The following is a 56,072-nucleotide window of genomic DNA, read 5'->3' on the forward strand; positions in this document are numbered from 1 at the left end:
GTAGAAAGTTGTACTTCTACGGCCTGTAGAAATGTTTCCCGCCGACGCCTTAGCCTGTGCCGGCTCGTCCCGAAGGGGTATTTATCGTGGAAGCCCTGGAAATCGCCCGCTGGCAATTCGGCATCACCACCGTCTACCACTTCCTGATGGTGCCGTTGACTATCGGCCTCGGCCTGGTTGTCGCGGTCATGCAGACGGCCTGGTACGGGACCGGCAAGAACCAGTACCTGCGGATGACCAAGTTCTGGGGCAAACTTTTCCTGATCAACTTTATTATGGGTGTGGCTACCGGCCTGGTGCAGGAATTCCAGTTCGGCATGGCGTGGAGCGAGTACAGCCGCTTCGTCGGAGACGTCTTCGGTGCGCCGCTGGCGCTGGAATCGCTGCTGGCCTTCTTCGTCGAGTCGATCTTCCTGGGCCTGTGGATCTTCGGCTGGGGCCGGCTGCCTAAAGCCATCCACCTGCTGAGCATCTGGGCTGCATCGCTTGCCACCATGGGCTCGGCCTACTTCATCCTCGCTGCCAACTCCTGGATGCAGCACCCAGTCGGCGTCGAAATGATCGACGGACGTCCGGTGATGGTCGATATTTGGGCCGTCCTTACCAACAACACGCTGCTGGTGGCCTACCCGCACACCCTTTTCGGAGCGTTCTCCGTGGCGGGCGGCTTCCTGCTCGGCATCAGCTGGTACCACCTGTGGAAGCGCCGCCGTGACGGGATCGATACCGTGAGCGCCGACGGCAAGGTCATCGTCGGTTCAAGGCCTGCCATCGGCCGCGACGCCGCGGACCATAAAGTCTGGTTGCGCTCCCTGCGGATCGGCGCCGTCGTCGCTATGGTTTCGTTCGGCGGGGTTGCCCTGACCGGCGACCTGCAGTCCAAGCTCATGTTCGAGCAGCAGCCAATGAAGATGGCTGCGGCCGAGGCGGCGTGCCACGACGGGACGGGTTTCTCGATCCTTTCCGTGGGCGACCTGGGCTCCAACAGCTGCGATGACCTGGTCGCAGTGGTCGAACTGCCGGGACTGCTGTCCTTCCTGGCCAACGGTGATTTCACCACCGAAATCCGCGGGATCAATTCGCTGCTGCCCGAGTACAAGGAGAAATTCGGCACACATTTGCCGGACAATCCGATCTACGGCGAGCGCGCCGGAGCCGAAATCGACTATGTCCCGGTCATGGAGGTCACCTACTGGGGATTCCGGATGATGATTACCTTCGGCATGCTGGCCGCTGGCGCCGCCCTGGTTGCGCTGTGGATTGTCCGCCGTGGCACCGTGCCGGAATCCAAGTGGCTGATGCGGCTGGCTGTGTTCGGGATCCTGGCCCCGTTCGGCGCCAACTCGGCTGGCTGGATCTTCACGGAAATGGGTCGCCAGCCGTTCGTCGTCGCGCCCAACCCTGATCCGGACGGCATCGACAACGTGTTCATGTTCACGGCCGCCGCGGTCTCGCCGGGCGTCTCGCTGGCCGAGCTCGTTTTCTCGCTGTCGGCTTTCGCCCTGGTGTACGGCGTGCTGCTGGTGGTGGAAGTGAAGCTGCTCTTCGCCTACTGCCGCGGCGGGGTGCCGTCCGCCATGCCCGAGCTGCTGCACGAGGACAAAGATGACGACGGCGGCGAAGGCAGCGGCAAGCGGAAGGACGCCGACGATGTGCTCGCCTTTGCTTACTGAGGACAACCGCCCGGCCGTATCCGATCCGGAAAGTCTGGAGATCTGAATGGAAACCCTGCCTACTCTTTGGTTCATCATCATCGCCTTCTTCTGGACCGGTTACCTGTTCCTGGAGGGCTTCGATCTGGGCGTCGGCATGCTCATGCGCGGCTTCGCCCGTAACAACACCGAGCGCCGGGTGCTGCTGAACACCGTGGGACCGGTCTGGGACGGCAACGAGGTCTGGCTGGTCACCGCCGGTGCCGCCACCTTCGCGGCCTTCCCGCACTGGTACGCCTCACTGTTCTCGGCCCTGTACCTGCCGCTGGTTTTCGTGCTGCTCGCCTTGATCTTCCGCGCGGTTGCCTTCGAGTACCGCGGCAAGATGGACTCCGACCGCTGGCGCAGCGTCTGGGACTGGGCCATAGTCCTGGGCTCCCTCGTGGCCGCTTTCGGCGTCGGAGCCATGGTGGCACTGACCACCACAGGGCTGCCGCTGAACGAGAACGGGGACCGGGTGGGTGGACCCTTTGCCTGGTTCAACGGCTATGCGGTCCTCGGCGGTCTGGCGGTCGTCTTTTTCTGCATCGTGCACGCGGCGGCGTTCCTAGCGCTCAAGACCGACGGCGACATCCGGGCCCGCGCCCGCAAACTGTTGCTTCGCTGGCTGCCCGTCGCCCTGCTGCCGCTGGCGTTGTGGGCCGTCGCCGTGGTGGCGGCCGGCGGCAAATCCGTGACCTATGTGACCTTGCTGCTGGCCGTCCTCGGTGCCGTGTTCGCGTGGATGATGGCCCGGCGGGAACGGGACGGCTGGAGTTTCGGGGGCCTGGGCATCTTCCTGCTGGCGGGTACCGCAACCATTTTCACTGCGGTGTTCCCGAACGTGCTGCCGTCCACCATCGACTCCGCCTACAACCTGACTGTCACCTCTGCGTCCTCGTCGGATTACACGTTGGGCGTGATGAGCGTTATTGCGGCCTTCGGGATTCCCGCAGTACTGGTGTACCAGGGCTACACCTACTGGGTCTTCCGGAAACGTGTCAGTGCCTCCTCGATCCCGGCCGCCCACGCCGTCGTCCCGCAGTGAAGCCGCTGCTTCCGGTCAGCGCCACGAGCAGGCGGGCGCTCTATCTCCTGGGCCTGCTGGCCGCATGCAAGGCGCTGGGTCTCATTTTGCTGGCCGAGGCCGTTGCCACCGGAATTGCCGGACTGGCGGCCGGTAGCCACGACTGGGAGCACGTTATGGTGCTGGGAGCGGCCGGCGCACTGCTGCGCGCGCTGGCTGTCTGGGCTCAGGAAACTGTGGCCCAACGCGCCGCTGCCGGCGTCAAGCAGGAGTTGCGCGCGGACCTGACCCGGCGGATTATCGACGACGGCGGGGCCAGCGCCGTCGCCGGGAGCGGCGCCCTGACCGTCCTGGTGACGCGCGGCCTGGATTCGCTGGATAACTACTACAGCAAGTACCTTCCCGCCCTGGTGACCTGCGCCGTCGTGCCTCTGCTGGTTGGCCTGCGCATTCTTGGTGCGGACTGGGTCAGCGCGCTGGTAGTGGTGCTGACTATCCCGCTGGTGCCGGTATTCATGATTCTGATCGGCCAGCACACCGAGGACAAGGCCCAGGAAGCCGCCGCGGCGCTGGACCGGCTCTCGGACCACCTGCTGGAACTGGCCCGCGGGCTGCCGGTACTCGTGGGGCTCGGCCGTGCCGCTGCCCAGACGCGCGCGCTGAGCGACGTTGCCGCCGAATACCGCAGCCGCACCCTGGCCACCCTGCGCGTCGCCTTCCTGTCTTCGCTGGCCCTGGAACTGATTGCCACGATCTCGGTGGCCGTGGTCGCCGTGTTCATCGGCGTGCGGCTGGTGCACGGCGAGATGCCGCTCGAAGCCGGCCTGCTCGCCCTGATTCTGGCTCCCGAATGCTACCAGCCGCTTCGCGATCTGGGCAGCGCGCACCATTCCAGCGAGGACGGACTCGAAGCGCTCAAACGCAGCAACGCGGTGCTCGATTCGCCTGCGGGCCGGCCGCTGGTGTCCGCCGATGCGCAAGAGGGGGCCATTGCGGTGTCGAACTTGAGCATCCGGTACCCGGGGCGTGCTGAGGCGGTGGTCGACGGGCTGGACTTCACCGTGCCTGCCGGCGGAATTGCGGCGTTGGCCGGCCCCAGCGGCTGCGGCAAAACCTCTGTCCTGGAAGTCCTCGCCGGTGTGCGGCGGGACGGGGCGGGCGCCGCGGTCGCCGGCTCCGTGGCCGGAGTCGGCCGGGACCAGATTGCCTGGATTCCGCAGCATCCGGTGCCGGCGGAGCTGACGGTGGCGGACGAGATCGCACTGTATGCCGGCCTGCCGGCGTCTTCGGCGGGGCGACGGGCTGCCGAGCGTGCGCTGTCAGAGGTCAACGGGACCGCTCTGATCGACGCGGCCACCGGCGACCTCAGCCCGGGCGAACTGCGGCGGGTCGCCGTGGCCCGCGCCCTGGCCCGGGTAGAAAACGTACCTGGGGTTCGGATGCTGCTGGCAGACGAACCGACCGCCCATGTCGACGCGGCCAGTGCCCGTGCCATCGAAGACGCCCTGAAGCGGCTGCGCGGACGCATCACCGTAGTCCTGGTGGCACACGATCCTGCGACCGCAAGACTTGCGGACCAGTTGATCCAGATCGGTGCCGGCACGAGTCCGGTGAGCGGAGTAAAGCATCCGGCCCCGGCATCCGGACCGGAAACCAAAGCGGCTGTCGCTGTCTGTGACGCCGTCAATGAGGGCCAGCATGCCCAGCGGCCGTCCCTGTGGCGGAACCTCGTCATGCTCCGGCCCTGGAGCAGCCAGTTTGTGGCCGCCCTGTTCTTCGGACTCGGCGCTACGCTGTTCGCGGTCTCGCTCAGCGGTCTGTCCGGCTGGCTCATCGTCTACGCCAGTGAGCAGCCGCCGATCCTGTACCTGATGACCTCCATTGTCGGGGTGCGGTTCTTCGGCCTGGGCCGTTCCGTGCTGCGCTATCACGAGCGCCTGCGCCTGCATGATGCCGTCTTCGAAAGCACGGACCGGCTGCGGACGCGCTTGTGGAACGGGCTGCTGCAGCGTCCGGCGGGCTGGCGGAAACTTGCCCGGGGCGGGGGAGCCCTGGAACGGCTGATCGGCGACGTCGATGAACTGCGCGACATCGCCCCGCGCGCAGTGTTCGCGCCGTTGGTGGGAGTCTTGACTGCCCTGGCGTCGTGCGTGGCTACCGCACTGCTGATGCCGTCAGGCCTGGTGTGGCAGATTCTGCTCGCCGTCGTCGGGATCCTGATGGCGCCCGCCCTGACCCGCCTGGCCGACCGTTCGGCGCAAGCCGCGACGGTGGGCTTGAAAGGACAGTCGCTGAACGCTTTTGCACGGCTGCTGGGCGCCGCCGCGGATCTGCGGGCCAATGCCGCGGATGCCTCGCTGTTGAAACGGACCCAGGACCTGGACTCCAGCACGACGGCGGCGCTGCAGCACAGTGCGTGGGCGCAGGGACTCGGCCAGTGCGTGACCGTCCTGGCTTGTTCGGTCAGCGCCGTGGTGATGATCGCCCAGTCTGCTGGAACAGTGCCCGGAGCTGCTGCCGTCGTGATTTTGATGCAGTTGGCGCTGGTCGAGCCCTATGCCGCAGTCAATACCGCCGTCCAGCAATGGGGTGCCTGGCGTGGGCTGGGGGAGCGCGTGCTGCCGGAATTGGGAACCGAGGACATCCCCTCCAGCAGCACCGAGGATTCGCAGGCGCGCGGGGAGTTCACCTCGCTACGCCTTGAGCAGGTCACTTACGCCTATCCTGGGCAGTCCCGTCCCGTGTTCAGCGGACTGGACCTGGAGCTGCGGCCGGGGCAGTGGCTGGCGGTGACTGGCCCGTCCGGCAGCGGGAAGTCCACCCTGCTGGGCGTGCTGCTCGGATTCCTTGAGCCGCAGCAAGGCCGGTATCTGGTGAACGGCCAGACGGTGGACTCCGCTACACCGGGCGCCGGCAGAGGCATTGCTTGGACGCCGCAGGAGTCGCACCTGTTCAACTCGACTTTGCGCGCAAACCTGATGCTGGCGCGGAGTAAAGCCGATCCTCCATCGGAGGCCGAGCAGCTCAAGGCGATTGACGACGTCGGCCTTGGCAGTTTCGTGGCAGGTCTGCCTGATGGACTTGATACCCGTATTGGGCCGAACGGACATTTCCTCTCCGGTGGCCAGCGCCAGCGTGTCGCGGTGGCCCGTGCGCTGCTGACCCACGCGGAGGTGCTCCTGCTGGACGAGCCGACGGCGCATCTGGACCGCGAAGCTGCGGAGGCGCTGCTTGCCGACCTCCGCCGGGCGCTTGCAGGCAAGGCGGTAGTCATGGTCACGCACCGGCCCTCCGAGGCGGAGTCCTGCGAGCTGCGGCTGGAACTGGGTTCCCCGGCGCCGCTGCCTGCTTTAGCCTAAAGGCATGAGCAGCCCGGCGCTTCCTGACTACCTTGACGTCCGCCTGGACTGGCGGCCAATGACACCCGCCGACATCGACAACTGGCATGCCCTGATCCGGCGCATGGCCGACGTAGATAAACCTGTATGGGTCGAAACGCGCGCGGACCTTGAAGAGGCTTTTGAATCCGCCGCGAATGACCCGGCCGCGACCACCCTGATGGGGGCCGACGCCGACGGGACAGCCCGCGCCGTCGGGAAGGTCAGGGCCAACGCCGGCTCGGCCACGGCATACACATGGGGCGGCGTGGATCCGCAGTGGCGCCGACGCGGAATCGGGCGGGCGGTCTACCGCTGGCAGGAAGAATGCCAGCGCCGTCGGTTCTTGGACGCCGGTATAAGCGGCGGAGTTCTGCGCACCTACACGGAGGAGCGGGATTTGGCGCACAACGCGTTGATGGGGTCCGTTGGCGCGAAGGTTGTCCGCTATTTCACGGAGATGACACGCTCGCTTGCCGATCCCATACCGGATCTGCCGCTGCCGGACGGCTATGTCTTCGCCACTCTCGAACCGGACCAGAGCGAAGCGGTACGATCCGCCCACAACGAGGCCTTTGCCGACCACTGGGGCAGCGAGCCAAAGGACGAGCAGAGATGGAAGTTTGTGGTGAGCCACCCGCAGCTCAAGCCTGAATGGAGCATGTCCATCATCGAGACTGCTACCGGGGAAACAGTCGCATACCAGTTGGCCAGTTTTGATCCGGACTACCGCCTGCAGGCCGGGCATGACGAAGGATTCACCGACCTGCTCGGCGTACGGCGGGCCTGGCGCGGCCGGAAATTGGCCCCGGCCCTGCTGGCTGAGGCCATGCGCCGTTTCAAAGCCGGCGGCATGGCGAATGCCGGGCTGGGCGTAGACACCGACAATCCGAGCGGCGCCCTGGGTCTTTACAGCCGGATGGGTTACGTGCCGACCAAGAGGGACCTAGCCTACGACAAACAGCTCACCTGACCCGATCTGGGCTGGCTAGGTGTGAATTGCCTTGGTATGAATTGCCGGATGGAAGCGTCGGCCCGGAGTCAGCCGTTGACGTCATGCAGGTGATGGAGCACATCGTGCAGAAAATACGCGCCCAGACTGGTAACGGTGAAGATCGAGCCGTTACTGCGCACGCCCTGGCGTTCCCACTGATCGACTACGACGGCGTCGAAGGCAGCCGAAACGGACAGCGCGGCGTCTTCAAGCTCTTGTGACACCTCGCTCGGATCCTGCATGCCGTAGCCGTCCTCAACGGCCGCGGCATCCTGGTCCCAGTCAGCGAAGCTTGGATTGTTGCGCGACAGCATCAAGGCCAAGCGATTTTCGAAGACCCTGCAGACATCGCGGACATGGGCGCCGTACTCCAAGCCGGACCATACCGACTCGTTTCCCCGCTCAGCGACTTGTGGACGGGCGAGGACGGATTGCCAACGAGGGATGGTTTCCCGGACAGCAGGACCTACCTGATCCGGTGTAACGCCCGTGGGGTCAAAACCACAGTCCCGGCATGCCCGCTCGGTAACCCACGTCCAGTCTTTTGTGTCAGGAATGATCGCCATGCGGCTAGTCTATCCAGCAGGCACTATCGTGGCGGAGGCCCGTGGGGACGAGCCGACGACGACGGGCATGACTCCTGCTTCGCGCTGGAATCGGGCGAGCTTTTCCTCTTATCCAGCACCACCTTTCTGGTTATCCACCGCCGGACTAAACGCTTGTGCCCTCCACCACACCACGATAGAATCGAACGTATGTTCGAGTCAATCGTTCCAGCAGAGATGGACCCGGTGAAGCCGGTCCCCGGCGATCCGGGTGCTGCGCTGGTCCGTGCTGCGATCCTGGCATTGGCGGACATGGATCAGGACGTCTCCGAGGGGGTGCGGATTGACCGGATCACCGCCATGGAGGAACTCAAGGGCGCCCTCGCTGCCGCGCAGGCGCGGGAGACCGAGGCGTTTGTGGCTTCCCGCCGGGAGGCCAGGGCCGCGGCAGGGGTTCCGGCGGAGAGGCGGGGCCGGGGCCTGGCCAAGGAGATCGGCCTCGCCAGGAAGGACTCCCCGAATCGGGGCGGGAAGCACCTGGGCTTGGCCACCACGCTGATCACGGAAATGCCGCACACCTATACGGCGCTGGCAGAGGGCCGGCTGAACGAGTGGCGGGCGACCATCCTGGTCCGCGAAACCGCCTGCCTGACCGTGGAAGACCGCGCCCGCATCGATAAGGAACTGTGTTCTGATCCGAAGACGCTGCACGGCTGCGGGGACAAACAGATCGGGGCGATGGCGAAGCAGGCCGCGCTGCGGCTGGATCCCCTGTCGGTGGTCCGCCGGGCCGCGAAAGCCGAAACCGAACGCCACGTCTCCTGCCGTCCGGCGCCGGACACCATGGCCCAGGTGTCCTGCCTTGTGCCGGCGGGGCAGGGCGTGGCCGTCCTCGCCGCCCTGACGAAGGAAGCCGACCGGTTGAAGGCGCAGGGCGATGAACGCTCCCGGGGACAGCTCATGGCCGACATCTTCGTGGAACGCGTCACCGGCCAGCCCGCCGAGGCCCCCGCGAAAATCGAAGTCCAGCTGGTCATGACCGACCGCACCCTGTTCCAGGGCGACGCCGAACCGGCCCACCTGACCGGGTACGGCATCGTCCCCGCCCAATGGGCCCGCAACCTGCTCCGTACCGGCGACACCGACACCGAGGTTGAGGGAACGGCCGGCAACGCAGACGAGACCGGCATCGACGGCGGCCCCACTAACGGCACCGCAAAGAAGCGCAAAGCGACCGACGAACCAGTACCGGCCAAAGGCTCCGATGCTGGCACCGGAGACACTGGAAAGGCAGGAGACAGCGACGCCGGCAAGACAGGAGACGCCGGCACGGCGGCCGGGCCCCCTGGCTTCAAGCGAAACGCCTCCGGCGATTCGGAAGAGGTGGAAGTGTGGGTCCGCCGGCTCTACACCGCGCCGGGCACCGGGCAGCTGCTCGGAATGGATTCGCGTGCGCGGTTGATGCCCGCCGGGATGCAACGGGTTATCCAGGCACGGGACCAGCTCTGCCGTACCCCGTGGTGCGACGCGCCGATCCGCCACCACGACCACGTCGTGCCCTGGCGTGACGCCGGAGGGACCAGCGAGATCAATGGGCAAGGCCTGTGTGAAGCGTGTAACCTCGCGAAAGAAGCCGACGGCTGGCACGCCCGAACCATCCCCGGACCGCGGCACACTGTGGAAACCACCACGCCGACCGGGCACACCTACCAATCCACCGCACCGGCACTGCCCGGGACACCACCGGCAACAGAACAACCGGACGAGCTTCCGGAGCCGGCCCTCAATCCACACTTGAGGGCGCTGTCGCCCGAAGAAGAATCCGTGCCTGTGCCCCAAGAAGCGCCGCCCCTCGAGGCGGTGGAAGAGCCGGCCGCAGAGGGGCTGCTCCAAGCCCCGGTACATCGAGCTATTACAGGTCCCGTTGATTTCATTTACTACCGCGCGGCGTGACCGACAAAGGGCCGCCTGTCCCGTTAGGACAGGCTCGGGCCGACAGCTTCGACTGTCTGTGACAACGGAATGCCGGAGCCGTCCCGGCGTCCATGTTCCGTGGGGAGGGAACGAGTCACACCGCTGGCCGCGGAGGCCTTAGCCGGACCGTGGCCTGCCCAGCCCAAGCTGAGCTGGTCTTCGCCCTTGAGGAAGCGATGCGCCCTCACTCCGGCCGTGGCCCTGCCCTTGGCCGGGAACTCCTCGAGTGCGGTGACCTTCACAGATCCCGGAGATGTCCCGGGCAAGGCTTGCGCCGTCGTAGCAATAGTGACGACGACGGCGGCGTCATCGTTAGGATCCACGGCACCGAAGAACACTACCTCGTCGTCTTCAGTGAGTTTGATGCCAGCCATGCCGCCAGCCGTGCGACCCTGAGGTCGGACTGTGGCTGCCGGGAAGCGCAAGAACCGTGCCTGCCTGGTCATGAAGACCAAGTCATCGCCTTCGGTAGCTGCTGTTACGCCCACGATATAGTCCTTGGGCTTGAGCGAAATGATGTCCCAATCCTCGCGGTTGAGTGGGTAGTCCGGGCTGATCCGTTTGACTATGCCCCGAGCCGTGCCAATGGCGAGAACAGCATTCAGCGGCGCTAAGGCCACCAAGGTTTCCCCCTTGGCCAGCGTGATGAATTCGCGAGCAGGGACACCGCCGGTCAAATTCGGAATTCCCGCGGATGGAGCGAGGGCCGGCATATCCACTACCTGCAGCCGGAGCATACGTCCCAAGGACGTGACGGCGGCAATCTCGGCCCGCGCCGAGGTTTTGACCACTGACGTGAACACATCGTGCTTGACACGTTGGCCGCCGTCGAGCAATTCATCCTGGTTAGCAGTCCGTGCTAATTGTCCCGAGGCTGAGAGGATCGCCCAGCAGGGATCGTCGGCGATTTCCAGCTGGACGGGTACTTTGGTTCCTTTTTTGCCTGCAGGTGCCGCGGTGGCACTGGTAAGAGCGCCCGTGGCTTCCGATTCAAGCAGGATTGTTCGGCGGGGAGTGGCGTATTTCGCCGCGACTTCGCCGAGTTCATCCGAAACCAGCTGGCGCAGTTTGGACTCGGAGTTCAGTATTTCTTCCAGCGCCTCAATCTCCTGGCGCAGCTGCTCCTGCTCCTTCTCCAGCTCGATCCGGGAGAACTTGGTCAGCTGCCGCAGCCTCAGTTCGAGGATGTGGTTGGCCTGGATTTCCGTGAGGTCGAAGACCGCGATGAGGCGCTGCCGTGCTTCGGCAGTTTCTTCCGAGGCACGGATGATCTGGATGACTTCGTCGATATCGACGATTGCAATGAGGAGGCCCTCAACTAGATGCAGGCGGTCCTTCTTCTTGCCTAGCCGGAAGGCGGTGCGCCTGCGGACCACATCGATGCGGTGATCCACGTACACCTGCAGCAACTCGAGGAGCCCCAGTGTCCGGGGCTGGCCCTCTACCAGCGTGACGTTGTTGATGCCGAAGGAATCTTCCATCGGCGAATAGCGGTACAGCTGCTGCAGGACGGCGTTCGGGTTGAAGCCGTTCTTGAGTTCAATGACCAAGCGCAGGCCATGGTTGCGGTCGGTGAGGTCAACGATGTCGCTGATGCCTTGAAGTTTCTTGGACGTCACCGCGTCTTTGATCTTTTCGATGACCTTTTCCGGACCAACCATATAGGGCAGTTCGGTCACGACGAGGCCGGTCCGTCGGGCGGTGAGTTGTTCGACCTGGACGGTGGCCCGGGTCTTGAAGGAGCCCCTGCCCGTGGCGTAGGCGTCACGGATACCGTCGAGGCCGACGATCTTGCCGCCTGTGGGGAGATCGGGCCCCGGCACGAAGCGCATGATGTCGTCTAGCTGCGCGTCCGGATTCTGGATCAGGTGCTGGGCTGCGCCAATAACCTCGCCGAGGTTGTGCGGGGCCATGTTTGTGGCCATACCGACGGCGATGCCGGAGGAGCCGTTGACCAACAGATTGGGAAATGCCGCCGGGAGGACTTCCGGCTGCATGATCTGGTTGTCATAGTTGGGCACGAAGTCGACGACATCTTCATCAAGATGGTCCGTCAGCGACAGCGCCGAGGCGGCGAGCCTGGCCTCGGTATACCGGGGTGCCGCAGGTCCGTCGTCGAGCGATCCGAAGTTGCCGTGGCCGTCGATCAGCGGCATACGTAGCGCAAACGACTGGGCCATGCGCACCATTGCGTCGTAGATGGCTGTGTCGCCGTGAGGGTGCAGCTTACCCATGACTTCACCGACCACACGTGCCGACTTAACGTGCCCGCGGTCCGGGCGAAGGCCCATCTCACTCATCATGTACAGAATGCGCCGCTGCACGGGTTTCAGGCCGTCGCGGGCGTCAGGCAACGCCCGTGAATAAATCACCGAATAGGCGTACTCCAGGAACGAGCCTTCCATCTCGGCCGTGACATCTATGTCAACGATGTTCTCGGTGTAGTCCGGTTCGTCCTGAACGGTCTTCTGTCGACGGGCCATGTGAAAAGCTCGGGTCCTTACTGCTTATTAACGGTTACAGTGAGTCTATGGTGGAAGAGGCGCAAACCCCGGACTATCCAGAATACTGGGAAGCTGATGTCGTCCTTCGAGACGGCGGTACAGCGCATTTACGCCCCATCGTCCCGGAGGATGCAGAGGCTCTTCAGGCCTTCCACGTGGGTCAGTCGGAGAGCTCGATTTACCTGCGTTTCTTCACTTACAAATCCAAGCTCAGTTCACGTGAGCTGGCGCGATTCACCAACGTGGACTATAGCAACCGCGTGGCCTTTGTCATCACCATTGCCAGCGAAATAATCGGAATCGGCCGCTACGACCGGCTGGATGATCCGGCGGAAGCCGAGGTTGCTTTCAACATAGCTGATACCCATCAGAGTCGTGGTCTCGGATCTATCCTGCTGGAGCACCTGGCCGCCGCCGCCCGGGAAAACGGAATCCGCAAGTTCTCGGCCGAAGTGCTGCCCGAGAACCGCAAGATGATCACCGTTTTTAACGACGCCGGATACGAGGTCCGGCGTCGTTTTGACGACGGGGTGGTGATGCTTGAGTTCGACATCGACCCCACAGAGCGCTCCAGAGCTGTGATGGAATCGCGCGAACACCGTGCAGAGGCGCGAAGTGTCGCCGCGCTGCTGGCACCGTCGTCAATCGCAGTTATCGGGGCCAGCCGCGAGTGGGGCAGTGTGGGTTATTCGCTGCTGGAACACATCGTGGAGGGCGGTTTCCAAGGGACCGTTTATGCCATTAACCCCCAGGCCTTCGAGCTCGGAGGCCTAGTTTCATACGCCACAATCGCCGAGGTGCCCCACGAGGTGCAGTTGGCCATCATCGCCGTTCCCTATGAGCAGGTTCTCAAAGTAGTGCAGCAATGCGCTGATGCCGGCGTGAAGGGTCTTATCGTTGCCACCGGCGGATTTGCCGATGACCGCGTTGAGGGACTGTCCCGCCAGCGGGAGTTGGTCCGCAACGCCCGCGCCAACGGCATGCGCGTGATCGGACCGGCATCGTTGGGCGTCATCAACACGGATCCTAAAGTGTCGCTCAATGCGTCGATGGCGCCGAAACTGCCGAAGCTCGGGCCGTTGGGACTTTTCAGCCAGTCCGCCGCGATCGGCGTGATGCTTTATGCCGCAGCTGCAAGGCGGGGGCTGGGACTATCTTCCACGCTTTCGGCCGGAAACCGGGCAGACGTTTCCGGCAACGACGTCATGCAGTACTGGGAAGATGATCCGGCTACCAGCGCCGTCGGCTTGTACCTGGAGTCCTTCGGCAACCCCAGAAAGTTCTCGCGCATCGCCCGGAGGCTCTCCCGGAGCAAACCGGTCATTGTGGCAAAATCAGACCTCATGGGCCTGCAACTGCCGCCCGGACACCATGTGCGAACCACGCAGGCTCCACAGGGCGCCCTGGACGCGATGCTGCGCCAGTCCGGAGTCATCCGGGTCGGCACCAATGAAGAGCTGATGGACATTGCCCAGATCCTCGTGAGCCAGGCGCAGCCACAAGGGCCCGGGCTGGCGGTTTTCAGCAATTCGCTGGCACTGGGCAAGGTTGTGGCGGACGCGGCCGCTACCCACGTACTGAAGGTCGCCCGCCTGGAAACGGGCCTGGACCTGAACACCGGCCAGTCTGTTGCCCTGGACCTGCTGCGCAGGAAGCTGATGGAGGCACTGCGCTCACCTGATGTGCATTCCGCCGTCGTCACTCTCCTGCCCGCGGTCGGACTGGGTACCGATGATGTAGCAAGAGTCCTGCAGGAGTGCTCGGCGGACGCAGGCAAACCGGTGGTAGCGGCCTTTACCGGGATTCTTGACCCGGCGGTGCGGGTTGAAGGCCTGCTCGCCGCCGATTCTGCGGGGCAAGCCGGTGCGCGTCAGCCTGCCGTCCCCAGCTACTCAAGTCCCGGTGCCGCAATCGCTGCGCTGTCGGCGGTAGTCCGTTACACCGAATGGCTGGCCAGGGACCAAGGCGAAGTTGTCGAGCCGACCGGGCTGCGCCGTGACGAGGCTGCCACGCTGATTGACGGCCTCATCGAAGGTGTCTCGGGGGCGCGGCTAGTCACAACGACGGCGGAGCAAGCCGGCGAGCTGCTCGCGTGCTACGGGATATCGGTGCTGCCGTCGGCGGGTTTCACCACTACGGACGAAGCGGTAGCGGCTGCCGACTCTTTGGGCTGGCCGGTGGCGCTGAAAGCCACTGATGAGCGGCTGCGCCAGCGGCTGGATCTGGGTGGCGTGCGGCTCAATATCGTGAATGCTGAGTCGCTCCGGCACAACATCGAACACATGCGCCAGACCCTCAAGCCGTTTGGTGACATCGGACTGGAGATCCAGGCAATGGCGCCGTCCGGCCAGTCCTGCACGGTGCGGGCGATTGAAGATCCGCTGCTGGGGCCGGTCGTGTCCTTCGGGCTGGCGGGCGACGCAGTGAACCTGCTGGGGGACTGGTCCCACCGGATCCCGCCCTTGACCTCGGTGGACGTGGCCGACCTGGTACGCGGTCCACGGGCGGCAACAAAGCTGTTTGGATACCAAGGCCTGCCGGCGGTGGACGTCGCCTCGCTCGAAGACCTCATCAACCGTGTGGCCCTGATGAAGGACGACCATCCGGAAATCGCTTTGCTCGAATTCAACCCCGTTCTAGTGTCGCCGCAGGGTCTGACGGTGCTCAGCGCGGACTTGCGGTTGGCCAACCACGCCCAGCGCACGGACAGTGCGCGCCGCGCGATGCGGGACTGAGACGGCGCGCAGTTCGCTTTAGCTGACCGGCTGCGCAAAAATGGACTCATGAGCCATTCTTCAACCACCGAACGACGCAGCCTCGACGAGGACCTGAACAGGGCAGGTTTCTACCCCGTTATGGTGGCCGATGTGGTTCATGACGCTCTCGACGAGCGCGAGCCGCTGTCCCACGTGGTGCACTTGGAAACCCATTTTGACCGCAACGAAGTGCACCGCCATATCACCGTCCTGGTCCTGACCGAGGACATGCTGGTGATCACCCATGTCGACGACCAACAGCTCGACGATGCCGGGCAGCAGATGGTTGCGCAGATCTCCACGGAATCGGTTCCGGTCAGCCAGATCCGTTCCGTTGTACTCAGCTACATCTACGCCCAGCCCCAGGACTACAAGCCATCGGATCAGGCCCGGGAGCTCACGCTGGCTATCGCCTGGTCCGGCGGGCAGCGCCTGGATATGGGCCCGGCAGGATGTGCCGATCCCCAGTGCGACGCGGACCATGGCTACACCGGCAACATCGTGCAGGAAGACATCGTCCTACGGGTCAGCGCCGAAGCGGATGGGGCGCAGGCCGTCCAGAATGCCAAGAGCTTTGCCCGCGCACTGCGGAAGGTCAATACCTCCACCCCGGTCCCGGTCCGGACCGCGGAAACGGTGCAGCCGCGCCAACGCCTGGGGAGCAGGCTGGCCCGCGGACACCACCAGCGCTAGGATGCCGTTGCATCACGAACCGCTGCCCCCGGCACCAGACTTCGGCCGGGACACCATAGCCGACGTCTTCAGCAGCGCGGCGGCAGCCCTTGACGTACCGGGTTTTGAAAATGTCCTGGGTCTTCCCGGCGCCAGGCGCATCTGTGTAGTCATGGTGGACGGGCTGGGCAAAGCCCTGCTCAAACAGCGCGGCGGGCATGCCCCGTTCCTGCGCAAATGCCTCGAAAACTCGCGCACGCTGCGCAGCGCCTTCCCCTCAACGACAGCGTCGTCGCTCGCCAGCTTAGGGACGGGGCTTGAGCCCGGCCTGCACGGCATGGTCGGCTACGACGTGCTGGATCCGGCGCAGGACAAAGTGGTCAACCAGCTGGGCGGCTGGGACGCGGAAGTGGATCCGCGCAAGTGGCAGCCGCATGCCACCGTGTTTGAACGCGCTGCTGAATACGTCTCCGTTGCGACCGTCAGTTTGCCCAAGTTTGCCGACTCCGGCATGACCCAGGCGGCGCTGCGCGGCGGGTCCTTCATCCCGGCGACGACGGGCCATGCACGGACCCAGGCCACGGTCGAGGCCCTGGCCGGGCAGGACCGGGCGCTGGTCTATCTGTACTTCAACGAGCTGGACAAGGCAGGGCACCGCTATGGCAGTTCGTCGGTGGAATGGGGCAATGCCCTGGAGGAGCTGGATTCGGACATGCGCCGGCTGGCCGGCCAGTTGCCTGCGGACACGCTGCTCCTGCTGACTGCGGACCACGGCATGCTGGATGTCTCCCGTGAACACCGGTACGACTATTCCCTGCAGCCGGAACTGGTCGAGGGGGTCCGCCACACGGGCGGTGAACCGCGGCTGGTGCATTTGTATCTAGAGCCCGACGCCGGTGCGCGGCAACGTGACAAGCTCGCCACAGCATGGCGTGAGTCGTTCGGCAAGCATGCCTGGATTCTTGATCGGGACGAAGCGGTCGCCCACGGACTTTTCGGCCGCGTGGATGCTTCTGTTCTGCCTCGGATCGGGGATCTGATGATCGCGGCTCGGGAACCGATCGCCCTGTACGATACGCGCAGGGTGGCGGAGCGTGCCATGGACGTGGTAGGCCAGCACGGGTCATTGACCCGCGCCGAACGCGAAGTGCCGTTGCTTACGCTGGGTTCAACGGTCCGTTCACCCGGCAAGAAGAACACCGCCAAGGGAAAGTAACAGCAGACGGTCCTGATCGGCTCAGGCCGCCTGCTGTTCCGGGGACTGCCGGAGGCGGCCGCCCGGCTTACTCGTGCTTGGTGCCGAAAACGATCTCGTCCCAGCTCGGGACGCTGGAGCGTTTAGGTTTCATAGACCGCTTGCGCTGCTGTTCTTCGGCCGCGGCCGCATCTGCCGACGCCGCTTCTGCAGGTTCTGCCGGTTCTGCCGGCTCCGCGCTTTGGTTCTGATCGGCCGAGGCCGGTTCGGAGTCAGCGTTCGGTGCAGCATCCGCACTTTCCTCCGGCAAGGGAGCACCGGAGACCGTTATTTCCCTGGTCTCCATGCTGACACCCGGATGAAGATCGAGCGAAGAATCGGCTCCGTGGCCAGATGAGGCGAGGCTCAGCGTGAACGGACTGCTCGGCCGCCCGCCGTTGCCGTCTGCATCCGTATCATCCCCGGTCAGGATCCCCTCACGCGGATGAGCGGCGGGGATACCGCCCTGGGTCAGCAGGAGCGCGAGTGCGTCGTCGGCTTCTTCGTCAACACCGAGGCGCTGGCCACGGCGGGACCGAAGCACTTCCAACAGATTGTCCGAGTCCGTGGTGTCTTCGTCCCCGGTGGCCGAGTCAGTTTCGGGACCAGCTTCGGTGTCTGCCTCGAAGTCGAAGACCCGGTCAGCCACGGCCGTGAGTCGGCGCGCCGGGACGGGGCCGTCCAAGGGCTCAAGTTCGCTGAGCTGCTGCGCCCAGCGGTTACTGTTCTGCACAGTTTTGCTGGTGGGGCTGTATAACCACTTGGCGGGAGGCTCCTCACCGATTGAACCGCTGGCAACGGCGGGCGGCTCGAAACGGGCGACGATCACCCATGCGCCGTCCTGGCGCCGCCAGGAGTCCCATTCCAGTGAGGCCGCGTCGATGCCGAACGCATTCACCCGGTGGGCGACCATCTCGCCAAGGGTGGCGGGAGCGTCTCCGAATGCAGAGCGGTAGCTGTCGTGCGACGGCAGTGCGGAAGCGACCTCGACGCGCTGTGCCTGCTGGACCATGTAGTCCCGTTCGGCACGGACCGGTCCTTCATAGCGCAGGATGCGTGCCATGTCGAGGCCCGATTCAGCGGCGACCTGTTCCGCAGAGGCTCCGGCCCGGATCCGGGCTTGAATCTCGCGGGGAGACATCGCGGCGCCTCCGCTGTCCGAATCAGCAGCGGGAACCCGCACTGACGGGCGCGCTGCTGCGGAACGGAGTGCTTCATCAATCGCCAGGCGGTAACTTTCCCCGCCGTCGCCGCTCAACAGCAGATGTTCGCCATCCTCATGGACACCCACCAGCCGTAGATCCTGCATGAAAACCCTCCACCAGACGACAATTCCTCCCTGAAACTCTGCCACCGATGGCGACTAATACCTACTGTTTGGGCGGGTGTGGCGTGCAGTTCGTGGCCGAAGTTTCGCCGTGGGGGTGCTTATCCGGCGCCCGGTGAAGGAATGGTTTGATATTCGGGCTTCGAATAGGCCACAATCTTCGCGTTATGGGCACAAAATCCCCGTTGCGGACGTTGTGATCTGACACATCATCGGGCGTGATGGGCTTGCCGGCCCGGAAGACCGGCTTACAACTGCAACACCGGAGCGTGAAGACACAATTATGGCGACTGATTATGATGCCCCTCGCAAGACCGATGACGAGACTAGCGAGGAATCCATTGCGGAGCTGAAGACCCACCGCACGACCAAGCAGTCCGCCGTCGTTGACGAGGACGAAGCCGAAGCGGCCGAAGGATTCGAGTTGCCTGGGGCGGATCTGTCAAGCGAAGAGCTGACGGTGCGCATCATGCCTGCACAGGCAGATGAATTCACCTGCGCGTCTTGTTTCCTGGTCCGTCATCGGTCCCAGGTCGCCAGGGAAAAGGACGGGCTCCTGTACTGCAAGGACTGCGAGGGCTGAGCGGCCGAGCTTACCGGCGGCAGCGGTTGCTGCGGTAGCGGTTGCCGAGTACAGGCACCGTCGGACGATCTGGATACGCCGGCGGCCAAATGATGGCCGCCGGCGGTCCGCTGGTTACTGGTCTTGCGGGGTCGAGAGTGCCGCGACGAGCTGTTTCGGGCGTCGTGTGGAGGTGATCCAGTAGGGTGTCCGGTCTGCCTCGTCGGTGATCTCGATCTTGACCACCGGCTGGATCCAGCCGCGGAAACACATGTAGGCGGTGCCATTCAGTTCCGTTCCACGCTGGGCCGTGGCGTCGTCGCCCGTGAAGGCCTCGACCCGGCCAATGAATTCCCGCTCGATCTGAGCCCGTCCCACCTGAAGCGTTTTCTGGGTCACGGTGATCCGCGGTGCCGAAACGATCAGCAGCACCGACAGAATGACCGCAGCGACCGCTGCTGCGATGTAGCCGGTGGTCAGGCTGATCGGTGCCAACACGAAAATCACCGCTCCTGCCGTGCCTGCCGCGATTAGCCAGATCCAGAAGTTCGGCCACAGGCGTTCCTGGTAAATGACGGCTCCGGGTGTCCCGGAAGCGGAGCCGGTGTTACCGGCGGGAGTGGCGTTTGTGCTCATAATTCCAGCTTTTCACCTTTCCCGTGGCTTTTCACCTCGGAGGCCGGCGGAGCCGCGGGGCCTGCAGCGCATGACGTAGTTGTTCTGCGCCAAAAGCGTTAGAGTGATGTGCGGAAACTCTCGCGGCGGCAGGGCCGCCATCGGCAAGGAAATGGTAGCGAGTGCAGGATATTCAACCCACGCTGAACGTTCAGCTGAAAATGCTCGACGACGGTCTGGAGGCACCGGGCTACGCCCATCCTGGCGACGCTGGGGCTGATCTTCGCAGCCGCATTGACTTCAGGATCGGGCCGGGGGAGCGGATCCTTGTCCCCACCGGTGTGGCCATCGCGCTGCCGCAAGGGTATGTGGCGTTGATTCATCCGCGCTCGGGACTGGCTACCAAACACGGCTTGACCATCGTTAATGCACCCGGCACGGTTGATGCCGGTTACCGCGGCGAAATCGCCGTCACGCTGCTGAATACGGATGCCGCCGAGACCCTGACCTTCAAGCGCGGGGACCGCATTGCGCAAATGGTCATCCAGCGCGTAGAGCACGCTGCCTTTGAACATGTCGACGTGCTGCCCGGCTCCATTCGAGGCGCCGGCGGGTTCGGATCGACCGGCGGCTTTACGGCAGCCCAATGAAGCGCCGACCGAGTACAACTGCCGCTGGCCAGCCAGCGGCTTCAGAAAGGACCCGACGATGATCTTTGGGCGCCGCAAGAACAAGAACGAGACGAGCGATCTGCCGGAGACCGCAGCGGAGAGCGACGAGGAGCAGACTCCGGGCGAAGCCTCCGATCCCGCAGCCGACCCGGAACAGGCAGAAGCAGTCCAGACTTTGCCTAAGGCTGCCAAGACCGATGCGGAACTGCGCAGCAGCGGTCCGTTCGATAGCGCCGAAAAAGAGACCGATGAGGGATACCTCGATCTCGGCGCGCTGAAAATCCAGCCCCGTGACGGACTTCAGCTACGGCTGGAAGTAGAGGAGAAAACCCAGCGGGTCATCGCCGTAACGCTGGACCTGTCCGGTTCCAGTTTGCAGCTGCAGGCGTTCGCTGCGCCTAAGTCCGAGGGCCTGTGGGAGGAAATCCGCGAACAGCTGGCTTCATCCATCGGCTCCCAGGGCGGGACCGTTGAGGAGGTCAGCGGGCCGTTGGGGACAGAAGTTGTGGCCAAGTTGCCGGCCCAGACGTCGGACGGGAAGCGTGGCTTCAGGGTAGCGCGGTTCATCGGCGTTGACGGTCCGCGTTGGTTCCTGCGCGGAGTCATCGGTGGTGCGGCCGCATTGGACCGGGCCAAGGCAACGGAGCTGGAGGAGCTCTTCCGGCAAACCGTTGTGGTCCGGGGTGACCAGCCGCTGCCGCCACGGGATCTGCTGACGCTGCGGTTGCCCAAGGATGCGAGCCTGCGCACGCAGGACGGTCAGCCTGCTCCCGGCCAACCTGCGCCCGGCTTGAGCGCACCCGAGCGCGGACCCGAGATCACCCACATTGGCTAAGGACCGGCGTCCCGATGCCGGGTCCGCCGTCGTTATTCCGTTGGAAGGACTGCCGAAGCGTGGGCGCGTGCGTTCCGTGGGATACGTGGAGTCCATCACGATTCTTCCCGTGGGTCAGGCGCCAAGTTTCTCGGCCGTGCTGACCTCGGCGGGGCCCGGAGCCCGGGCCACCGAGGCCGGCGTGCAGCAGCGGCCGGCGAGGATCCGCCTGATCTGGCTGGGCCAGCGGCGGGTACCGGGCATCGACGCCGGTATCCGGCTGGGTTTCGAAGGAACCGTGTTCGAAGTCGACGGGCTGCCGACGATGTACAACCCGCGCTATGAAATCCAAAGCCTGTTGGAGAATTGAGCCATGACTGAAAAACCCGAACCTCGCGATGAGCAGGAGAAATCCGTCAGCGAGCTCGCCGGTGCCTACGCGGCGCGGGCGGGAGTGGAGCGCCGCGAAGACGGCCAGATCGACGTGCTCAAATCCGTGGGCGGCGTCCGCGGTCTGACCGAAAGCATTCTGCCCGGCCTGGTTTTCCTCGTAGTCTTCACCGCTGTCCGCGATCTGGCACCGGCCCTGATCGGGGCGCTGGGCATCGCGGCAGTGTTTACCATCCTGCGGCTGATCCAGCGCGGCACCGTGGTCCAGGCGTTTTCGGGACTGATCGGCGTTGCCATCTGTGCCTTTGTCGCCAACACGACCGGCCGGGCCGAGACCTTCTACATTCCGGGCTTCTTCACCAACGCCGCCTACATTGTGGGCATGATCATTTCGATTGCGGTCAAATGGCCGTTGGCCGGACTGCTGTTCGGCTTCATCCGGGGCGAAGGGACAGACTGGCGGAAGGAACCGCGCCGCTTACGGGCCTACGTGCTGGCGACCTGGATTGTCATCGCCGTGCTGGCTCTGCGCCTGGCCGTCCAGGTGCCGCTGTACTTCATGGGCCCGGATGCCCTGATGGCGCTGGGTACCGCGCGGCTGGTCATGGGCGTGCCGCTGTACGCGCTCGGCCTCTGGCTGGCGTGGATGGTCTCACGCCCGGTCGGCGGCGCCGTCGTCGGCGGCACTGCTGCTCCGGGCAGTCAGCACTGACCGCAGCTGGTCCTCGGCGGCGATGGTCGTCACGAAGAACAGCTCGTCGCTGTCCTCGATAACGTCGTCCATGCTAGGCGTGATGGGCGCGTCATCGCGCAGAATGGCCACGACCGTGGCGTCCTGCGGCCAGTCGATGGAGCCCAGTGTCCTGCCGACCAGGGGCGAGTCGTGGGGCACGGTGAATTCGACCATGGAGGCCACGCCGGTCTGCAGCGTCAGCAGGCGGACCAGATCGCCGATTTCCACCGCCTCTTCCACCAGCGCGGTCATCAGGCGCGGCGTGTTGACGGCTACGTCCACGCCCCACGAGTCGTCAAACATCCAGTCGTTTTTGGGGTTGTTCACCCGGCCGACGGTCCGGGCGACACCGAATTCGCTCTTGGCGAGCAGCGAGACCACCAGGTTCACCTTGTCGTCGCCCGTGGCGGAAACCACCACGTCGGCTTCGTCCAGGTTGGCGTCGCGCAGCGTGGTGATTTCGCATGCGTCCCCTATCAACCAGCGGGCACCCTTGAGGCCGCTGCGGCCGATCGCTTCCGGCTTCTGGTCGATCAGCAGGATGTCGTGGTTGTTGGAGAGGAGCTCCCGTGCGATGGAGGAGCCGACGCTGCCTGCCCCTGCGATAACTACCTTCATTCGGACTCCTTAACCGGCGGCTTGGACAGGATGCCGGCGATCTCATGGGTGGCGGCCACGTTCATCATGGCGTGGACAATGTCGCCTTGCTGGTAACGGGTTTCGGGACCGGGCAGCATGCCCTCGCCGAACCGCGTCAGATACGCCACCCGGGCACCGGAAGCGGCTTCGATCTCCGCGAAGCCGTGCCCGACCCAGCCGTCGTGCAGGGACACCTCGCCGAGAATCAGTCGCCCGGAAGCTTCCCGATAGTCGCCCTTGATGCTTTGCTCGGGCAGGATCCGCCGCAGCACCTGGTCCGCGCTCCAGCGCACGGCGGCCACGGTGGGAATGCCCAGCCGCTGGTAGATTTCGGCCCGCCCAGGATCGTAGATACGGGCGACGACGTGGGGAACATGGAAGGTCTCGCGCGCTACCCGGGTGGCCAGGATGTTCGAGTTGTCGCCACTGGAGACCGCGGCGAAGGCATAGGCATTTTCGATATCCGCGTGGCGCAGGGTGTCGCGGTCGAAACCGACGCCGGTGATTTTGCGCCCCGAAAAGTCGCTGCGCAACCGGCGGAAGGCGCTGTCGTCCTGATCGATCACCGCCACGCTGTGCCCCGATTCATCCAGCGTATGCGCCAGTGTCACGCCAACGCGTCCGCACCCCATGATCACGAAATGCGCCACCGGATTCCCTTCCCTTGAAGCATGTTGTCCAGCAGCAAGCTTATCGGCAAGAGGGCCGCAACAGCGCGGTGGCGCCCGCGGCAGTAAGCTTTCATGCGTGATGACTGTGTCCGTACCTGTGCGTGCGTGGAACGGCGGAACATGCTGACCTCCCTTAACGCGCTCAAGCGCATCCTGGTGGGCAGGCCGTTCCGGACCGAACGTGCCAAATCTCAGCCGCTGCCGCAACGGCTGGCGCTGCCGGTGTTTTCAGCAAACGCGCTCTCCTCCGTGGCGTACTCTCCGGATGAGATCCTGCTGACCTTGGCGCTGGCGGGAGTGGCCGCCGTCGCGCTGTCGCCGCTGGTCGGCCTGGCGGTCATGGTGGTGCTGCTGGTCATCGTCGCTTCCTACCGCCAAAGCGTGCACGCGTACCCCTCCGGCGGGGACTACCAGATCGCCAGCGAGAACCTGGGCAAGAACGCCGGCATCACCGTCGGTTCAGCGCTCATGTTCGACTACGTGCTCACCGTGGCGGTCTCCATGTCCTCAGCCGCGCACTACGTCATCGCAGCGTTCCCCGCGCTCAGGGGATGGCAAACGACGGCGGCCGTTGCCGGCGTCGTAATTCTTGCTTTGCTGCACCTGCGCGGGCTGCGGCGCGGTGGTAGGTCGGTGGCCATCCCGACGTACGCCTTCGTGGGGCTGATCCTGCTGATGTGCCTGGTGGGCTTCATCCAGGACGTGACCGGCCAGCTCGAGCTGGCGCCCAGCGCCGGGCTGGACATTGTGCCGGACGCGGAGTTCCAGGCCGGGCTGACCGGCCTGGCCGGAGCGCTGCTGGTGCTGCGCGCGTTCTCTACCGGCGCGGCTGCGCTGACCGGTGTGGAAACCCCGGCGGGCAACGTCCAGGCGTTCCAGCCGCCGCGGGCCAGGAATGCTGCGACGGCGCTGCTGGTCCTCGGCGTCGCGGCCACGGTGATGACCATGGCGGTGCTGTATCTGGCCCGCGCCACCCGGGTCCACGTGGTCCAGGTTCCCGCCGAGCAGTTGCGGCTCAACGGCGGTCCGCTGCCGGCGGACTACCTGCAGACGCCCGTCATCAGCCAGCTCGCGGCGACCGTCTTCGACCGCGGCAATGTGCTGTTCTATCTGGTCCTGGCGGCCACCGGCCTGATCCTGGTCCTGGCCAGCCACTCTGCCTTCACCGCCTTCCCGTCGCTGGCCTCCATCCTGGCCACGGACGGTTTCCTGCCCCGGCAGCTGCGCACCCGCGGCGACCGGCTGAGCTACAGCAACGGCGTCATGGCGCTGGCCGGCGCCGCCCTGGTGCTGATCCTGATTTTCGAGGCCGATGTCACCGAACTCATCCAGCTGTACGTGGTGGGCGTGTTCGTCTCGTTCACCTTCAGCCAGCTCGGCATGATCAAGCACTTTTCCCGGCAGATCCGGTCCACGCCGCACAAACCAGTACGACGGCGGATGGCCCGCTCGCGCGTCATCAATCTCATCGGGTTCATCATGACCGCCACGGTGCTGGTGGTGGTGCTCGTGAGCAAATTTGTGTTCGGCGCGTGGATCGCAGTGGCAGGCATCCTCATCCTGGCGCTGATCATGTACAGCATCCACCGGCACTACGAGCAGGTGGCGCAGGAACTGGCCGTGGACGAGAACCAACCCGCCACCGCGCTCCCGTCCCGGGTCCACGCGGTGATACTGGTCTCGCACGTGCGGAAGCCGGTGCTGCGCGCGCTGGCCTTTGCCCGCGCCTCCCGCCCGTCGAAACTCGATGCGGTCATTGTGGACATCGACGAGGAAGAGACGAAAGCGACGCTGGCAGACTGGGAACGCTACAAGATTCCCGTGCCCATCACCGTCCTGGCGTCCCCGTACCGCGACACCACCGTCCCAATCATCGAGTACATCAAGAACATCCGGCGCGATTCACCCCGCGATCTGGTGGTCGTGTACATTCCGGAGTACGTCGTGGGCCGGTGGTGGGAGCAGCTAGTGCACAACCAGACCGCCCTGCGGATCAAAACCCGACTGCATTTCGAACCGGGAGTCATGGTTGCCAGCGTTCCCTGGCAGCTGGCTTCCTCCGATGCCGTCCGCAAATACCAGGAGTTTCCCTAATGGCGCAGGCCGCTGACCCCACTGACCCCGTTGAACTCGAACTGAGGATCGGCGCCCCGGCGCATGGCGGGCACTTTGTCGCCCGGTACGAGGGCCGCGTAGTCTTCGTCCGGCACGCGCTGCCCGGTGAACTCGTGCGCGTGCGGATTACCGACGGCGGTGCGGACTCCGGTTTCTGGCGCGCCGACACGGTCGAGGTGCTCGAGGCTTCGCCCCACCGCGTGACGCATCCCTGGGACCGCGCGGACGCTTTGCTGGCAGCCAAGCGCCACCGACCGGCGGTGGGCGGCGCCGAGTTCGGCCACATTGAGCTCGCCGAGCAGCGGCGGCTCAAAGCGGCGGTGTTCGAAGAGCAGCTGCAGCGGCTGGCCCGTGTCGAACGGCAGGTCGTTGTGGAAGCTGCGGATGAGAACGACGACGGCGGGCTGGGTTGGCGGACCCGGGCGGCTTTTGCCGTGGACAAGAGCGGGCATCTGGCCATGCACGCGCACCGCTCCGATGAGCTGGTTCCGGTAACCGAAATGCCGCTGGCGGTGGCTGCCATCAACGATCTGCGCCTGTGGGAAGCGGACCTGAACCAGGTGTCCCGCGTCGAGGTGGCGGCGCCAGCGAACGGTTCCGCGCCGCTGGTGCTGCTGGTACCCGAGCCCAACGCGTCGCCGCGGCGAATGGCGGCCGTGGCCGCCGCCATTGACCAATCCGCATCCGTTGCAGTCTGGGAGCCAGAGGAACGCAAACTCACCAGGCTGAAGGGCAGGACCTGGGTGGCCGAAACCTGCGGGAACCACCAGTACCGGGTGACCGGGGACGGCTTCTGGCAGATCCACCGCTCGGCACCCCAAGTACTGACGGAAGCAGTCATGGCAGGTGTGCGGCCGCAGCCGGGGGAGCGGGTGGCGGACCTGTACGCCGGCGCCGGCCTGTTTACGGCTCCTCTGGCGGAAGCCGTAGGCGTCACCGGTACGGTGCTTTCGGTCGAAGGGTCCCCGGGCACCAGCCGCGACGCCCGCAAGAACCTGCACGACGCGCCGCAGGTGTCCATTGTGCAGGGCAAGGTGGAGAAGGCACTGCGGTCGCAGGATGGAGTGGACGCCGTCGTCCTCGATCCGCCGCGCGCCGGTGCAGGCAGGACCGTGGTGCACCTGCTGCACGACCAGCGGCCGCGCGTGGTGGGCTACGTTTCCTGCGATCCGGCCTCCTTCGCCCGCGATCTGGGCTACTTCATGGCCCTTGGCTGGGAGCTCAAGACACTGAGGGTGTTTGATCTGTATCCGAACACGCACCATATGGAGTCCTTCGCGGAGCTGGTGCCGTCGCGGGCCTGAGCCGCGTTGGAAGTGCCTGTCATCACTGCGTCGCATTCCGGGCGGAGGGCTAGGATGGGAAAAGGATGTCCGGGGCCGCGCACGGCACTGCTGCCGATGCGGCCGGAACCGTGAAAGCCAATTCCGGCGAATGCAGACTGCTGGTTCCATCAGCATCTGCCACGATCAGCGGTGTGCGTGAATTAGGGAAGCCTAACTAGCGGGGGACTGCTGCCCGGACAAAGATAAAGTGTGGCGAGAGGAGTCCTGTTATGAGTAATGTGGACAGCTTCGGATCCAAAGGCGTACTAGACGTTGCCGGGTCCGAATATGAAATTTTCCGGCTGAATTCCGTCGAAGGCGCCGAGAGCCTTCCGTTCAGCCTCAAGGTCCTGTTGGAGAATCTGCTCCGGACCGAAGACGGCGCAAACATCACGGCGGACCACGTCCGCGCACTGGCCAACTGGGACCCGAACGCCCAGCCGGACACGGAAATCCAGTTCACCCCCGCCCGCGTCATTATGCAGGACTTCACCGGTGTTCCCTGTGTTGTTGACCTGGCGACCATGCGCGAGGCAGTCAAGGAACTCGGCGGCGACGCCTCCCGGGTCAACCCGCTTGCCCCGGCCGAGATGGTCATCGACCACTCAGTGCAGATCGATGCCTTCGGCAACGCCGGCGCCCTTGAGCGCAACATGGAGATCGAGTACCAGCGCAACGGCGAGCGTTACCAGTTCCTGCGCTGGGGCCAGACTGCGTTCGACGACTTCAAGGTTGTCCCCCCGGGAACGGGCATTGTCCACCAGGTCAATATCGAATACCTGGCGCGCACGGTCATGACCCGCGAAGTCGAGGGCAAGCTGCGCGCTTACCCCGACACCTGCGTCGGCACCGACTCCCACACCACCATGGTCAACGGCCTGGGCGTACTGGGCTGGGGCGTTGGCGGCATTGAAGCAGAGGCAGCCATGCTTGGCCAGCCCGTCTCGATGCTCATCCCGCGCGTGGTCGGCTTCAAGCTCAGCGGCTCCATCCCCGCGGGCGCAACGGCCACCGACGTCGTCCTGACCATCACCGAAATGCTGCGCAAGCACGGTGTTGTGGGCAAGTTCGTCGAATTCTACGGCGAAGGCGTCGCCGCAGTTCCGCTGGCCAACCGCGCCACCATCGGCAACATGAGCCCGGAATTCGGCTCGACTGCAGCCATGTTCCCGATCGACGACGTCACGCTGGACTACCTGCGCCTGACCGGACGTTCCGACGAGAACGTTGCCCTGGTCGAGGCCTACGCCAAGGAACAGGGCCTGTGGCATGACCCGTCCCGCGAGCTGAAGTTCTCGGAGTACCTGGAACTGGATCTGTCCACCGTGGTGCCGTCCATCGCCGGACCAAAGCGTCCGCAGGACCGCATTGAGCTCTCCGCATCGAAGGAACAGTTCCGTAAGGACCTGCACAACTACGTAGCGGCAGCCAACGAGGATGCGCTGGACGAGGCCCTCGAGGAATCCTTCCCCGCCTCGGACTCGCCCGCCATGACCTCCACCGTGCGCCACTCCGCGGCCGCCAATTCGAACGGGCGGCCGACCAAGCCGGTCACCGTCAAGATGGACGACGGCCGTGAGTTCGTGCTGGACCACGGAGCGGTGACCATTGCGTCCATCACCTCCTGCACCAACACGTCCAACCCCTCGGTCATGCTGGCCGCAGCCGTGCTGGCTCGCAACGCCGTCGACAAGGGTCTGACCTCCAAGCCGTGGGTGAAGACCTCCGTAGCGCCGGGTTCGAAGGTTGTCACCGACTACTACGAGAAGTCCGGCCTGGTCCCGTACCTGGAGAAGCTGGGCTTCTTCACGGTGGGCTACGGCTGCGCCACCTGCATCGGCAACTCCGGCCCGCTGGAAACCGAGATCTCCGACGCCATCCAGGGCCACGACCTGTCCGTCACGGCGGTCCTGTCCGGTAACCGCAACTTCGAAGGCCGGATCAACCCGGACGTGAAGATGAACTACCTGGCCTCGCCGCCGCTGGTCATTGCCTACGCCCTGGCCGGATCCATGGACTTCGACTTCGAGAATGATCCGCTGGGCCAGGACGAGGCCGGTAACGATGTCTTCCTGAAGGACATCTGGCCGAGCCCGACCGAAGTGCAGTCCATCATGGACACGTCCATCGACGAGGAGATGTTCGTCAAGGGCTACGCGGGTGTCTTTGAGGGCGACGACCGCTGGAAGGCGCTGGACACTCCCGCAGGCGACACTTTTGCCTGGGACCAGGACTCCACCTACGTGCGGAAGCCACCGTACTTCGAGGGCATGCAGGCCACTCCCGCACCGGTGCAGGACATTACCGGCGCGCGTGTCCTGGCCAAGCTCGGCGACTCGGTGACCACGGACCACATCTCCCCGGCCGGTTCCTTCAAGTCGGACAGCCCGGCGGGACGGTACCTGCTCGAGCACGGTGTGGAGCGCAAGGACTTCAACTCCTACGGCTCGCGCCGTGGCAACCACGAAGTCATGATCCGCGGTACGTTCGCCAACATCCGGCTGCGCAACCTGCTGCTGGACGGCGTCGAAGGCGGCTTCACCCGCGACTTCACGCAGACCGGCGGCCCGCAGGCCTACATCTACGACGCCGCGATGAACTACCAGGTCGCCGGCACCCCGCTGGTGGTCCTGGCCGGCAAGGAATACGGTTCGGGTTCGTCCCGCGACTGGGCAGCCAAGGGCACCGCGCTGCTGGGCGTCAAGGCTGTCATCGCCGAGAGCTTCGAGCGCATCCACCGCTCCAACCTCATTGGCATGGGCGTGCTGCCGCTGCAGTACGCCGCGGGCGAGAACGCTGCCTCGCTGGGACTCTCCGGTACGGAAACCTTTGCCTTCGAAGGTGTGACCGAGCTCAACAACGGTTCCACGCCGAAGACGGTGAAGGTTACCGCCACGGACGAGGACGGCAAGAGCATCAGCTTCGACGCCGTTGTGCGCATCGACACACCGGGCGAAGCGGACTACTACCGTAACGGCGGAATCCTGCAGTATGTACTGCGCCAGCTAACCGCAGCGTAACGGTTCAGGATCCACGGAAGGCTCCCGGACTCCGCCCCCAGGGCGGGCCGGGGGCCTTCTGCGCGTTATGGTTAAGTGTCGACCGCGGCCCGAAGCAGAGGCGTCTGGCGGGCAATGCTATTCATCAGTAAGGGAGGCTTCCATGGGTCTACTGGAGACAATCCGTAATCCGCAGGACCTCAGCAAACTCAGCACGAGGCAGCTGGAAAGCCTCGCTGGGGAAATCCGCCAGTTCCTCATCACGAACGTGGCCCAGACCGGCGGGCATCTCGGTCCCAACCTTGGGGTTGTCGAACTGACCCTGGGGATCCACCGGGTGTTCGATTCGCCGCGGGACAGCATTGTCTTCGATACCGGCCACCAGTCCTACGTGCACAAACTGGTCACCGGCCGGCAGGACTTCTCCACGCTGCGGCAGGAGGGCGGCCTGTCCGGCTACCCGGAGCGTTCCGAATCCGTGCACGACATCGTCGAGTCTTCCCACGCGTCGTCGTCGTTGTCCTGGGCCGACGGAATCTCCCGCGCCCGGAAGCTGAACGGCGAAGGTGAGCGCTACGTCGTCGCCATGGTCGGCGACGGCGCCCTGACCGGCGGCATGGCATGGGAAGCCGTGAACAATATCGCGGCCGACAAGGACCGCCGCGTTGTCATCGTCGTCAACGACAATGGCCGCTCCTACGCGCCCACGATCGGCGGTCTGGCAGACCAGCTGGCCGCACTGCGCTCCACCATCGACAAGGTCCGTACGCACAAGGCGTACGAAGGCACGCTGGACTGGTGGAAGGACCGGCTGGAGAACGGCGGCGTGTTCTCCCAGCTGGCCTACAAGAGCCTGCACGCCGCGAAGAAGGGCATCAAGGACTGGTGGGCGCCGCAGGGACTTTTCGAAGACCTGGGCATGAAGTACATCGGGCCCATCGACGGCCATGACATGGCTGCGGTCGAGGAGGCGCTGACGCAGGCCCGCAAGTACGCCGGCCCGGTCATTGTCCACGCGATGACCGAGAAAGGCCGCGGCTACGCTCCGGCGCGGGCCCATGAAGCCGACCAGTTCCACGCCGTCGGCGTAATCGATCCGGAGACCGGTGAGCCCGTTGACGCCGGGGGAGTGCAGTCCTGGACCTCGGTCTTCGCCAACGAAATCGCCGATATCGCCGATGAGCGCCAGGACATCGTCGGCATTACCGGCGCCATGCTGATCCCGGTGGGCCTGCACAAGTTTGCCGCGAACCACCCGGACCGGGTCATCGACGTCGGTATTGCCGAGCAGCACGCACTCACGAGCGCCGCGGGCATGGCCTACGGCGGGCTGCATCCGGTGGTTGCGCTCTATGCCACCTTCCTGAACCGGGCGTTCGACCAGTTGCTGATGGACGTTGCCCTGCACAAGGCCGGCGTCACCGTGGTCCTGGACCGGGCCGGTGTGACCGGCCCGGACGGCCCGAGCCATCACGGCATGTGGGACATGGCCATGCTCCAGATCGTACCCGGGCTGCATCTGGCGGCGCCGCGCGATGCCTCCCGGTTGAAGGAAGAGCTGCGGGAGGCGGTCGCCGTCCATGACGCGCCCACCGTCATCCGCTTCTCCAAAGGCTCGGTCGGCTCGGAGGTCGAAGCCATCGAGCGGCTCAAGGACGGCGTCGACGTGCTCGCCCGCCGCCCGTCCGGCTCCACCGAAAACGACGTGCTCATCGTCAGCATCGGCGCCATGAGCGAACTCGCGCTGGAAGTCTCCAACCGGCTCGGCGCCCAGGGCATCAGCTCTACTGTGGTGGATCCGCGCTGGGTGCTGCCCGTGGCCCGGTCCATCATTGCGATGGCAGCGCAGCACCGGATCGTGATTGTGATCGAAGACGGCGTCCGTGCCGGCGGGGTTGGGTCCCGGATCCGGCAGGAAATGCGGGCCGAGGGCGTGGACACCGCCCTGAACGAGGTAGGTCTGCCGGTGGAGTTCCTGTCCCACGGAACACGGTCCCAGGTGATGGAACGCGTCGGCCTGACCGCGCGTCAGGTTACCCACGACGTCGTTGCCCAGGTCCTCGGAACCAAAGTGCCTTTCGCCCGGCCGCTGCCCGGCCAGGAAATGCCAACGGGCCAGATTCCCAAGATCCAGTGAGCGCGCCGGACCCCGCTTCGCCGGGCGCTGCCGCCGCGTCCCCATGCCGCGGCCCGGAACGTATCGGACCAGGCGAGCTGGTCGTGATGCGGAACAGGAAGTGGAACGGCGAACCCCACTGGGTGGTGCCGGGAGACTATCTGGGCGAGGATCGCTTCGGGCACTGGATCTCCCAGCCCACCGGCTCCTTCGTGGCAAAACCTGCCGTTGCCTTTTACGCTGCCTCCGACGCGTTGGTGATGATCCCCCACGATGGGCACCATGTGGTCACGTTCTTCGATGAACTCCACCCGAAAAAGGTGGAGATCTACGTCGACATCGTGTCGGACATCCGGTGGCAGCAGCTGGCTGCCGGCATCGGGTACGAGGTCACGCTGATCGACATGGATCTGGATGTCATCCGTACCTTCGACGAGCGCGGAACCTGGATCGACGACGAAGACGAGTTCGCGGAGCACCAGGTCGCCATGAATTACCCCGCCTGGGCCATCTCTGCGACCCAGGCGGAATGCAACAGAATCTATTCGGCGGTTAGAGACCGCTTACCGCCCTTTGACGGCACTGCCGACGACTGGTTTAGAAAGGCCCGCCCATGAGCTTTCTCCGACTGTACAAGCACGATGACAAAGGAGTCCTGCAGTTCCGCGAGGCCTGGTACGACGAGGACTTCGGCCAGTTCGTGGTCAATCACGGCACGGTGGGGCACCAGAGCATCACCCGGGAAACGAACGGCGTCGCCGAGGATGCTGCCGCGGCCCTGCTGGAGGCGTTCGCAGGCCAGTGCGCGGAGGACGGCTTTGCGGAGATCGCCAGGGAGGACCAGTTCTGGGTGATCGCGCAGTATGCGCTCAAGACCAGCACGGGCACCGAACGGGACCAGTACCTGGAAGACAAAGCCACGCGGACGATCACCGAATTCTTCGCCTGGCGTGGGTTGGGGGTGGTGGACCGGTCCGCGTTCTCACCGGGAAAATTGAACATCTTCACGCTGGCACCGGACGCGGGCAAAGCGGTCGCCGGCCTGAAAACGTGCCTGCGCGAAGCGAAGCTGGACTTCACCAAGCTCAGCATCGGCGTGGCACCCTACGGTGATCCCCGTGCCGCTAAGCAAAAGCATCCGCTGCCTGCCAAAGCACCGTTCAGCCTGGACTGAGCCCGTTCCGGCGCTTTACCGCTGCACGTTCTCGGCCAGTACCAGGCCGGCGGCCAGCGCCGGCTGGCGGTACGCGGCGGCGAGCATGGCCACGGTCTGGTGGGCGTTCAGTCCACTGGGGTTAGGCACCGCCCACAGCTCGGCCCCGCCGATCGTCTCTGGCTGGCGACCGAGTTGTGCCTTGGGACGTCCGAAGCCGACACGGTAGGCAGTAATCCCGGCCACCGCCACTACACGTGGACCTAGCACGGCGACTTTGTCAGCGAGCCGAAGCGCTCCCTCTTGCAGCTCTTCCCTGTCCAGCTCGTCGGCCCGGGCAGAAGCCCGGGACACAACGTTGGTGATCCCGACACCACGTGCAATGAGGTGGCTGCGGTCGTCCTCCGTCATTCCTTCGCCGGCGCGGATGAGGCGGTCCGTGATGCCGGCGGCCGCCAGTGCCGGATAGAAACGGTTGCCGGGGCGCGCGAAGTGCGTTCCGGTCGCGGCCGACCACAGGCCCGGATTGATGCCGACGAAAAGCAGTCGCAGACCCGGACCCAGGAGGTCGGCAACCTCGGCATTTTGGTAGCCGAGCAGTTCAGAACGTGTGAAAACCACAGCTCAACTCTTCCACGGCGGTCCAGTGCGGCAAAGCCAAAAGCCCGGCGCTCCGTCGTAGAGACGGTGCGCCGGGCTTTTGGGCCACCCGCAGGGGCGGGACGGACGTGTCAGTCGGTACCGGCGTCGAACGCTGCGCGGTCCAGCGCCTCGTCGGCGGCACGGCCGGCGTCGTCGAGCTCGGCGGTATCGGCGATCTCATCGGCGCCGCCAGCCTCCAGTGCGCCAACCAGTTCGGCGGTCGGGCCGCCCACCAGACCCTGGGCAGCGTACTGCTCCAGCCGCGAGCGGGAATCGGCAATGTCCAGGTTGCGCATGGTCAGCTGGCCGATCCGGTCCAGCGGACCGAAGGCGGCGTCGCCCACGCGCTCCATCGAAAGCTTGTCCGGGTGGTAGCTCAGCGACGGGCCGCTGGTGTCGAGGATGGTGTAGTCCTCGCCGCGACGCAGGCGGAGGGTGACCTCGCCGGTAACGGCCGAGCCGACCCACTTCTGCAGCGACTCGCGCAGCATCAGGGCCTGCGGGTCCAGCCAGCGGCCTTCATACATCAGGCGGCCCAGCCGGCGGCCCTGGGCGTGGTAGCTGGCCACGGTGTCCTCGTTGTGGATGGCGTTGAGCAGCCGCTCGTAGGCGATGTGCAGCAGCGCCATGGCCGGTGCTTCGTAGATGCCGCGGGACTTGGCCTCGATGATGCGGTTCTCGATCTGGTCGGACATGCCCAGGCCGTGGCGGCCGCCGATCGCATTAGCTTCGTTGACCAGGGCCACGGCGTCGGTGTATTCGGTGCCGTTGATGGCGACCGGACGGCCCGCCTCGAACCGGATGGTGACATCCTCGGTGGCAATCTCCACGTCGTCGCGCCAGAACGCCACGCCCATAATCGGCTGCACCGCTTCAAGGCTGGTGTCCAGGTGCTCCAGGGTCTTGGCCTCATGGGTGGCGCCCCAGATGTTCGCGTCCGTGCTGTAAGCCTTTTCGGCCGAGTCGCGGTAGGGGAAGTTGTGCGCGGTCAGCCACTCGGACATTTCCTGGCGCCCGCCCAGTTCCGAGACGAACCGCGGGTCCAGCCAAGGCTTGTAGATGCGCAGCCGCGGGTGGGCCAGCAGGCCGTAGCGGTAGAAGCGCTCGATGTCGTTGCCCTTGTAGGTGGAGCCGTCGCCCCAGATGTCCACGCCGTCCTCGCGCATGGCGCGTACCAGCAGGGTGCCGGTGACGGCGCGGCCGAGCGGCGTGGTGTTGAAGTACGCGCGGCCGGCGCTGCGGATGTGGAAAGCGCCGCACGCCAGCGCGGCCAGGCCTTCCTCCACCAGGGCGGGCTTGCAATCGATCAGCCGGGAGAGCTCGGCACCGTATTCGGTGGCGCGTCCGGGAACCGCGTCAATGTCCGGTTCGTCGTACTGGCCGAGATCGGCAGTGTAGGTGTAGGGAACAGCGCCGCCGTCGCGCATCCAGGCAACGGCAACGGAGGTGTCGAGTCCGCCTGAAAAAGCGATGCCGACACGTTCGCCGACGGGAAGGGAAGTCAAAACTTTAGCCATGACTTCGATGGTATGTGCAGTGACCCCCAAAGACAGAAGCGACCGCGCCGCTGACGCCTACGTGACGTGCGGGAAATCACCGGCCCACCGCGGCCGCAAAGCCTTCCCGGGTAGGATTCGAGACGGGCCACACAAGCCAAGCGAAAAGGATGTAGTAATGGAATACCGCCGACTGGGCGCTTCAGGACTGACCGTCTCGGCAGTAGGACTCGGCTGCAACAATTTGGGCCGCAGCGGAACCCCCACCCAGACGCAGGACGGATCCACCGCCGTCGTCAATGCAGCGGTCGACGCCGGCGTCACGCTTTTCGACGTCGCAGACACCTATGGGAAGACGGCCGGCCTGAGCGAGGAATTCCTGGGCAAGGCGCTGGGGCGGAAGCGCGAGGATGTCATTGTCGCCACGAAGTTCGGAATGGACACCCACGGAGCCAACGGAAACGATTTCAACGCCCGCGGCTCGCGGCGGTACATCGTCAAGGCCGCCGAGGCGTCGCTGCGCAGGCTGGGCACCGAGTGGATCGATCTCTACCAGTTCCACACGCCTGACGCGCTGACGCCGATCGAGGAGACCCTCGCCGCGCTGGACGACCTGGTCAGCAGCGGCAAGGTCCGCTACATCGGGCATTCGAACCGGGCCGGCTGGCAGATCGCGGAGGCCGAGTTCACGGCACGGATGCGCGGTTTCACCCGGTTCATCTCCTCGCAGAACCATTACAACCTGCTGGACCGCCGGGCCGAACTGGAAGTCCTTCCCGCGGCGCAGGCCTACGGGCTGGGCGTCCTGCCGTACTTCCCGCTGGCCAACGGGCTGCTGACCGGCAAATACAAGGACGGCAAGGCACCGGAAGGCAGCCGACTGACCCACTCCCGCACCAACCTGCTGAAGGACGCGGACTGGGAACAGCTCGGCGCGTTTTCCCGCTTCGCCGCCGACCGCGGCCTCCCGGAAATCCAGGTGGCCTTCTCCTGGCTGGCGGCCCAGCCGGCCGTCGCATCGGTCATCGCGGGCGCCACCAAGCCCGAACAGATCCGGCAAAACGCTGAAGCCGCTTCCTGGCAGCCGACGGATGGTGACCTGGCCGAATTGGACGGGATCTTCCCCGCCGCGCCCAAAGTCGCCCTCTTCTAGCCCGCCATGACTGAATCGGGAGCGGCGGTCCGGCTGCTGGTGGACAACGACACCGGCATCGACGACGCCCTGGCCCTGGTCTATCTGCTCAGCTTGTCCCAGGTTGAGATTGAGGTCCTCACCAGCACGCCGGGCAACGTCGCCGTTGAGCAGGTGGCCCGGAACAATCTGGCTCTGCTGGAACTGTGCGGAAGGACCGGCGTGGAGGTCGCCGTCGGAGCGACCGCGCCGCTGGAGATCCCCTTGACGACGACGCCGGAAACGCACGGGCCGCAAGGCATCGGTTACGCCGAGCTGCCGGCACCGGTGGGCGGCGTTTCGCCGCATGATGCCGTTGACCTCTGGGTGGAGGCCGCGCGGCAACACCCGGGGGAGCTGACCGCCCTGCTGACCGCCCCGCTGACAAACTTCGCGCTGGCCCTGCGGAAAGAGCCCCGGCTGCCCAAGCTGCTCAAACGCGTGGTCATCATGGGCGGCAGTTACTACTACCAGGGCAACACCACGCCGACGGCGGAGTGGAACACGCACGTGGACCCGCACGCCGCCGCCGAGGTCTTCGCGGCGTTCGAGGGCGAGCCCGAAGACCGGCTGCCGATTGTGTGCGCGCTGGAGATGACCGAACGCATCGAGCTGCGCCCCGAACATGTGGCGGAACTGGGGCGGCTAGCCGGCAGCGCCGAGGGCGAACTGGTGCTGCCCGAAGATCGGGAAGGCCAGCGCAGCACGGCCGCGAATCCGTTGCTGCGCTGCCTCTCCGACGCCCTGCGGTTCTACTTCGAGTTCCACCGCCACTACGACCAGGGCTACCTGGCGCATGTGCACGATGTCTTTGCCGCCGCCATCGCGGCCGGTACGGTCGACTACCGGACACGCCCGGCCACCGTGCACGTGGAGACGGGATCTGGTCTGCTGGCCGGGACGACTGTCGCGGACTACCGCGGACTCTGGGGCAGGAAGCCCAACGCCCGGATTGTTTCGTGGAACGATCCGGAGGCTACTTTCCGGGAGGTGCTCGGCTCCATTGGGGCGCTGGCCCGGCGGCTGGATCCAGCCGGTGGGTAGTTGCCCGCTGGATTCGCTAGAATGGATGACCGGACCGAGGTGACATAGGCCCAATCCCATCAGTTTTTTCCAGCACTGAGGAATCTCTATGTCCACGTCCCTGACGCTGCCCTCGAACGCCGGCAGCACATCGCTGCGCTCCCGAATCCTGCCGCTTGTCGGCGCGGCCGTTATCGCCGCCACTTACCTGATGCTGGTCCTGCTCCAGCCTGTGGAAGCGGCCGCCGGCCTGTCCAGCTGGCCCGCCGTCACCGCCTTCGCCGGCTATCTTGCCGGTGCCATCCTGCTGCTGGTCGGCGTCCTGCCGCAGCTGCCGCCCTCGGCGGTGGCCATCATTCCGGTAGGCCTGGCCCTGAACATTGTGCTGGGCCAATTCGTGGGCAGCACGCTGGTGCCGCTCTACCTGGATTCCATCGGCACCGTCCTGGTGGGTCTGCTGGCCGGCCGGTCCGCCGGCGCCGCCACCGGTGTGCTGGGGTCGCTCGTCTGGTCCCTCTTTAACCCCACGGTGCTGCCCTTCGCCGCTGGCGCCGCGGCCATCGGCTACCTCGCCGGGACCGCCAGCCGGCTCGGTGTGCTGCGGCGCGTCTACTGGGCACCGGTGGCCGGTTTCCTGACCGGGGTCGTGGCAGCGGTACTGTCCGCGCCCGTGGCCGCCTTCGTCTACGGCGGCACCTCCGGCGCCGCGACCGGCGCCATCGTAGCCATGTTCCGCGCCATGGGCGACGGACTCCTGGCTTCCATCACCAAACAGGCACTGATTTCCGATCCGGCAGACAAGGCACTGGCATTCCTCGTGGCGGCGCTGCTAGTGGCGGCCCTGCCACGACGGATCCGCCTGCAGTTCCCGCAGGTGCGGCGTCAGGCGTCCCGGCCCGGCGAATAGCGCCGCGGCATGATCCGGCTTCATCCCTTCACTGGGCTCGCCCTGGCCGCCGCCGCCGCGCTGCTCACGCTGGCCGCGGACCGGTGGTGGCTGAGCCTGGCCGTCACCGGGGCGGCCGTCTGCCTGGCTGCCCTCGCGGGGACGGCCGCCCGGCTGATGCTCACGGCAGGGGCGGTGCTGGCCCCGCTGTGGCTTTCGCAGCTGATGGTCCACGCGTTGTTCGATCCCGCCGGCAGCGAGGTGCTCTTCGCCGGCGGTCCCGTCCGGCTGACGCTCGAAGGACTAACGACGGCGGGCAGTCTGGGTCTGCGGGCGGCGGCCTCCGTCTCGGTGTTCCTGCTGTATTCGCTTACCGTTGACCGCGTGGAGCTGGTCCGCGCGATCGACGCGGCCCGCGTCCCTGCGCAGCTGGGCTACATCGTCGCGGCGACGCTGGCACTGGTCCCGGCCACGGCCGAAAGAGCCCGAGCCATCGCGCAGGCGCAGGCTGTGCGCGGCGCCGACGAGGGTAGCGGCCCGGCCGGCTGGCTGCGCAGGAAAAGGCTGCTCGCGGTTCCCCTGGTCCTGTCCAGCATTCAGGATGCCGCCGAGCGCTCCGTGCAACTGCAGTTGAGAGGTTTTTCCGGCGGCCCCGGCCGGACGCAGCTCCACCCGGTCGCGGCGAGGAGCTGGGAGAAACCCTTCGGGCTCCTGGTGCTGTGCCTGGCCGCGGCAGCGGCAGTGCTCCTGGCGAGCCAAGGCGGCCGCTGATGGAGCTCGAGATCCTGGAATACCGGTATCCGGCCCACGAGGCACCGGCGCTCTCCGGGGTGCGGCTGTCGGTGGCACCCGCCTCGCTGACCCTGGTCGCCGGTGGATCCGGCAGCGGCAAGAGCACGCTGGCAGGGATCATGGCGGGGTATCTGCCCGGCCGGACCGGCGGGCAGCTGACCGGGTCCATCAGCCTTGCAGGCCAAACCCTTAAGTACGACGGCGGCGCGCAGCCTCACGTCGTCGACCTGCGGCAGTGGGTACGGCATGTGGCGTACGTACCCCAGGACGCCCGGTCCTATCTGTCCATGGTGCGTTCCACTGTGGAGGAGGAGCTGGCCTTCGGCCTGGAGAATGCGGGCGTGCCCAGGGCCGAGATGGCGGCACGGATCCAGTCCATCGCCGGGCGGTTTGACCTAGGCCCGTTGCTGCAGGGTGATCCCGCCCGGCTGTCCGGCGGGCAGGAGCGGCTGGTGGCCATTGCCGCAGCGGCCGTTACCGACGCCGATCTGCTGGTGCTGGATGAACCGCTTGCCGGGCTGGACGAGCCTGCCACGGCCCGGGTGGCGGCCGCGGTGAGGTCGCTGCGGGACGCTGGCACCGCCGTCGTTATCCTGACCTCTGTCCTGGAGACGCGGTTCTCGGACGCCGGGCAGGCACTGCTGCTGGAGAACGGCCAGAGTGTTGCGGAAGGCATGTCTGCCGTCCGGGAGCGTGCGGAAGCGGCCGGAGTTGTGGTTCCCGGCGAACCTGCGTTCGGACGCGGCAGCGCTTGCAGCTTGTCGACGGAAGCTACGGCACCAGGAGCCGTGGTGGTCCCGGCGGGAGGCAGTCCGGCGGAACCGAGAAGCACAGGCGGCGCCGTACTGCGCTACCGGAACGTCGGATTCAGCTACCCCGACCCGGAACGCCGCCGGCAGCGAGGAAAGCTGTTCCGCCGACGCCGCGGCGATGTTCAGGGCGGACCAGAACGGGCCGCGAGGAGACCGTTGCTGGATACGGTCAGCTTTGCGGTGCATCCGGGGGAGTGCGTTGCGTTGACCGGGCCGAACGGGACCGGCAAGACGACGCTGCTGAAGATGGCCCTGGGGCTGATAGTCCCCGATGCCGGAAGTGTTTCGGTGGCCGGCCGGGACACGGCGGAAGCCTCGGTGGGGCAGCTCGCGAAGACAGCGGGGTTGCTGTTCCAGAACCCGGCGGACCAGCTGTTCGAGCGGTCCGTCTATCATGAAGTCGCTTTTGGCCCACCTGGTTCGCAGCCGAATCCGGAAGCCGTCCGGCAGGCGCTGGAAGCCTGCGGCCTGGCCGGGCTCGAGGACGAGCACCCGTACGAGCTGCCGGTGTCCCGGCGGCGGCTGGTCGCCTTGGCGACGGTGCTGGCCCGCCGGCCCGCCTTGCTGGTGCTGGACGAGCCGACGGTTTCCCTGGACGGGCACGGCCGGAAACTGCTGGGCGGAATCCTGGCGGCGGCAACGGCCGGCGGGGGAGCCGTCCTGCTGTCCACGCACGACAAGGAGTTCGCGCGCGTGCATTGCCAGCGGGCAGTGGAGCTGGGGCGGCAGCACGCGCTTCCGCCCGAAGCTACCGCCCCGGAGGGCATCAGCGCCCCGGATGGAACTTCCGTCCGTTGACCCGCTCCGCTGCTCCCACCTGATCGAGGTAGGGCGTAATGCCGCCCAGATGCATCGGCCAGCCGGCACCGGTGATCATGCACAAGTCGATGTCCTCGGGGCCGGCCACTACGCCTTCTTCGAGCATGAGGCCGATCTCTTCAGCCAAAGCATCCTGGGTGGCGCGCAGCAGTTCTTCGCCGGTGACCGGATTATTGCCGAACTGCATCAGCTTCAGGGTGTCCTGCGGGATGTGCTTACTTCCGTCCTCGGCCGTTTCCCACAGGGATGTTTTGCCGGCATCGATCAGGCGCTGCTGGTTGGCCGAGACATGGAACCGCTCACCGAACGCTGCGTGCAGTGATTCCTGCACATGCTGGGCCACCGGCACGCCGACCATGGCCAGGAGCGTGAAGGGGGTCATCGGCAGACCCATCGGCCGCAGCGCCTCGTCGGCGGTCTTGGCGTCCGTTCCGGCGTCGAAAGCCCGGCTGACTTCACCCATGAGCCGCAGCAGCACTCGGTTGACCACGAAGGCGGCGGCATCCTGGACCAGGACTGCAGTCTTCTTCAGCTCTTTGGCCAGTGCGAAAGCGGTTGCCAGGACCGCTTCCTCAGTCTTTGGCGCGCGGACAATCTCCAGCAGCGGCATGAGCGCCACGGGATTGAAGAAATGGAACCCGACCAGCCGCTCCGGATGCTTCAGGTCCGCTGCCATCTCCGTCACGGACAGGGACGAGGTATTGGTCGCCAGGATGCAGTCCGGGGAGACGACTGCTTCTACTTCCGCGAACACCTGCTTTTTCACCGAGAGTTCTTCGAATACTGCTTCAATAACGAAGTCGGCGTCGGAGAAGGCGTCCTTGGTGACCGAACCCGTGACCAGGGCCTTGGTACGGTTGGCAGCGTCGGCGGACAGGCGCTTCCTGGCGTGCAGCTTGTCTACCTCTGCGTGGACGTGCGCCACGCCTTTGTCCACCCTGGCCTGGTCGATGTCCGTCAGCACCACCGGCACCTTGAGCTGGCCGGCGAAGAGCAGCGCCAGCTGGCTCGCCATCAGCCCGGCACCCACGACGCCGACCTTGGTTACCGGCCGGGCGAGCTTCTTGTCCGGGGCGCCGGCTGGCCGCTTTGACCGCCGCTGGATAAGCTCGAGGAAGGAGTAGACGGTATTGCGGAAATGCGGAGTCTGCATCAGTTCGGTCAGGGTTTCCACTTCGGCGGCGGCCGATTCCTGCTGGGTCCAGTCCCTGCCTTGTTCCAGCAGCTCCAGCAGCTTCCCGGGCGCGGGGGCTGCGTTGGAGGTCTTGGCCTCCACAAAGATGCGACCCTTGGCAACCGCGGCGTCCCAGTCGGCGTCGTCGTAATTGGCTTTGTCGGCTCGACGTTCCTTCACCGCTTGGAGGGCCTGGGCGTCGCCGGAAATGATCCTCCCGGCCCAGGTCAGCGACTGCTCGAGGAAATCCGCGGGTTCGAACAGGGCGTCCGCGATGCCCAGTTCGTATGCGGCCGTACCGTTGAGCATCTTGTTGTTGTTCAGCGCATTTTCGATCATGACCTTCACGGCACTCTGCGGGCCGATCAGCCGCGGCAACCTGTACACACCGCCCCAGCCCGGCACCAGGCCCAGAAACGCTTCCGGCAGGCTGATTCCGTTGGCACCGGTGGACACCGTCCGGTAGTGGGCCGCGAGGGCGATTTCGAGCCCGCCGCCCATCGCCGCACCGTTGATGAACGCGAAGGTGGGGACGTCCATACCGTTCAGGACGCCGTAGACCTCATGGCCGAGCTGTGCCATCCGGCGGCCGGACTCGGCGTCCTGCAGGGAGCCGACGGCGGACAGATCCGCGCCGGCCGCCAGATAGTAGGGTTTGCCGGTGACCGCGACGGCGTCGATCTCGCCTCGGCCGGCGCGTTCGCGCAGCTCTTCCAGCGCGAGGCCGAGTTCGACCAGGCTGTTGGGGCCGAGGGTGGTGGGTTTTGAATGGTCGAGGTCATTGTCCAGCGTAAGCAGGGCCAGGGTGGCCCCGTCGGGCAGTTGCACGTCGCGGACGTAGGAGTGGGTGACCGTCTCGTCCGGGAAGCGGCGGGCCAGGGAGTGGAAATCGGCGGTGCTCATGCGAGGTCCTTTCCTGCGGTGCCGGAACCGGCGGCTGTTGTGCTGCTGCGCAAGCTGTAGTCCTGATGGTGCGGGTTCTCCCAAATGACCGCGGCGCCCATGCCCAGGCCGATACACATGGTGGTCAGTCCGTAACGCACGCTGGGATCTTCCTCGAACTGCCGGGCCAACTGGGTCATGAGCCGCACGCCGGAGGAGGCCAGCGGGTGTCCGACGGCGATGGCGCCGCCGTACCGGTTGACGCGGTCATCGTCCTCGGCGATGCCGAAGTGGTCCAGGAAGGAGAGCACCTGCACGGCGAAGGCTTCGTTGATCTCGAACAGACCGAGGTCGGCAATATCCAGCCCCGCTTGCTTGAGCGCCTTTTCGGTGGCGGGAACCGGACCAATACCCATCACTTCGGGCTCGACGCCGGCGAAGGCGAAGGAGACCAGCCGCATCCTGACCGGCAGCCCAAGTTCGGCAGCCGTTTCGGCCGATGCCAGCAGCGCTGCCGTGGCGCCGTCGTTCAATCCCGCCGCATTACCGGCGGTCACCCGGCCATGGGCACGGAACGGCGTGCGCAATGCGGCCAACTCCTCGACGGTCGTTTCGGGCCGCGGCGGCTGGTCCGCGGTGTGCAGGTCCCAGCCCTGTCCCGGCTTTTTGGCAGCCACCGGTACCAGGTCCGGCTGGATCCTGTTGCCCGCGTAGGCGTCCGCCAGCTTCCGCTGGCTCGCCGCTGCATAGCTGTCGGAGCGCTCCTTGGTGATCGCGGGGAAGCGGTCGTGCAGGTTTTCGGCCGTGTTCCCCATGTTCAGTGCGGCGGGATCCACCAGCCGTTCGGACAGGAACCGCGGGTTGGGATCGGCACCCTGGCCCATCGGGTGGTTGCCCATGTGCTCGACACCGCCGGCAATAACGACGTCGTAAGCCCCGAAGGCGATGCCGCTGGCCGTAGTGGTCACGGCGGTCATGGCCCCGGCGCACATCCGGTCGATGGCGAAGCCCGGGACGCTCTTGGGCAGGCCCGCGAGGAGCGCCGCTGTGCGTCCGATGGTCAGGCCCTGGTCCCCGGTCTGGGTTGTGGCGGCGATGGCCACGTCGTCGATCCGGGCGGCAGGCAGGGACGGATTGCGGCGCAGCAGTTCGCGGATGCATTTGACTACCAGGTCATCGGCACGGGTTTCTGCGTAGATTCCCTTCTCGCCTGCCTTGCCGAAGGGCGTTCGGACGCCGTCGACGAAGACGACCTCCCTCAACTGCCGGGCTGGATTCGTAGCGCTCACCAAGGAACTCCTCTTTGAGATGTGGGACACAAACAGCTGCCATCATGATGTTACTCGTGGGTAACATAAGCGGCAAGCCGGGAAATGTCCTTCGTTCTCGCTAGGGTGCGGCGCCGGGCTGTCAGCGCTTCCGGGAACTCGTCTTCGGGTCTGCCTCGTCGGCCTTCGGCTTGCGTTCGGCCAAGGGTTCCGGGTGTAGGAACGCATCGGTTATCACCGGCGCGGCCAGCTCGCGTTGCCAGTTTCGTGCGCCCAGGTCCCGCAGGGCTTCGGCAATGGAGCCGGCGGTAACCGGTGTCGGCGGGCGCCAGGCTATCCGGCGCAAATAGTCCGGCGTCAGCAGATTTTCCACCGGCATCTGCAATTCTTCTGCCAGGGCGGCCAGCCGGGGCTTGGCGGTCTGCAGCCGGGCTGCGGCGGACGGATCTTTGTCCGCCCACACACGGGGAGGCGGCGGAGCGTTGGTCGGCATGTGCAGTTCCGGCAGTTTCTCGAGGCGCCGGGCGGCATCGATGCAGCGGAGCCAGCGGGGAGCCTCGCGCTGGGCTGCACGGCCGTGGAAGCCGTTGACTGCCAGCAGCTGCGGTACCGTTGCCGGCATTGCCCTGGCCGCGGCGACCATCGCCGAATCCGGAATCAGCCGGCCGGGGGCAACGTCGCGTTTTTCGGCCAGCTGCTCGCGTTCCATCCAGAGTTCGCGCACCGCGGCCAGCTGGCGGCGGTCGCGGATCTGGTGCAGCCCGGACGTGCGTCGCCACGGATCGGTCCTCGGCGCAGCGGGAGGAGCTGCCAGCAATGCCTCGAATTCCTCTTCGGCAAAGGGCAGTTTCCCCGACTCTGCCAGGACTTCGACGAGGGCTTCACGGAGCTCAGCGAGCACTTCAACATCCAGGGCGGCATAACGCAGCCACGGCTCCGGCAACGGCCGGGTGGACCAGTCCGCTGCCGAATGTTCTTTGGCCAGCGTGAATCCCAGCAGGTTCTCGATCACGGCGGCGAGCCCGACGCGGGGCAGGCCGGCCAGCCGGGCCGCGAGCTCAGTGTCGAAGAGCTTGTCCGGCCACATGCCCAGGGCCGCCAGGCACGGCAGGTCCTGGGTGGCGGCGTGCAGGATCCATTCCACCCCGCGCAGCGCGTCGTTGATGACCTCGAGATCATCGAAGGGTTCCGGGTCGATCAGCCAAGTGCCGGCACCTTCGCGGCGCAGCTGCACCAGGAAAGCGCGCTGGCCGTACCGGAACCCCGATGCGCGTTCGGCGTCGACCGCCACCGGACCGGAGCCTGCCGCGAGAGCCGCGGCGGCACGCTGCAGTCCTGACTGGGTGGAAATGACCAGCGGAACCCCTTCGCGGGGAGCGGTCAGTTCGATCAGCTCGGGAGCGTCCTGCTCCGGTTCGTCTGAGGCGGTTGCTGTGCTGTCTGCACGGCGGGAAGCCGCGGCAGACGAATCCGAAGTCAAAAACGTCATGGTTATACCAGTCTAAGGGCAGGTCAGTTCCGGCGCCGGTTGGGCAGCGAAGCGACACCCTCGGGCAGGGGCGGCAAGCCGGCGAAGGTGCAGACCATGTCGGACCACGCCTCCAAGTGGGACTGGAGGTCCGCGGAGTCCGGAGTCCACGAGGCCCTGAGCTCGATGTCGATCGCGTCCTGGTTATCCGAAAGCGAACCGAAGCTTTCGGAGAGGATCCTGGTGGCCGTGCCGCCGGCATTTCGGTACCGGGCGCCGTGGTCGTGCAAGGCATCCACCAGCCAGGTCCACGCCACGGAGCCAAGCAAAGCATCGTTGCCCATGTCGGCGTCGAGTTCGGCGCGGATATACGTCACGATGCGGAAGGTTCCGTCCCAAACCGCGGAGCCATCCGGATCATGCAGCAGGATGAAACGGCCGGTTGCGAGTTCCACGTCCTCGCTCTCCCGGAGGGCGGCGATGACCGGACCGTGCGCAGGATGCGGGCCTGCTGCCGACGGCTGGATGACCTCGGCACCCAGTGCCACGGCATACGGTGCCAGTCTCGACGGAGCAGGCAGCTCCGCCAGCTTGAGTTCATTGCGGCAGTTGGCCCGGCGCAACGCGGCCAGGGCAGTCAGGAAGTCCGCGGGTGCCGCGGAGAGATCGCCAATCGCACTCACCCTCCCAGATTAAAACCGTGCGGGCTGCCCGGAACGCTAGGCGCGCCGTTGGTGCCGGATCGTTATCCGCCCAGCTCGCTCCGGATGGCCGCGGCGAAAGCATCGATATCTTCCTCCGTGGTATCGAAGGAACACATCCAGCGGACCTCGCCGCGGGACTCGTCCCAGTCGTAGAACCGGAATTGCTGCCGCAGCCGGTCTGCCGCTCCGGCGGGCAGGGCGGCGAAAACGGCGTTGGCCTGGGTCGGCTGGGTGGGCGTCACGCCATCAATGCCTTCCACTGCGGAACGGAGCCGCGCGGCCATGGCGTTGGCATGGGCCGCCGAGCGCAGCCACAGGTCGCCGTCGAGCAGGGCCAGGAACTGGGCGGAGATGAAGCGCATCTTGGAGGCGAGCTGCATGTTCATCTTCCGCAGGTACGTCATACCGTGGGATGCCTCGGGGTTCAGGATCACCACGCATTCACCGTAGAGCAGCCCGTTCTTGGTGCCGCCGAAGGAGAGAATATCGACGCCGGCGTCGGTGGTGAAGGTGCGCAGATCCGTTCCCAGCGCGGCAGCGGCATTCGCCAGCCGCGCCCCGTCCATGTGCACCTTCATGCCGTGGCCATGGGCATGTTCGGCGATGGCACGGATTTCGTCAACCGAGTACAGCGTGCCGAGTTCGGTGCTTTGGGTGATCGAGACGGCCAGCGGCTGCGCCCGGTGCTCGTCGCCCCAGCCCCAGGCCTCCTTGTCGATCAGTTCCGGCGTGAGCTTGCCGTCGCTTGTGGGCACGGGGAGCAGCTTGATGCCGCCCACTCGTTCCGGCGCACCGTTTTCGTCCACGTTGATGTGCGCGGTCGAGGCGCAGACCACAGCCCCCCAGCGCGGCAGCAGGGACTGCAGGCTGAGAACATTGGCGCCGGTGCCGTTGAAAACCGGAAAGGCCTGGGCCTGCTCGCCAAAGTGAGAGGCCATGACTTCCTGCAGCCTGGCCGTGTAGCCGTCATCGCCATACGCAACCTGATGTCCGCCGTTGGCATGCGCGAGCGCGGTGAGTACTTCCGGGTGGACGCCCGAGTAGTTATCAGACGCGAAGCCGCGCACGGACTGGTCGTGCAGGGAAGCGGACAGCAGCGAGGAGTCATTCACAGTAGGTATATTCCTTTTCCGGTGGGAGGAAGTTGCAGTCGGCGGTGTTTAGACGAGCGGGATGCGCCGGCCATTGATTTCGGCCGCCGGCCTGCCGAACAAATTCTTCACTGCCGTGGCCAGGTCCGCAACGTCGGTGAACCCCGTGAACGGCTTTTCCGGGTTCCCGGCGCGCATCCGGTCATCCACCAGCGCCTTAATAACAAGTACGACGGCGGCCGAATGCTCAGCTTCGGACGTCTCCTTCGCGCCGGGGCCAGCTGCCTGGTCGCGGCGGAACCCGTCGGCCACGGAAAACATCCAACTTTCGGCAGCGGCCTTGGCCGCGGCGTAGTTGGCGCCGCCGGCGGTGGGGGAGCCCACCGCGGTGGCGGAGACGATGACCGCCCTGCCGTGGGGCGACGCGGCCAGGTCGTCATAGAACGCGCGGGTGGTGTTGCGCAGGGTTGTGATCAGGTTCCGGTGCAGGAAGTCCCAGTCCTCGTCGGTCTGCCCGGCGATACCCTTGCCGCCGCGCCACCCGCCCACCAAATGCACCAGCCCGTCGATGCTGCCGGCCTCGTTGCCAACCCGCTCAGCCAGATCCCGGACGGCCCCCGCGTCGGCGAGGTCGCACGCAAAGGTGAGCACGCCGTCGTCGTTCGCATAGGCGCTTTGCAGATGTTCGGGATTGCTGCCGACGGCGATCACCTGCGCGCCGGCTGCCCGCAAGGCGGCGGAAACAGCCTGCCCCGAGGCGCCGGACGCACCCGCCACCAGAATGCGCAGCCCGGACGGCATACCGGAACCTGTGCTGGGAAGTTCGCTCATGCCGCGGCGCCCGTAATGCCGGAGGTCGATTCGATCACGGTTTTCATCTTACGGTTCAGCGCCTCGTAGAACATGGACAGCGGGAATTCATCGTCCAGGACCTGGTCCGTCAGCTCGCGGGGCAGCCCGGACAACGGCAGGGCGTCCGGTCCCTTGGCCCAGACCGAGGCCGGGTGCGGTGTCAGCGTCTTGGTCAGCATGTCGTACGCGGCCAGCCAGTGCGCCGTCTTGGGGCGGTCGATCGAACGCCAGTACAGCTCCTCGATCTGCTGTCCCAGCGCGACGACGACGTCCGCCACGTTGTCCCAGTCGATGCTCAGCTTGCCGTCGGTCCAGTGCAGCACGTGGTGCTGGTGCAGCCAGGCGAAGAGCAGTTGGCCGCCGAGGCCGTCGTAGTTGCGCACTCGGTTGCCGGTAATGGCGAAGCGGAAGATCCGGTCGAAGATCACAGCGTACTGGACCAGGCGGGCGTGCCGGCGAATGTCCTCCGACGCATGCCGGTCATTCTGCAACCGCACCGACTCCCGGAAAGCGGTCAGATCGCAGCGCAGCTCCTCCAGCGAATAGAGGAAGTACGGCATGCGCTGTTTGATCATGAATGGATCGAACGGCAGATCCCCGCGCATATGCGTCCGGTCGTGGATCAGATCCCACATCACAAAAGTTTCTTCGGCCAGCCGCTGGTCCGCAAGCAGATCGGCAGCCTCCTCGGGCAGCTGGAGCGACGTGATATCCGCAGCGGCGCCGACGACCTTGCGGAAGCGGGCCGCCTCACGGTCGGCGAAGATGGCGCCCCACGTGAAGGACGGGGTTTCCCGCACTGCCACCGTTTCCGGAAACAGGACGGCAGAGTTGGTGTCGTAGCCAGCCGTGAAATCCAGGAAGCGGATGGGCACGAAGAGCTTGTTGGAGTAGTCGCCCGCCTCGAGGTCCGCGATGAAGTCCGGCCAGAGGACCTCGAGGAGCACCGCCTCCACCAGCCGGTCGGTGCTGCCATTCTGGGTGTACATAGGGAAAACCACCAGGTGGACCAGCCCGTTGCTGCGCTGCTGCTGCGGCTGGAACGCCAGCAGCGAATCCAGGAAGTCCGGTACGCCGAAGCCAGCTGTGGACCAGCGGCGGAAGTCCTGCTGGAGCAGGCGCAGGTATTCGCAGTCGTGGTCGAACATCGGCGCCAGTTCGGCGATGGCCGCCACGATGGTCTCGGTGTGCATGGCCGCTTCGGCTTGGTGCGCGGCATCCGGGATGGAACCGTCATGCACCTGCAGCGGACGGAGCCCGCTGGCAGCTGCCTTCAGTCGCAGCCAGGCTTGGTGCAGCTCGGGCCGCATGTCGCGTGAATGCATGGTGTCGGTGGCGCTGGTAGTGATGCTCATGGATGCCTTCCTTCCGGCAGCGGTTCTATAGCGGAACCGCTGGAGGTGGACTTCTTGCTGTTTCCAAGAGCGTAACAATCAAACAGAGTCACTAATGCCGAATCCATCGACAGATTAGAAACTGTTGTGCTCGTCGACGGGCGGCGGTAGAAATGACGAAGCCCGGCTCATGCTGGCCGGGCTTCGAGTGGGAAGAGTTCGAGGAACTAGGGAGCCTCGTCCTGCTTGGGCTCCAGCTTCAGGGAGACGGAGTTGATGCAGTACCGCTGGTCAGTCGGTGTGCTGTAACCCTCGCCCTCAAAAACATGGCCCAGGTGGGAGTTGCAGTTCGCGCAGCGCACTTCGATTCGTTCCATCCCCAGCGCCGAGTCCCGCAGGTAGCGGACCTTGCCCTCCGCCAGCGGGGCCCAGAAGGAGGGCCAGCCGCAGTGGGAGTCGAATTTCTCCTGGCTGGTAAATAGCTCGTCCCCGCAGGCGCGGCAGCGGTAGACGCCGGCTGTGTGCGTGTCCCAGTACTCGCCGGTATAGGGCCGTTCCGTGCCGGCTTGCCGCAGCACCTGGTATTCCTCCGGCGTCAGTTCGCGGCGCCATTCGTCCTCGGACTTAGCCACGGGAAACGTTTCTGGCGTGCTGTTCACTTCACTCATATCCTTTTCAACGCTCACGAGTCCCCAATGTATCCCGATCCGGAATACAGATGGAGCACGGGTATGCCGAGTTTGTCCTGGGCGCGGTTCGCCCAGTCGGTATGGAACGTATCGGCAACGGCGTGAGGGGTGGTGATCACCACGGCGCGGTCAGCCGGATGGCGCTCGACGTAATCAACCAGCGCCGAAACGCCGTCGTCGTCGACGATTTCCACCGTTCCCTGCAGCCCCCTGCCCTGGAGCGCCTGAACGGAGAGGCGCTTGGCTTCCTCGGCTTCGGTTTTGGCCTCGTCGGGCGAGGGCTGGCCATGCAGCAGCTCGCGGAAGGCCTGGGCGACGTCGAGCAGACTCAGATTGTCCAGAAAATCCAGCACCAGATTCCGTTTGGTGTCCTCGGGAATCAGCACGCTGAATTCAGTACCCTCGGTTGCCAGCAATTCCAGATTCCGAAGATCCGCATCATTGAGCGGCTCTTCGGTGAGTACTACAATCGTTTCGCTCATGGCCCCAGCGTAACCAGCAGGCGCGCGGCAAACAATAACAGGCCCTCCCGGGACTTCTTCGCACCCGACAACCGCCTTCCCAACTGCCTTCGGCGCCTGCTCGGCAGGGCGTTACGTCGCGCGCGGCAGGGTGAGTAAGAATGGTGCCATGGCTTTGTTCGACCGTCGGAAAACTATAATCTCCGCCGCCGCGCCACCGGCCGAGGAAATTCGGCGACAGCTGCCGTGGCTGCGCTGGATGGGCGTCGGCGCGATCGCCGGCGCAGGTCTTGGCTCGCTGCTGGCCGGAGCTACCTCCGGGCTCGCCTCGTATTTCGCCCGCCAGGTGCTCACGCCGGTGCGCGAGCATGACCAGAACCTTGCGATCTACGCCGTGGTCGGCAGCAGCCAGCACCAAGAGGTCATTCTGCCGGCCACACCGGACACCACGGCGCCCGGCCTCTACAGCATTTATTTCGACGGCGGACGCGGTCAGGCGCGGATCGGCGCCATCACTTCTTACTCGCCGAAAGACGGAACAGTACAGCGCGCTGTGGAGCGTGTTTATAGCGGCGATCTGGCCGCGGCCCGCCGCGGTTGGTGGGGAGGCGCGGTCTACCCCGATCCTGCGGCCGCGGGACTTGCCAACGAGGAAGTCCGCATCGCGGTCGAGGGCGGCCAGGCACCAGCGTGGCTGATCAGGGGAGTCGAGAACGCCCGGACCTGGGCCATCATGGTGCACGGCCGGGGCGCCACCCGGCAGGAAGGGCTTCGTGCCGCCCGCACCGCCCGCGCACTAGGGATGACCTCGCTGCTTATTTCCTATCGGAACGACGGCGAAGCCCCGGCCGCGCCGGACGGGCGTTACGGACTCGGACTGACCGAGTGGCGGGACGTTGAAGCCGCGATGACTTACGCCTTGGAACACGGGGCCGAGGAGATTGTGCTGTTCGGCTGGTCCATGGGCGGCGCTATAAGCCTGCAGGCGGCGGACCAGTCCGTTCACCGCAACCGGATCAAGGCACTGGTTCTGGACGGTCCGGTGATCAACTGGATCGATGTGCTGGCATACCAGGCCAGGCTGAACCGGATCCCCGAGGCCGTCGGACGTTTTTCGCAATGGCTCATTTCGAACCGCGCGGGCAGATTGCTGACAGGATTGGCGGCTCCACTGGATCTGAAGAAGATGAACTGGGTAGCCCGGTACGATCAGCTCTGCGTGCCGACACTGATCCTGCACAGCCAGGACGACGAATTCGTGCCCTACGGGCCGTCCGCGGAACTGGCGGACAAGAATCCGCGGCTGGTGACTTTCGAGCCGTTCTCCGGTGCCAGCCACACAAAGGAATGGAACGTCGATCCCGAGCGCTGGGAGCGGGTGGTCACCGGCTGGCTGACCCATGTCCTCAGCGCCCCTGTTCCCGGGGTCAAAGGTCCGGGTACGAACGGCGTGCAGCCGGACTGATCAACCCGTACCGATGGCTGCCAGCCGCGCGCTGGTCAGGCGGATCAGGTCCTGTGCGGCCAATTCGATGTCCAGTCCGCGGCGGCCGCCGGAAACCAAGATGGTGGGATAGTCCACCGCGCTGGAGTCAAGGACTGTCGGGCTGGGCCGCCGCTGGCCCAGCGGGGAAATGCCGCCGAGCACGTAGCCGGTGCGGCGCTGGACAGCCAGCGGATCTGCCAACACGGACTTCTTCGCTCCCAAGGAGGCTGCGAAGGATTTCAGATTGAGGTTTCCGGAGACTGGGACCACGGCGACAGCGAGATTGCCGTCTACCGCCACCATGAGGGTCTTGAAAATCCTTTCCGGGGGCAGACCGAGCTCGCGCGCTGCCTCAAACCCGAAGTCGGTCACAGCCGGATCATGGGCGTACTTGTGAAGAGTGTGCGGAACCCCCGCCTGCTGCAACAGCAGTGTGGCGGGGGTTCCGGTCGACGCGGTGCGCTTTGCCAACGGCGGAGTCGGCGCGATCAGACGGATGCCCGGGCGTCCGTAATCTGACGCTTGATGCGGGCGAGCATGGCGGACATGCCACGCAGCCGCAGCGGCGTAATGGCGCGCGTCAAACCGAGCTGTTCCGGCACATCGTCCGGAACGGCGAGAATCTCCGCAGCCGGCAGGCCGTTGAGCCCTTCATGCAGGACGCCGGCGAAACCGCGTGTGGTCGGGGCTTCCGGGGGCGCCGAGAAGTAGATCTCCACCGGTTCCTCCGGGCCGTCGCCGATCTCCAAGGTCAGGAACAGCGGGGACTGGCACTCGACAACCTGTTCCAGCAACTCCGGCTGGCCGGCCAGGTGCTCCGGTAGGTCCGGAAGTGATCGGGAGAATTCCAGCAGCAACTGCAGCCGCTCAGGCTCCTCCATCGATTGGAAGTCATCGATGATTTCTGCCAGCGGTGCGGGGATGTTTTGTGCGCTCACAGTCACCTATTCTACTCGTGCACGTTGCGGTTAACGGCGGGCAGCGGGCACCTCGCCGGGCTCGGCACCCTTGACGATCGGCACGCGGACTGCGTTGCCCCATTCGGTCCACGAACCGTCATAGTTGCGGACGTTCTCGAATCCGAGCAGGTATTTGAGGACAAACCAGGTGTGGCTTGAACGCTCGCCGATGCGGCAGTAGGCCACCACTTCATCGCCGTCGTTCAACCCGGCCTCGCCCTTGTAGATCGCTTCCAGCTCTTGGCGGTCACGGAACGTGCCGTCAGCAGCGGCGGCGCGGGCCCAGGGGACGGAGGCCGCGCTGGGAATGTGGCCACCGCGCAGCGTTCCCTCTTCAGGGTAAGCAGGCATCGTGGTGCGTTCGCCGGAGTATTCTTCGGCCGAGCGGACATCGATCAAGGGCTTGCCGAAGTGCTCGAAGACGTCGGGCAGGAATGCGCGGATGGCCTCGTCGCGACGTTCGACGACGGGGTACTCCACCGCTGCAGGCTTCGGCGTCTCGGTAGTGAGCTCGCGCCCTTCGGCAATCCACTTGTCGCGCCCGCCGTCAAGCAGCCGTACATCCTCATGGCCGAAAAGCGTGAACACCCAGAGTGCATAGGCAGCCCACCAGTTGCTCTTGTCTCCGTAAATCACAACGGTGGTCTCGCGGGTGATGCCCTTGGAGCCGAGCAGCGCAGCGAACGCTCCGCCGTCGATGTAGTCGCGGGTCAACGCGTCATTCAGATCCGTATGCCAGTCGATTTTTACTGCACCCGGAATATGGCCGGTCTCGTAGAGGAGGATGTCCTCGTCCGATTCGACGACAACCAGTGAATCCGCGTCCAGGTTGGCCGCCAGCCAATCGGTGGAAACGAGCCGTTCCGGGTGGGCATAGGCGGAAAACTTCTCGTTCTGTTCTGCGGCAACAACAGGCATAGCAAAACCTTTCCATTCGTCAGGGGTGGTCTCTGCCCAGCCTATCCATAAGCACGAAGAAACAATCTCCGCGCCGGTCATCATCCGCCACAATGAGGGGAGTCCGATGCCGTGTGACTGCATCCGCCTGTTTCCTGGCAGTGGCCTCGATCACGAATCTGCCGCGGCGTCGTCGGTAGCGTATCGTTTTTCTGGCGGCAATTCACCGTCACGCAGATTTTCAGGAAGGCTACGGTCGGTTAAACGTGCCCCAGATTGAACAGCTTTCGCGCCGGACCCCCAAGGTGTCGGTCGATGATTTGTTGGAGGGATTCCATCCTTCGCCGCGCTTCGGCGAAGTCTCCTTTGACAGTTACCGTCCCGACCCGTCCCAGCCCTCGCAGTCCGCCGCCGTCAAAGCGTTGCGGGATTTTGCCGTCGAGGTGGACCACCGGGAACCCAAAGGACTGAAGAAACTTTTCGCTGCCAAGAAGCAGGCCGGCAAGGCAGGTATCTACCTCGACGGCGGCTTCGGTGTGGGAAAAACCCACCTGCTGGCTTCCCTCTGGCACGCGGTGGACGGTCCAAAGGCCTTCGGCACTTTCGTCGAATATACAAATCTGGTGGGGGCGCTGTCCTTCCGCAAGACTGTGGATGCGCTGAGCAGCTACCGGTTGGTCTGTATCGATGAATTCGAACTGGACGACCCGGGGGACACCGTGCTGATGTCCCGGCTGATGCGCGAACTGGCCGACGCCGGTGTGAAGCTCGCGGCTACCTCCAACACGCTGCCCGGTTCCCTCGGCGAGGGACGCTTTGCCGCCGTCGATTTCCAACGCGAAATCCAGGTCCTGGCAGACCAGTTCAACGTACTGCGTATCGACGGCGAAGACTACCGCCATCGGGGCCTGCCGGCCGCTCCGGATCCTTTGACTGATCTTGAACTCAAACGGCGGGTCTACAGTGATTTCAAGGGCCAGGTGGTCGCAGCCGATGAATTCTCGGATCTGGTCAGTCATCTCGAAGGCGTGCATCCGAGCCGCTACCGGCAGTTCATCGACGGTATCGACGCGGTGGCTTGGCACAACGTCGCGACGATCACCGAGCAATCGGTAGCCCTGCGCTTCGTTGTGCTGGCGGACCGGCTCTATGACAAGGACGTGCCCATTATTGCTAGCGGCCGTCCGTTCGATGAGCTTTTCACCCCTGAGATGATGTCCGGCGGCTACATGAAGAAGTATTACCGGGCCGTATCCAGGCTGACAGCCCTTGCACGTGAAGGGTTGACTGGCGAGGAGTCCTGAGGCCTCCAACAGCCCGGCCCACACAGCACAAAGGCGCTGGTGCTACCTCCCGGTAGGACCAGCGCCTTTTGGCGTGCTCTAAGAGAAGTTATGCCGAAGGGCTGCTCTCATCGGTTGCGGCACCGGGGGTATTTCCACCATCTGCCCTGTCGATGAGGTTCGCGGCTCTGGCCTGCAGACCATCTACCTGCCCGGAGTACCTGCCGCCGGTCTTGCTGTCGATGAAATCTCCAGCCTTGCCGACGCCGTCCTTGAGCTTGTCGGCATTGTCGCCGACCAGATGAGCGGCCTTGTCCTTAAGCTGTCCGGCCTTGCCCTTGAGCTCGTCAAATACAGACACAGACACCTCCCTTCGCTCCTGGGAGCCGCATGCTCCCGCCTACTTCTATCGTAGGCCCGAGGCAGGCCGCGTCAATAGGTAGGCCACGTAGGCCGGGCAGGCCCGGTACTGGTAGCCGCCAAGGAGAGACGTGTTGGTGTTCGTCTGGAAGTTCGTGCCCGAGACCAAGGGCAAGGAACTCGAGTCTATGTAGCTTGGCCATGTAGGTCACCAAGGCGGCTCGTTTGGTTGTAGCGGCCAATCGTCGAATGGCCGGTTCCAGTGATCCGTTGGGCCATGCTGCAGCTCGTCCGACAGCCTGGACTTTCTAGCCGCTTCGGACACGGCAGGAACCTGGTCGATTCGGGCGGCGTAGGAACCTTGGGCGGCTTGGGATGGCCTGGTGTCGTGGCGCTGTCAGCCGCGATGAGTGGCAGCAGTGTTTCTACCTGTTGGCCGGGTGGACCGGAGCCAGGTGCCAGTGGGAGTTCTGCCGGTTGTGGTGGGGGTTCCGGGTCGGTCCCGTTCTTAACGCGCGGGGTCTGGGCCGGGGCGTCGGGCAGGGGTGTGCCGGCGAGTCGGTATCGGTTGCGGCGGGGTTTTTGGTCTGGGTCGATGTAGCGGGGCGGGATGAACCAG

47 protein-coding genes are annotated in these 56,072 nt (G+C 65.3%); 26 read left to right on the plus strand and 21 right to left on the minus strand.

Annotated elements, in window-relative coordinates; translation table 11 throughout:
- Positions 1–86: 86 nt before the first annotated feature.
- Genes AC3A4M_RS19140 through AC3A4M_RS19155 form a run of 4 tightly spaced genes read left to right on the plus strand, consistent with a single transcriptional unit; the run spans position 87 to position 7,068 of the window.
- On the plus strand, positions 87–1,673 hold the full coding sequence (locus AC3A4M_RS19140) for a cytochrome ubiquinol oxidase subunit I (protein WP_498737738.1): 1,587 nt from the start codon (positions 87–89) through the stop codon (positions 1,671–1,673).
- A 46-nt stretch (positions 1,674–1,719) separates the two neighbouring features.
- Positions 1,720–2,739, plus strand: coding sequence for a cytochrome d ubiquinol oxidase subunit II (cydB, locus tag AC3A4M_RS19145; RefSeq protein ID WP_498737740.1), 1,020 nt, complete (start codon positions 1,720–1,722; stop codon positions 2,737–2,739).
- Complete coding sequence (gene cydD / locus AC3A4M_RS19150) at positions 2,736–6,077, plus strand: thiol reductant ABC exporter subunit CydD (RefSeq protein ID WP_498737742.1); 3,342 nt, start codon at positions 2,736–2,738, stop codon at positions 6,075–6,077. Before cydB ends, cydD begins: the two co-directional genes overlap by 4 nt.
- A gap of 4 nt (positions 6,078–6,081) precedes the next feature.
- Positions 6,082–7,068: a GNAT family N-acetyltransferase gene (locus AC3A4M_RS19155; RefSeq protein WP_498737744.1), complete on the plus strand. Its 987-nt coding sequence runs from the start codon at positions 6,082–6,084 to the stop codon at positions 7,066–7,068.
- Positions 7,069–7,136: 68 nt separating this feature from the next.
- Here the strand turns inward: AC3A4M_RS19155 and AC3A4M_RS19160 are convergent, their stop codons facing one another.
- Positions 7,137–7,655 carry a DinB family protein gene (locus AC3A4M_RS19160; protein WP_498731816.1) on the minus strand — a complete coding sequence of 173 codons (519 nt, stop codon included), beginning with the start codon at positions 7,653–7,655 and terminating at the stop codon, positions 7,137–7,139.
- Positions 7,656–7,844: 189 nt separating this feature from the next.
- Between AC3A4M_RS19160 and AC3A4M_RS19165 the strand changes: the two genes are divergently transcribed.
- The gene (locus tag AC3A4M_RS19165; RefSeq protein ID WP_498737746.1) at positions 7,845–9,587 is read left to right on the plus strand and encodes an HNH endonuclease; all 1,743 of its coding nucleotides are present in this window, start codon (positions 7,845–7,847) and stop codon (positions 9,585–9,587) included.
- Positions 9,588–9,610: 23 nt separating this feature from the next.
- Here the strand turns inward: AC3A4M_RS19165 and AC3A4M_RS19170 are convergent, their stop codons facing one another.
- Positions 9,611–12,091, minus strand: coding sequence for a DNA gyrase/topoisomerase IV subunit A (locus tag AC3A4M_RS19170; RefSeq protein ID WP_498737748.1), 2,481 nt, complete (start codon positions 12,089–12,091; stop codon positions 9,611–9,613).
- 47 nt (positions 12,092–12,138) lie between these two features.
- Between AC3A4M_RS19170 and AC3A4M_RS19175 the strand changes: the two genes are divergently transcribed.
- The 3 genes from AC3A4M_RS19175 to AC3A4M_RS19185 are packed head-to-tail and all read left to right on the plus strand — an operon-like array spanning position 12,139 to position 16,756.
- A complete protein-coding gene (locus tag AC3A4M_RS19175) occupies positions 12,139–14,847 on the plus strand; it encodes a bifunctional acetate--CoA ligase family protein/GNAT family N-acetyltransferase (protein ID WP_498737750.1) in 2,709 nt (902 codons plus the stop codon).
- 48 nt (positions 14,848–14,895) lie between these two features.
- On the plus strand, positions 14,896–15,561 hold the full coding sequence (locus tag AC3A4M_RS19180; protein ID WP_498737752.1) for a DUF5998 family protein: 666 nt from the start codon (positions 14,896–14,898) through the stop codon (positions 15,559–15,561).
- A 1-nt stretch (position 15,562) separates the two neighbouring features.
- A complete protein-coding gene (locus AC3A4M_RS19185; RefSeq protein WP_498737754.1) occupies positions 15,563–16,756 on the plus strand; it encodes an alkaline phosphatase family protein in 1,194 nt (397 codons plus the stop codon).
- Positions 16,757–16,823: 67 nt separating this feature from the next.
- Here the strand turns inward: AC3A4M_RS19185 and sepH are convergent, their stop codons facing one another.
- Positions 16,824–18,083 (minus strand): septation protein SepH, encoded by a 1,260-nt coding sequence (sepH, locus tag AC3A4M_RS19190; RefSeq protein WP_498737756.1) that lies wholly within the window; start codon positions 18,081–18,083, stop codon positions 16,824–16,826.
- Positions 18,084–18,384: 301 nt separating this feature from the next.
- Between sepH and AC3A4M_RS19195 the strand changes: the two genes are divergently transcribed.
- Positions 18,385–18,684 (plus strand): DUF4193 domain-containing protein, encoded by a 300-nt coding sequence (locus tag AC3A4M_RS19195; protein ID WP_139003716.1) that lies wholly within the window; start codon positions 18,385–18,387, stop codon positions 18,682–18,684.
- 114 nt (positions 18,685–18,798) lie between these two features.
- Here AC3A4M_RS19195 and AC3A4M_RS19200 read toward each other — a convergent pair whose 3' ends face one another.
- Positions 18,799–19,299, minus strand: a complete 501-nt coding sequence (locus tag AC3A4M_RS19200; RefSeq protein WP_498737759.1) for a DUF3093 domain-containing protein — start codon at positions 19,297–19,299, stop codon at positions 18,799–18,801.
- 161 nt (positions 19,300–19,460) lie between these two features.
- Between AC3A4M_RS19200 and dut the strand changes: the two genes are divergently transcribed.
- The 4 genes from dut to AC3A4M_RS19220 all read left to right on the plus strand — a co-directional run bounded on the left by dut (position 19,461) and on the right by AC3A4M_RS19220 (position 21,865).
- Complete coding sequence (dut, locus tag AC3A4M_RS19205; RefSeq protein WP_498737761.1) at positions 19,461–19,928, plus strand: dUTP diphosphatase; 468 nt, start codon at positions 19,461–19,463, stop codon at positions 19,926–19,928.
- A gap of 58 nt (positions 19,929–19,986) precedes the next feature.
- Positions 19,987–20,784 (plus strand): DUF3710 domain-containing protein, encoded by a 798-nt coding sequence (locus AC3A4M_RS19210; protein WP_498737763.1) that lies wholly within the window; start codon positions 19,987–19,989, stop codon positions 20,782–20,784.
- 67 nt (positions 20,785–20,851) lie between these two features.
- Positions 20,852–21,133, plus strand: a complete 282-nt coding sequence (locus tag AC3A4M_RS19215) for a hypothetical protein (protein ID WP_498737765.1) — start codon at positions 20,852–20,854, stop codon at positions 21,131–21,133.
- A gap of 3 nt (positions 21,134–21,136) precedes the next feature.
- Positions 21,137–21,865 (plus strand): DUF3159 domain-containing protein, encoded by a 729-nt coding sequence (locus AC3A4M_RS19220; protein WP_498737767.1) that lies wholly within the window; start codon positions 21,137–21,139, stop codon positions 21,863–21,865.
- Here the strand turns inward: AC3A4M_RS19220 and AC3A4M_RS19225 are convergent.
- Together AC3A4M_RS19225 and AC3A4M_RS19230 are read right to left on the minus strand one after the other, a co-directional pair.
- Entirely contained in the window at positions 21,806–22,504 is a 699-nt protein-coding gene (locus AC3A4M_RS19225) for a potassium channel family protein (RefSeq protein WP_139003710.1), read from the minus strand. The genes AC3A4M_RS19220 and AC3A4M_RS19225 overlap by 60 nt on opposite strands.
- Positions 22,501–23,175 (minus strand): potassium channel family protein, encoded by a 675-nt coding sequence (locus AC3A4M_RS19230; protein ID WP_498731828.1) that lies wholly within the window; start codon positions 23,173–23,175, stop codon positions 22,501–22,503. The genes AC3A4M_RS19225 and AC3A4M_RS19230 overlap by 4 nt, the downstream gene beginning before the upstream one ends.
- A gap of 141 nt (positions 23,176–23,316) precedes the next feature.
- On the opposite strand from AC3A4M_RS19230, the gene AC3A4M_RS19235 reads away from it, so the two are divergent.
- From AC3A4M_RS19235 to AC3A4M_RS19260, 6 genes are all read left to right on the plus strand, one after another.
- Positions 23,317–25,290: an APC family permease gene (locus AC3A4M_RS19235; RefSeq protein ID WP_498737770.1), complete on the plus strand. Its 1,974-nt coding sequence runs from the start codon at positions 23,317–23,319 to the stop codon at positions 25,288–25,290.
- A complete protein-coding gene (locus tag AC3A4M_RS19240; protein ID WP_498737772.1) occupies positions 25,290–26,615 on the plus strand; it encodes a class I SAM-dependent RNA methyltransferase in 1,326 nt (441 codons plus the stop codon). The genes AC3A4M_RS19235 and AC3A4M_RS19240 overlap by 1 nt, the downstream gene beginning before the upstream one ends.
- A gap of 251 nt (positions 26,616–26,866) precedes the next feature.
- Positions 26,867–29,656, plus strand: a complete 2,790-nt coding sequence (gene acnA, locus AC3A4M_RS19245) for an aconitate hydratase AcnA (protein ID WP_498737774.1) — start codon at positions 26,867–26,869, stop codon at positions 29,654–29,656.
- 142 nt (positions 29,657–29,798) lie between these two features.
- Positions 29,799–31,772, plus strand: a complete 1,974-nt coding sequence (gene dxs / locus AC3A4M_RS19250; protein WP_498737776.1) for a 1-deoxy-D-xylulose-5-phosphate synthase — start codon at positions 29,799–29,801, stop codon at positions 31,770–31,772.
- A gap of 86 nt (positions 31,773–31,858) precedes the next feature.
- Positions 31,859–32,368, plus strand: a complete 510-nt coding sequence (locus AC3A4M_RS19255) for a DUF402 domain-containing protein (protein ID WP_498737823.1) — start codon at positions 31,859–31,861, stop codon at positions 32,366–32,368.
- Positions 32,365–32,925, plus strand: a complete 561-nt coding sequence (locus AC3A4M_RS19260) for a hypothetical protein (protein WP_498737778.1) — start codon at positions 32,365–32,367, stop codon at positions 32,923–32,925. Before AC3A4M_RS19255 ends, AC3A4M_RS19260 begins: the two co-directional genes overlap by 4 nt.
- Before the next feature lie 15 nt (positions 32,926–32,940).
- Here AC3A4M_RS19260 and AC3A4M_RS19265 read toward each other — a convergent pair whose 3' ends face one another.
- On the minus strand, positions 32,941–33,525 hold the full coding sequence (locus AC3A4M_RS19265; RefSeq protein WP_498737780.1) for a mismatch-specific DNA-glycosylase: 585 nt from the start codon (positions 33,523–33,525) through the stop codon (positions 32,941–32,943).
- A gap of 110 nt (positions 33,526–33,635) precedes the next feature.
- A complete protein-coding gene (gene argG, locus AC3A4M_RS19270; protein WP_498737782.1) occupies positions 33,636–35,063 on the minus strand; it encodes an argininosuccinate synthase in 1,428 nt (475 codons plus the stop codon).
- Between the two features lie 157 nt (positions 35,064–35,220).
- On the opposite strand from argG, the gene AC3A4M_RS19275 reads away from it, so the two are divergent.
- The 5 genes from AC3A4M_RS19275 to AC3A4M_RS19295 all read left to right on the plus strand — a co-directional run bounded on the left by AC3A4M_RS19275 (position 35,221) and on the right by AC3A4M_RS19295 (position 40,524).
- Positions 35,221–36,195, plus strand: coding sequence for an aldo/keto reductase (locus AC3A4M_RS19275; protein ID WP_498737784.1), 975 nt, complete (start codon positions 35,221–35,223; stop codon positions 36,193–36,195).
- 6 nt (positions 36,196–36,201) lie between these two features.
- The gene (locus tag AC3A4M_RS19280) at positions 36,202–37,257 is read left to right on the plus strand and encodes a nucleoside hydrolase (RefSeq protein WP_498737786.1); all 1,056 of its coding nucleotides are present in this window, start codon (positions 36,202–36,204) and stop codon (positions 37,255–37,257) included.
- 88 nt (positions 37,258–37,345) lie between these two features.
- Entirely contained in the window at positions 37,346–38,143 is a 798-nt protein-coding gene (locus AC3A4M_RS19285; protein ID WP_498737788.1) for an ECF transporter S component, read from the plus strand.
- Positions 38,144–38,152: 9 nt separating this feature from the next.
- Complete coding sequence (locus AC3A4M_RS19290) at positions 38,153–38,893, plus strand: energy-coupling factor transporter transmembrane component T family protein (protein ID WP_498737790.1); 741 nt, start codon at positions 38,153–38,155, stop codon at positions 38,891–38,893.
- Positions 38,893–40,524, plus strand: a complete 1,632-nt coding sequence (locus AC3A4M_RS19295; protein WP_498737792.1) for an ATP-binding cassette domain-containing protein — start codon at positions 38,893–38,895, stop codon at positions 40,522–40,524. The genes AC3A4M_RS19290 and AC3A4M_RS19295 overlap by 1 nt, the downstream gene beginning before the upstream one ends.
- On the opposite strand, the gene AC3A4M_RS19300 is transcribed toward AC3A4M_RS19295, so the two are convergent.
- The 9 genes from AC3A4M_RS19300 to AC3A4M_RS19340 all read right to left on the minus strand — a co-directional run bounded on the left by AC3A4M_RS19300 (position 40,493) and on the right by AC3A4M_RS19340 (position 50,489).
- Positions 40,493–42,622 carry a 3-hydroxyacyl-CoA dehydrogenase NAD-binding domain-containing protein gene (locus tag AC3A4M_RS19300; RefSeq protein ID WP_498737794.1) on the minus strand — a complete coding sequence of 710 codons (2,130 nt, stop codon included), beginning with the start codon at positions 42,620–42,622 and terminating at the stop codon, positions 40,493–40,495. The genes AC3A4M_RS19295 and AC3A4M_RS19300 overlap by 32 nt on opposite strands.
- Positions 42,619–43,890, minus strand: coding sequence for a thiolase family protein (locus AC3A4M_RS19305; RefSeq protein WP_498737796.1), 1,272 nt, complete (start codon positions 43,888–43,890; stop codon positions 42,619–42,621). The genes AC3A4M_RS19300 and AC3A4M_RS19305 overlap by 4 nt, the downstream gene beginning before the upstream one ends.
- 121 nt (positions 43,891–44,011) lie before the next feature.
- Entirely contained in the window at positions 44,012–45,358 is a 1,347-nt protein-coding gene (locus AC3A4M_RS19310; RefSeq protein ID WP_498737798.1) for an HRDC domain-containing protein, read from the minus strand.
- A gap of 23 nt (positions 45,359–45,381) precedes the next feature.
- Complete coding sequence (locus tag AC3A4M_RS19315; protein WP_498737800.1) at positions 45,382–46,020, minus strand: DUF3000 domain-containing protein; 639 nt, start codon at positions 46,018–46,020, stop codon at positions 45,382–45,384.
- A gap of 62 nt (positions 46,021–46,082) precedes the next feature.
- Complete coding sequence (locus AC3A4M_RS19320) at positions 46,083–47,153, minus strand: threonine aldolase family protein (protein ID WP_498737802.1); 1,071 nt, start codon at positions 47,151–47,153, stop codon at positions 46,083–46,085.
- A 48-nt stretch (positions 47,154–47,201) separates the two neighbouring features.
- Entirely contained in the window at positions 47,202–47,963 is a 762-nt protein-coding gene (locus AC3A4M_RS19325) for an SDR family oxidoreductase (protein WP_498737804.1), read from the minus strand.
- The gene (locus tag AC3A4M_RS19330) at positions 47,960–49,309 is read right to left on the minus strand and encodes a DUF6421 family protein (RefSeq protein ID WP_498737824.1); all 1,350 of its coding nucleotides are present in this window, start codon (positions 49,307–49,309) and stop codon (positions 47,960–47,962) included. The genes AC3A4M_RS19325 and AC3A4M_RS19330 overlap by 4 nt, the downstream gene beginning before the upstream one ends.
- A 236-nt stretch (positions 49,310–49,545) precedes the next feature.
- Positions 49,546–49,977: a peptide-methionine (R)-S-oxide reductase MsrB gene (msrB, locus tag AC3A4M_RS19335; RefSeq protein WP_431188528.1), complete on the minus strand. Its 432-nt coding sequence runs from the start codon at positions 49,975–49,977 to the stop codon at positions 49,546–49,548.
- A gap of 23 nt (positions 49,978–50,000) precedes the next feature.
- Positions 50,001–50,489 carry a hypothetical protein gene (locus AC3A4M_RS19340; protein ID WP_498731854.1) on the minus strand — a complete coding sequence of 163 codons (489 nt, stop codon included), beginning with the start codon at positions 50,487–50,489 and terminating at the stop codon, positions 50,001–50,003.
- Positions 50,490–50,637: 148 nt separating this feature from the next.
- On the opposite strand from AC3A4M_RS19340, the gene AC3A4M_RS19345 reads away from it, so the two are divergent.
- Positions 50,638–51,933 carry an alpha/beta hydrolase family protein gene (locus AC3A4M_RS19345; protein WP_498737806.1) on the plus strand — a complete coding sequence of 432 codons (1,296 nt, stop codon included), beginning with the start codon at positions 50,638–50,640 and terminating at the stop codon, positions 51,931–51,933.
- On the opposite strand, the gene ybaK is transcribed toward AC3A4M_RS19345, so the two are convergent.
- From ybaK to AC3A4M_RS19360, 3 genes are read right to left on the minus strand one after another with little or no spacing between them, the layout of a single operon-like run.
- Positions 51,934–52,425 (minus strand): Cys-tRNA(Pro) deacylase, encoded by a 492-nt coding sequence (gene ybaK / locus AC3A4M_RS19350; protein WP_498737808.1) that lies wholly within the window; start codon positions 52,423–52,425, stop codon positions 51,934–51,936.
- Between the two features lie 17 nt (positions 52,426–52,442).
- Positions 52,443–52,892, minus strand: coding sequence for a SufE family protein (locus AC3A4M_RS19355; RefSeq protein WP_498737809.1), 450 nt, complete (start codon positions 52,890–52,892; stop codon positions 52,443–52,445).
- A 30-nt stretch (positions 52,893–52,922) separates the two neighbouring features.
- Positions 52,923–53,831 (minus strand): sulfurtransferase, encoded by a 909-nt coding sequence (locus AC3A4M_RS19360; RefSeq protein ID WP_498737811.1) that lies wholly within the window; start codon positions 53,829–53,831, stop codon positions 52,923–52,925.
- A 245-nt stretch (positions 53,832–54,076) separates the two neighbouring features.
- Here AC3A4M_RS19360 and zapE point away from each other — a divergent pair, with 245 nt between their 5' ends.
- Complete coding sequence (zapE, locus tag AC3A4M_RS19365; RefSeq protein WP_498737813.1) at positions 54,077–55,114, plus strand: cell division protein ZapE; 1,038 nt, start codon at positions 54,077–54,079, stop codon at positions 55,112–55,114.
- An 88-nt stretch (positions 55,115–55,202) separates the two neighbouring features.
- Here zapE and AC3A4M_RS19370 read toward each other — a convergent pair whose 3' ends face one another.
- Positions 55,203–55,454 carry an antitoxin gene (locus AC3A4M_RS19370; protein WP_498737815.1) on the minus strand — a complete coding sequence of 84 codons (252 nt, stop codon included), beginning with the start codon at positions 55,452–55,454 and terminating at the stop codon, positions 55,203–55,205.
- Between the last annotated feature and the right edge of the window lie 618 nt (positions 55,455–56,072).

It is taken from the genome of Arthrobacter sp. Soil_C_60 (genome assembly GCF_057656375.1).

Excerpts from the sequence above, each read along its gene's own strand:
- AC3A4M_RS19290 (WP_498737790.1), top strand. The coding sequence starts at position 38,153 with ATGATCCGGCTTCATCCCTTCACTGGGCTCGCCCTGGCCGCCGCCGCC.
- AC3A4M_RS19235 (WP_498737770.1), top strand. The coding sequence starts at position 23,317 with ATGCTGACCTCCCTTAACGCGCTCAAGCGCATCCTGGTGGGCAGGCCG.
- AC3A4M_RS19165 (WP_498737746.1), top strand. The coding sequence starts at position 7,845 with ATGTTCGAGTCAATCGTTCCAGCAGAGATGGACCCGGTGAAGCCGGTC.
- AC3A4M_RS19360 (WP_498737811.1), bottom strand. The coding sequence starts at position 53,831 with ATGCCTGTTGTTGCCGCAGAACAGAACGAGAAGTTTTCCGCCTATGCC.
- AC3A4M_RS19295 (WP_498737792.1), top strand. The coding sequence starts at position 38,893 with ATGGAGCTCGAGATCCTGGAATACCGGTATCCGGCCCACGAGGCACCG.
- AC3A4M_RS19285 (WP_498737788.1), top strand. The coding sequence starts at position 37,346 with ATGTCCACGTCCCTGACGCTGCCCTCGAACGCCGGCAGCACATCGCTG.
- AC3A4M_RS19160 (WP_498731816.1), bottom strand. The coding sequence starts at position 7,655 with ATGGCGATCATTCCTGACACAAAAGACTGGACGTGGGTTACCGAGCGG.
- acnA (WP_498737774.1), top strand. The coding sequence starts at position 26,867 with ATGAGTAATGTGGACAGCTTCGGATCCAAAGGCGTACTAGACGTTGCC.
- AC3A4M_RS19200 (WP_498737759.1), bottom strand. The coding sequence starts at position 19,299 with ATGAGCACAAACGCCACTCCCGCCGGTAACACCGGCTCCGCTTCCGGG.
- AC3A4M_RS19170 (WP_498737748.1), bottom strand. The coding sequence starts at position 12,091 with ATGGCCCGTCGACAGAAGACCGTTCAGGACGAACCGGACTACACCGAG.
- AC3A4M_RS19325 (WP_498737804.1), bottom strand. The coding sequence starts at position 47,963 with ATGAGCGAACTTCCCAGCACAGGTTCCGGTATGCCGTCCGGGCTGCGC.
- AC3A4M_RS19225 (WP_139003710.1), bottom strand. The coding sequence starts at position 22,504 with ATGAAGGTAGTTATCGCAGGGGCAGGCAGCGTCGGCTCCTCCATCGCA.
- AC3A4M_RS19210 (WP_498737763.1), top strand. The coding sequence starts at position 19,987 with ATGATCTTTGGGCGCCGCAAGAACAAGAACGAGACGAGCGATCTGCCG.
- AC3A4M_RS19185 (WP_498737754.1), top strand. The coding sequence starts at position 15,563 with ATGCCGTTGCATCACGAACCGCTGCCCCCGGCACCAGACTTCGGCCGG.
- sepH (WP_498737756.1), bottom strand. The coding sequence starts at position 18,083 with ATGCAGGATCTACGGCTGGTGGGTGTCCATGAGGATGGCGAACATCTG.
- AC3A4M_RS19255 (WP_498737823.1), top strand. The coding sequence starts at position 31,859 with ATGCGGAACAGGAAGTGGAACGGCGAACCCCACTGGGTGGTGCCGGGA.
- AC3A4M_RS19155 (WP_498737744.1), top strand. The coding sequence starts at position 6,082 with ATGAGCAGCCCGGCGCTTCCTGACTACCTTGACGTCCGCCTGGACTGG.
- AC3A4M_RS19260 (WP_498737778.1), top strand. The coding sequence starts at position 32,365 with ATGAGCTTTCTCCGACTGTACAAGCACGATGACAAAGGAGTCCTGCAG.
- dxs (WP_498737776.1), top strand. The coding sequence starts at position 29,799 with ATGGGTCTACTGGAGACAATCCGTAATCCGCAGGACCTCAGCAAACTC.
- AC3A4M_RS19195 (WP_139003716.1), top strand. The coding sequence starts at position 18,385 with ATGGCGACTGATTATGATGCCCCTCGCAAGACCGATGACGAGACTAGC.
- AC3A4M_RS19345 (WP_498737806.1), top strand. The coding sequence starts at position 50,638 with ATGGCTTTGTTCGACCGTCGGAAAACTATAATCTCCGCCGCCGCGCCA.
- AC3A4M_RS19280 (WP_498737786.1), top strand. The coding sequence starts at position 36,202 with ATGACTGAATCGGGAGCGGCGGTCCGGCTGCTGGTGGACAACGACACC.
- argG (WP_498737782.1), bottom strand. The coding sequence starts at position 35,063 with ATGGCTAAAGTTTTGACTTCCCTTCCCGTCGGCGAACGTGTCGGCATC.
- AC3A4M_RS19275 (WP_498737784.1), top strand. The coding sequence starts at position 35,221 with ATGGAATACCGCCGACTGGGCGCTTCAGGACTGACCGTCTCGGCAGTA.
- AC3A4M_RS19310 (WP_498737798.1), bottom strand. The coding sequence starts at position 45,358 with ATGACGTTTTTGACTTCGGATTCGTCTGCCGCGGCTTCCCGCCGTGCA.
- AC3A4M_RS19300 (WP_498737794.1), bottom strand. The coding sequence starts at position 42,622 with ATGAGCACCGCCGATTTCCACTCCCTGGCCCGCCGCTTCCCGGACGAG.
- cydB (WP_498737740.1), top strand. The coding sequence starts at position 1,720 with ATGGAAACCCTGCCTACTCTTTGGTTCATCATCATCGCCTTCTTCTGG.
- AC3A4M_RS19240 (WP_498737772.1), top strand. The coding sequence starts at position 25,290 with ATGGCGCAGGCCGCTGACCCCACTGACCCCGTTGAACTCGAACTGAGG.
- AC3A4M_RS19175 (WP_498737750.1), top strand. The coding sequence starts at position 12,139 with ATGGTGGAAGAGGCGCAAACCCCGGACTATCCAGAATACTGGGAAGCT.
- AC3A4M_RS19220 (WP_498737767.1), top strand. The coding sequence starts at position 21,137 with ATGACTGAAAAACCCGAACCTCGCGATGAGCAGGAGAAATCCGTCAGC.
- AC3A4M_RS19330 (WP_498737824.1), bottom strand. The coding sequence starts at position 49,309 with ATGCATTCACGCGACATGCGGCCCGAGCTGCACCAAGCCTGGCTGCGA.
- AC3A4M_RS19180 (WP_498737752.1), top strand. The coding sequence starts at position 14,896 with ATGAGCCATTCTTCAACCACCGAACGACGCAGCCTCGACGAGGACCTG.
- AC3A4M_RS19340 (WP_498731854.1), bottom strand. The coding sequence starts at position 50,489 with ATGAGCGAAACGATTGTAGTACTCACCGAAGAGCCGCTCAATGATGCG.